The 54,773-nt window shown below is 65.7% G+C and carries 63 protein-coding genes (2 of these 63 running past the window's edge); 44 read left to right on the top strand and 19 right to left on the bottom strand.

Annotated features, from left to right (window positions below):
- Positions 1-315, top strand: the 3' portion of a protein-coding gene (locus U5914_RS12775; protein ID WP_336136156.1) for a hypothetical protein. It extends 273 nt beyond the left edge of the window; only the last 315 of its 588 coding nucleotides appear in the window; the start codon falls outside the window, past its left edge; it ends in the stop codon at positions 313-315.
- An 85-nt stretch (positions 316-400) separates the two neighbouring features.
- On the opposite strand, the gene gatB is transcribed toward U5914_RS12775, so the two are convergent.
- Positions 401-1,888, bottom strand: a complete 1,488-nt coding sequence (gene gatB, locus U5914_RS12770; RefSeq protein ID WP_336136155.1) for an Asp-tRNA(Asn)/Glu-tRNA(Gln) amidotransferase subunit GatB — start codon at positions 1,886-1,888, stop codon at positions 401-403.
- A gap of 177 nt (positions 1,889-2,065) precedes the next feature.
- Here gatB and U5914_RS12765 point away from each other — a divergent pair, with 177 nt between their 5' ends.
- The 4 genes from U5914_RS12765 (at position 2,066) to U5914_RS12750 (ending at position 7,967) form a co-directional block, all read left to right on the top strand.
- Positions 2,066-2,731: a hypothetical protein gene (locus tag U5914_RS12765; protein ID WP_336136154.1), complete on the top strand. Its 666-nt coding sequence runs from the start codon at positions 2,066-2,068 to the stop codon at positions 2,729-2,731.
- Positions 2,732-2,888: 157 nt separating this feature from the next.
- Positions 2,889-3,194 (top strand): DUF7518 family protein, encoded by a 306-nt coding sequence (locus tag U5914_RS12760; protein ID WP_336136153.1) that lies wholly within the window; start codon positions 2,889-2,891, stop codon positions 3,192-3,194.
- Positions 3,195-3,217: 23 nt separating this feature from the next.
- On the top strand, positions 3,218-6,796 hold the full coding sequence (gene smc, locus U5914_RS12755; protein ID WP_336136152.1) for a chromosome segregation protein SMC: 3,579 nt from the start codon (positions 3,218-3,220) through the stop codon (positions 6,794-6,796).
- On the top strand, positions 6,789-7,967 hold the full coding sequence (locus U5914_RS12750) for a ScpA family protein (RefSeq protein ID WP_336136151.1): 1,179 nt from the start codon (positions 6,789-6,791) through the stop codon (positions 7,965-7,967). The genes smc and U5914_RS12750 overlap by 8 nt, the downstream gene beginning before the upstream one ends.
- A 180-nt stretch (positions 7,968-8,147) precedes the next feature.
- On the opposite strand, the gene mtnP is transcribed toward U5914_RS12750, so the two are convergent.
- The 3 genes from mtnP to U5914_RS12735 are packed head-to-tail and all read right to left on the bottom strand — an operon-like array spanning position 8,148 to position 10,357.
- A complete protein-coding gene (gene mtnP, locus U5914_RS12745) occupies positions 8,148-8,993 on the bottom strand; it encodes an S-methyl-5'-thioadenosine phosphorylase (protein ID WP_336136150.1) in 846 nt (281 codons plus the stop codon).
- A gap of 31 nt (positions 8,994-9,024) precedes the next feature.
- Entirely contained in the window at positions 9,025-9,663 is a 639-nt protein-coding gene (locus U5914_RS12740) for an HD domain-containing protein (RefSeq protein WP_336136149.1), read from the bottom strand.
- A 1-nt stretch (position 9,664) separates the two neighbouring features.
- Complete coding sequence (locus tag U5914_RS12735) at positions 9,665-10,357, bottom strand: phosphoribosyltransferase (RefSeq protein WP_336136148.1); 693 nt, start codon at positions 10,355-10,357, stop codon at positions 9,665-9,667.
- Positions 10,358-10,455: 98 nt separating this feature from the next.
- Here U5914_RS12735 and U5914_RS12730 point away from each other — a divergent pair, with 98 nt between their 5' ends.
- From U5914_RS12730 to U5914_RS12695, 8 genes are all read left to right on the top strand, one after another.
- On the top strand, positions 10,456-10,905 hold the full coding sequence (locus U5914_RS12730; RefSeq protein WP_336136147.1) for a nucleoside deaminase: 450 nt from the start codon (positions 10,456-10,458) through the stop codon (positions 10,903-10,905).
- Positions 10,906-10,976: 71 nt separating this feature from the next.
- Entirely contained in the window at positions 10,977-11,879 is a 903-nt protein-coding gene (locus tag U5914_RS12725) for a PhzF family phenazine biosynthesis protein (RefSeq protein WP_336136146.1), read from the top strand.
- A 143-nt stretch (positions 11,880-12,022) separates the two neighbouring features.
- A complete protein-coding gene (gene ppsA, locus U5914_RS12720; RefSeq protein WP_336136145.1) occupies positions 12,023-14,278 on the top strand; it encodes a phosphoenolpyruvate synthase in 2,256 nt (751 codons plus the stop codon).
- A 123-nt stretch (positions 14,279-14,401) separates the two neighbouring features.
- Complete coding sequence (mfnA, locus tag U5914_RS12715) at positions 14,402-15,454, top strand: tyrosine decarboxylase MfnA (RefSeq protein WP_336136144.1); 1,053 nt, start codon at positions 14,402-14,404, stop codon at positions 15,452-15,454.
- A gap of 81 nt (positions 15,455-15,535) precedes the next feature.
- On the top strand, positions 15,536-16,459 hold the full coding sequence (locus tag U5914_RS12710; protein WP_336136143.1) for a WD40/YVTN/BNR-like repeat-containing protein: 924 nt from the start codon (positions 15,536-15,538) through the stop codon (positions 16,457-16,459).
- A 75-nt stretch (positions 16,460-16,534) separates the two neighbouring features.
- The gene (metG, locus tag U5914_RS12705) at positions 16,535-18,697 is read left to right on the top strand and encodes a methionine--tRNA ligase (RefSeq protein ID WP_336136142.1); all 2,163 of its coding nucleotides are present in this window, start codon (positions 16,535-16,537) and stop codon (positions 18,695-18,697) included.
- Positions 18,698-18,778: 81 nt separating this feature from the next.
- The gene (locus tag U5914_RS12700; protein WP_336136141.1) at positions 18,779-18,991 is read left to right on the top strand and encodes a DUF7312 domain-containing protein; all 213 of its coding nucleotides are present in this window, start codon (positions 18,779-18,781) and stop codon (positions 18,989-18,991) included.
- Positions 18,992-19,042: 51 nt separating this feature from the next.
- The gene (locus tag U5914_RS12695; RefSeq protein WP_336136140.1) at positions 19,043-19,603 is read left to right on the top strand and encodes an NfeD family protein; all 561 of its coding nucleotides are present in this window, start codon (positions 19,043-19,045) and stop codon (positions 19,601-19,603) included.
- Positions 19,604-19,625: 22 nt separating this feature from the next.
- On the opposite strand, the gene U5914_RS12690 is transcribed toward U5914_RS12695, so the two are convergent.
- On the bottom strand, positions 19,626-20,192 hold the full coding sequence (locus tag U5914_RS12690) for a class I SAM-dependent methyltransferase (protein ID WP_336136139.1): 567 nt from the start codon (positions 20,190-20,192) through the stop codon (positions 19,626-19,628).
- On the bottom strand, positions 20,193-20,633 hold the full coding sequence (locus tag U5914_RS12685) for a DUF302 domain-containing protein (RefSeq protein WP_336136138.1): 441 nt from the start codon (positions 20,631-20,633) through the stop codon (positions 20,193-20,195). It abuts the gene before it with no gap.
- Positions 20,634-20,764: 131 nt separating this feature from the next.
- On the opposite strand from U5914_RS12685, the gene U5914_RS12680 reads away from it, so the two are divergent.
- The 4 genes from U5914_RS12680 (at position 20,765) to U5914_RS12665 (ending at position 22,990) form a co-directional block, all read left to right on the top strand.
- Entirely contained in the window at positions 20,765-21,502 is a 738-nt protein-coding gene (locus tag U5914_RS12680) for a DsbA family protein (protein WP_336136137.1), read from the top strand.
- Entirely contained in the window at positions 21,499-22,047 is a 549-nt protein-coding gene (locus U5914_RS12675) for a hypothetical protein (RefSeq protein WP_336136136.1), read from the top strand. Before U5914_RS12680 ends, U5914_RS12675 begins: the two co-directional genes overlap by 4 nt.
- The gene (locus U5914_RS12670; protein ID WP_336136135.1) at positions 22,044-22,469 is read left to right on the top strand and encodes a hypothetical protein; all 426 of its coding nucleotides are present in this window, start codon (positions 22,044-22,046) and stop codon (positions 22,467-22,469) included. The genes U5914_RS12675 and U5914_RS12670 overlap by 4 nt, the downstream gene beginning before the upstream one ends.
- Positions 22,470-22,615: 146 nt before the next feature.
- Complete coding sequence (locus U5914_RS12665) at positions 22,616-22,990, top strand: truncated hemoglobin (RefSeq protein WP_336136134.1); 375 nt, start codon at positions 22,616-22,618, stop codon at positions 22,988-22,990.
- A 24-nt stretch (positions 22,991-23,014) separates the two neighbouring features.
- Here the strand turns inward: U5914_RS12665 and U5914_RS12660 are convergent, their stop codons facing one another.
- The 3 genes from U5914_RS12660 to U5914_RS12650 form a co-directional block, all read right to left on the bottom strand.
- On the bottom strand, positions 23,015-23,554 hold the full coding sequence (locus U5914_RS12660) for a DUF1684 domain-containing protein (protein WP_336136133.1): 540 nt from the start codon (positions 23,552-23,554) through the stop codon (positions 23,015-23,017).
- Between the two features lie 155 nt (positions 23,555-23,709).
- A complete protein-coding gene (locus U5914_RS12655; RefSeq protein ID WP_336136132.1) occupies positions 23,710-24,252 on the bottom strand; it encodes a halocyanin domain-containing protein in 543 nt (180 codons plus the stop codon).
- A gap of 184 nt (positions 24,253-24,436) precedes the next feature.
- Positions 24,437-25,375 carry a hypothetical protein gene (locus tag U5914_RS12650; protein WP_336136131.1) on the bottom strand — a complete coding sequence of 313 codons (939 nt, stop codon included), beginning with the start codon at positions 25,373-25,375 and terminating at the stop codon, positions 24,437-24,439.
- A gap of 338 nt (positions 25,376-25,713) precedes the next feature.
- Here U5914_RS12650 and U5914_RS12645 point away from each other — a divergent pair, with 338 nt between their 5' ends.
- The 9 genes from U5914_RS12645 to U5914_RS12605 all read left to right on the top strand — a co-directional run bounded on the left by U5914_RS12645 (position 25,714) and on the right by U5914_RS12605 (position 34,309).
- Entirely contained in the window at positions 25,714-26,961 is a 1,248-nt protein-coding gene (locus U5914_RS12645; RefSeq protein ID WP_336136130.1) for a M20 family metallopeptidase, read from the top strand.
- Positions 26,962-27,049: 88 nt separating this feature from the next.
- A complete protein-coding gene (locus U5914_RS12640) occupies positions 27,050-27,268 on the top strand; it encodes a YgaP family membrane protein (protein WP_336136129.1) in 219 nt (72 codons plus the stop codon).
- A 1-nt stretch (position 27,269) separates the two neighbouring features.
- Complete coding sequence (locus tag U5914_RS12635; RefSeq protein ID WP_336136128.1) at positions 27,270-27,863, top strand: class I SAM-dependent methyltransferase; 594 nt, start codon at positions 27,270-27,272, stop codon at positions 27,861-27,863.
- A 113-nt stretch (positions 27,864-27,976) separates the two neighbouring features.
- The gene (locus U5914_RS12630; RefSeq protein ID WP_336136127.1) at positions 27,977-28,219 is read left to right on the top strand and encodes a sulfurtransferase TusA family protein; all 243 of its coding nucleotides are present in this window, start codon (positions 27,977-27,979) and stop codon (positions 28,217-28,219) included.
- The gene (locus U5914_RS12625; protein ID WP_336136126.1) at positions 28,216-29,358 is read left to right on the top strand and encodes an NAD(P)/FAD-dependent oxidoreductase; all 1,143 of its coding nucleotides are present in this window, start codon (positions 28,216-28,218) and stop codon (positions 29,356-29,358) included. The genes U5914_RS12630 and U5914_RS12625 overlap by 4 nt, the downstream gene beginning before the upstream one ends.
- A 2-nt stretch (positions 29,359-29,360) precedes the next feature.
- The gene (locus U5914_RS12620) at positions 29,361-30,017 is read left to right on the top strand and encodes a helical membrane plugin domain-containing protein (RefSeq protein WP_336136125.1); all 657 of its coding nucleotides are present in this window, start codon (positions 29,361-29,363) and stop codon (positions 30,015-30,017) included.
- A gap of 112 nt (positions 30,018-30,129) precedes the next feature.
- Positions 30,130-31,098, top strand: coding sequence for an ABC transporter substrate-binding protein (locus U5914_RS12615; RefSeq protein WP_336136124.1), 969 nt, complete (start codon positions 30,130-30,132; stop codon positions 31,096-31,098).
- On the top strand, positions 31,091-32,947 hold the full coding sequence (locus tag U5914_RS12610; protein WP_336136123.1) for an ATP-binding protein: 1,857 nt from the start codon (positions 31,091-31,093) through the stop codon (positions 32,945-32,947). Before U5914_RS12615 ends, U5914_RS12610 begins: the two co-directional genes overlap by 8 nt.
- A gap of 243 nt (positions 32,948-33,190) precedes the next feature.
- Positions 33,191-34,309, top strand: coding sequence for an aminotransferase class V-fold PLP-dependent enzyme (locus U5914_RS12605; protein ID WP_336136122.1), 1,119 nt, complete (start codon positions 33,191-33,193; stop codon positions 34,307-34,309).
- Positions 34,310-35,304: 995 nt separating this feature from the next.
- Here the strand turns inward: U5914_RS12605 and U5914_RS12600 are convergent.
- Both U5914_RS12600 and U5914_RS12595 read right to left on the bottom strand, forming a co-directional pair.
- Positions 35,305-35,877: a DsrE/DsrF/DrsH-like family protein gene (locus tag U5914_RS12600; RefSeq protein ID WP_336136121.1), complete on the bottom strand. Its 573-nt coding sequence runs from the start codon at positions 35,875-35,877 to the stop codon at positions 35,305-35,307.
- Positions 35,878-35,880: 3 nt separating this feature from the next.
- Positions 35,881-36,126 (bottom strand): sulfurtransferase TusA family protein, encoded by a 246-nt coding sequence (locus U5914_RS12595; RefSeq protein WP_336136120.1) that lies wholly within the window; start codon positions 36,124-36,126, stop codon positions 35,881-35,883.
- 250 nt (positions 36,127-36,376) lie between these two features.
- Between U5914_RS12595 and U5914_RS12590 the strand changes: the two genes are divergently transcribed.
- Genes U5914_RS12590 through U5914_RS12575 form a run of 4 tightly spaced genes read left to right on the top strand, consistent with a single transcriptional unit; the run spans position 36,377 to position 39,807 of the window.
- Positions 36,377-37,570: an MBL fold metallo-hydrolase gene (locus U5914_RS12590; RefSeq protein ID WP_336136119.1), complete on the top strand. Its 1,194-nt coding sequence runs from the start codon at positions 36,377-36,379 to the stop codon at positions 37,568-37,570.
- A gap of 8 nt (positions 37,571-37,578) precedes the next feature.
- The gene (locus U5914_RS12585) at positions 37,579-38,136 is read left to right on the top strand and encodes a YeeE/YedE family protein (protein WP_336136118.1); all 558 of its coding nucleotides are present in this window, start codon (positions 37,579-37,581) and stop codon (positions 38,134-38,136) included.
- Entirely contained in the window at positions 38,137-38,595 is a 459-nt protein-coding gene (locus U5914_RS12580; RefSeq protein ID WP_336136117.1) for a YeeE/YedE family protein, read from the top strand. It begins immediately after the preceding gene.
- A 27-nt stretch (positions 38,596-38,622) separates the two neighbouring features.
- The gene (locus U5914_RS12575) at positions 38,623-39,807 is read left to right on the top strand and encodes an inorganic phosphate transporter (RefSeq protein ID WP_336136116.1); all 1,185 of its coding nucleotides are present in this window, start codon (positions 38,623-38,625) and stop codon (positions 39,805-39,807) included.
- On the opposite strand, the gene U5914_RS12570 is transcribed toward U5914_RS12575, so the two are convergent.
- A complete protein-coding gene (locus U5914_RS12570; protein WP_336136115.1) occupies positions 39,804-40,649 on the bottom strand; it encodes a universal stress protein in 846 nt (281 codons plus the stop codon). The genes U5914_RS12575 and U5914_RS12570 overlap by 4 nt on opposite strands.
- 300 nt (positions 40,650-40,949) lie before the next feature.
- Between U5914_RS12570 and U5914_RS12565 the strand changes: the two genes are divergently transcribed.
- From U5914_RS12565 to U5914_RS12520, 10 genes are all read left to right on the top strand, one after another.
- Positions 40,950-41,114 carry a DUF7512 family protein gene (locus U5914_RS12565; RefSeq protein WP_336136114.1) on the top strand — a complete coding sequence of 55 codons (165 nt, stop codon included), beginning with the start codon at positions 40,950-40,952 and terminating at the stop codon, positions 41,112-41,114.
- Complete coding sequence (locus U5914_RS12560; RefSeq protein ID WP_336136113.1) at positions 41,104-42,165, top strand: sulfite exporter TauE/SafE family protein; 1,062 nt, start codon at positions 41,104-41,106, stop codon at positions 42,163-42,165. Before U5914_RS12565 ends, U5914_RS12560 begins: the two co-directional genes overlap by 11 nt.
- Positions 42,166-42,359: 194 nt before the next feature.
- Positions 42,360-42,764, top strand: coding sequence for a helix-turn-helix domain-containing protein (locus tag U5914_RS12555; RefSeq protein ID WP_336136112.1), 405 nt, complete (start codon positions 42,360-42,362; stop codon positions 42,762-42,764).
- Between the two features lie 156 nt (positions 42,765-42,920).
- A complete protein-coding gene (gene trxA, locus U5914_RS12550) occupies positions 42,921-43,280 on the top strand; it encodes a thioredoxin (protein WP_336136111.1) in 360 nt (119 codons plus the stop codon).
- Positions 43,281-44,306, top strand: a complete 1,026-nt coding sequence (locus U5914_RS12545) for an NAD(P)/FAD-dependent oxidoreductase (protein ID WP_336136110.1) — start codon at positions 43,281-43,283, stop codon at positions 44,304-44,306.
- Between the two features lie 23 nt (positions 44,307-44,329).
- Positions 44,330-44,677: an SHOCT domain-containing protein gene (locus U5914_RS12540; protein WP_336136109.1), complete on the top strand. Its 348-nt coding sequence runs from the start codon at positions 44,330-44,332 to the stop codon at positions 44,675-44,677.
- Positions 44,678-44,738: 61 nt separating this feature from the next.
- Positions 44,739-44,966 (top strand): hypothetical protein, encoded by a 228-nt coding sequence (locus U5914_RS12535; protein WP_336136108.1) that lies wholly within the window; start codon positions 44,739-44,741, stop codon positions 44,964-44,966.
- 87 nt (positions 44,967-45,053) lie between these two features.
- Positions 45,054-46,193, top strand: a complete 1,140-nt coding sequence (locus U5914_RS12530) for an SPFH domain-containing protein (protein ID WP_336136107.1) — start codon at positions 45,054-45,056, stop codon at positions 46,191-46,193.
- Positions 46,194-46,250: 57 nt separating this feature from the next.
- On the top strand, positions 46,251-46,853 hold the full coding sequence (locus U5914_RS12525; protein ID WP_336136106.1) for a winged helix-turn-helix transcriptional regulator: 603 nt from the start codon (positions 46,251-46,253) through the stop codon (positions 46,851-46,853).
- Positions 46,854-46,908: 55 nt separating this feature from the next.
- The gene (locus U5914_RS12520) at positions 46,909-47,445 is read left to right on the top strand and encodes a GNAT family N-acetyltransferase (protein WP_336136105.1); all 537 of its coding nucleotides are present in this window, start codon (positions 46,909-46,911) and stop codon (positions 47,443-47,445) included.
- Between the two features lie 45 nt (positions 47,446-47,490).
- Here the strand turns inward: U5914_RS12520 and U5914_RS12515 are convergent, their stop codons facing one another.
- From U5914_RS12515 to U5914_RS12485, 7 genes are all read right to left on the bottom strand, one after another.
- The gene (locus U5914_RS12515; protein WP_336136104.1) at positions 47,491-47,649 is read right to left on the bottom strand and encodes a hypothetical protein; all 159 of its coding nucleotides are present in this window, start codon (positions 47,647-47,649) and stop codon (positions 47,491-47,493) included.
- Positions 47,650-47,822: 173 nt separating this feature from the next.
- Positions 47,823-48,065 (bottom strand): DUF7123 family protein, encoded by a 243-nt coding sequence (locus U5914_RS12510; protein WP_336136103.1) that lies wholly within the window; start codon positions 48,063-48,065, stop codon positions 47,823-47,825.
- A gap of 346 nt (positions 48,066-48,411) precedes the next feature.
- On the bottom strand, positions 48,412-48,804 hold the full coding sequence (locus U5914_RS12505; RefSeq protein WP_336136102.1) for a TRAM domain-containing protein: 393 nt from the start codon (positions 48,802-48,804) through the stop codon (positions 48,412-48,414).
- Between the two features lie 40 nt (positions 48,805-48,844).
- Positions 48,845-49,537, bottom strand: coding sequence for a YkgJ family cysteine cluster protein (locus tag U5914_RS12500; protein WP_336136101.1), 693 nt, complete (start codon positions 49,535-49,537; stop codon positions 48,845-48,847).
- A gap of 36 nt (positions 49,538-49,573) precedes the next feature.
- The gene (locus U5914_RS12495) at positions 49,574-50,107 is read right to left on the bottom strand and encodes a hypothetical protein (protein ID WP_336136100.1); all 534 of its coding nucleotides are present in this window, start codon (positions 50,105-50,107) and stop codon (positions 49,574-49,576) included.
- Positions 50,108-50,176: 69 nt separating this feature from the next.
- The gene (locus U5914_RS12490; RefSeq protein WP_336136099.1) at positions 50,177-50,947 is read right to left on the bottom strand and encodes an MBL fold metallo-hydrolase; all 771 of its coding nucleotides are present in this window, start codon (positions 50,945-50,947) and stop codon (positions 50,177-50,179) included.
- Positions 50,948-51,211: 264 nt separating this feature from the next.
- Positions 51,212-51,490 (bottom strand): MarR family transcriptional regulator, encoded by a 279-nt coding sequence (locus U5914_RS12485; RefSeq protein WP_336136098.1) that lies wholly within the window; start codon positions 51,488-51,490, stop codon positions 51,212-51,214.
- A gap of 347 nt (positions 51,491-51,837) precedes the next feature.
- On the opposite strand from U5914_RS12485, the gene U5914_RS12480 reads away from it, so the two are divergent.
- The 4 genes from U5914_RS12480 to thsA form a co-directional block, all read left to right on the top strand.
- Positions 51,838-52,245, top strand: coding sequence for a pyridoxamine 5'-phosphate oxidase family protein (locus tag U5914_RS12480; RefSeq protein ID WP_336136097.1), 408 nt, complete (start codon positions 51,838-51,840; stop codon positions 52,243-52,245).
- 60 nt (positions 52,246-52,305) lie between these two features.
- Positions 52,306-53,016, top strand: a complete 711-nt coding sequence (locus U5914_RS12475) for a class I SAM-dependent methyltransferase (RefSeq protein WP_336136096.1) — start codon at positions 52,306-52,308, stop codon at positions 53,014-53,016.
- A gap of 54 nt (positions 53,017-53,070) precedes the next feature.
- On the top strand, positions 53,071-53,970 hold the full coding sequence (locus U5914_RS12470; RefSeq protein WP_336136095.1) for a glycosyltransferase family 2 protein: 900 nt from the start codon (positions 53,071-53,073) through the stop codon (positions 53,968-53,970).
- Positions 53,971-54,060: 90 nt separating this feature from the next.
- On the top strand, positions 54,061-54,773 hold the 5' portion of the coding sequence (thsA, locus tag U5914_RS12465) for a thermosome subunit alpha (RefSeq protein WP_336136218.1). Its footprint extends 868 nt past the window's final position; only the first 713 of its 1,581 coding nucleotides appear in the window; the start codon lies at positions 54,061-54,063; its stop codon lies off the right edge, out of view.

The following is a 54,773-nucleotide window of genomic DNA, read 5'->3' as shown; positions in this document are numbered from 1 at the left end:
GCCGTCTACGTCGTCGGCTGGTTCGCGTGGCACACCGTGCTGGACCACGGGGTCGGCGCCACCCCCACCACGTCCGGGGCGGCCGATACCACTCACTTCGGCCTCGTCAACGTGGTTCTCTCCCACTACGTCGACCCGCTCGTCGGCGCCGTCAACGGCGCCGACCAGCCCGGTCGCGTCGTGCTGGCCGCGGTCTCGAAGACGCTCGAAGTCGTCGCGTTCGGGCTTCTGGCGACGCTTCTGGCGTTCGACCCGCGCGTCGAGGACCCGGAGAACCCGGTCGCCGAACTCGGCGACTCGACCGCCGAAAAGTGAGGGTGCTTATTTAAAAGTATAAACGCACGCTCCGATTGCGGAGGGTATCGTGTGGACGCCTTATTTAAAACGAGAGATATGAGGCCTACGCCAGTTCCTCGCGGAGGAGTTCGTTGACGGTCCCGGGGTCGGCGGACCCGCCGGTCTTCCCCATGACCTGCCCCACGAGGAAGTTCAAAGCGCCGTCCTCGCCGGCGTGGTAGTCCTCGACGGCCTCGGGGTTTTCCTCGATGGCCTCGGTGACGGCGGCGGCGACCTCGCCCTCGCCGGTCTTGCCGAGGTCCTCTTCCTCGACGATGGCGTCGGGGGCCATCCCGTCGTCGAGCATCCGCCGGAGGACGATTTCCTCGGCGTTCTTGACCGTAATCTCGTCGTCGGCGACCAACTCGACGAGGCGGGCGAACTCGTCGAGGCGCTCCTCGACGTCCGTAATCTCCATATCGCGGTAGTGGAGTTCGCCGAGCAGGTTGTCGGCGACCCACGTCGCGGCGAGTTGGGGGTCGAACTCCTCGGCGATGCGCTCGTAGAAGTCCGCGACCTGCTTCGTGGAGGTGAGTTTCGAGGCGTCCTCGGCATCGAGGCCGTACTCCTCGGTGAAGCGCTCGCGGCGGGCATCCGGCAGTTCCGGGATGTCGATTCGCTCCTTCCAGTCGGAGACGCGAAGCGGCGGCAGGTCGGCCTCACGGAAGTAGCGGTAGTCCTTCTCCTCTTCCTTGGAGCGCATCGAGACGGTGACGCCGCGGGATTCGTCCCAGTGGCGGGTCTCCTGTTCGACCTCGCGGCCGCGCTGGATGGCGTTCTTCTGGCGGGTCTCCTCGTAGGCCAGCGCCTTCTCGGCGGCCTTGTGGCTGGAGATGTTCTTGACCTCGGTGCGGTTGGCGGATTCGAGGACCGCCTCGCTGATTTCGCCGTCGTCGCCGACCTCGTCGGCGTCGACGATGGAGAGGTTGGCGTCGACGCGGAGGCTCCCGTCGCGGGTCACGTCGAAGACGCCGAGGTATTCGAGGACCTCGGTCAGTTTGGCGAGGAAGGCACGGGCCTCCTCGGCGCCGCGGAAGTCGGGCGCGGTGACGATTTCCATCAGCGGCGTGCCGGCGCGGTTGTAGTCGACCAGCGTGTAGTCGGCGGTGTCGATGGAGCCGCCGGCGTGAGTGAGACTGCCGGGGTCCTCTTCGAGGTGGGCGCGTTCGATACCGACCGTCTTGGTCTCGCCTTCGACGCTGAACTCCAGTTCGCCGCCGTCGCAGACGGGCGCGTCGTACTGGGTTATCTGGAAGTTCTTCGGCAGGTCGGGGTAGTAGTAGTTCTTCCGGTGGAACCGGGTCTCCTCGGGAATCTCCGAATCCAGTGCCTTGCCGACCTTGACGGCCGCCTCGACGGCGCCCTCGTTGAGGACGGGCAGCGCGCCCGGCAGGCCGAGACAGACCGGACAGGTCCGGGTGTTGGGCTCCTCTTCGTCGGCGGGTTCCGTCGAACAGCCACAGAAGATCTTCGTCGCCGTCTCGAGTTGGACGTGGACCTCCAGCCCGATGACGGCCGCGAGATCTCGTTGCTCGGCGGTCTGTGCGGTCATTGTGCCAGTTGTTCGAGCGCGAACGCTTTAGCCTAACGAACGACCGAGCGGGTGGGTCCCAGCGGCCCGGAAGGGGCTGTATAATAAAGGGCGTCCGGAACGAAACGACCGAGCAGAAACGATGTCTCCCCATAGAACCGCCGGCGGACCGACGCGGAACCGTGCGGGTACCCACCGTTGCTGACCCGACGCCAGCTACTGGCGGGCACGGCGGCGGCGACAGCGGCGACGGCCGGCTGTCTCGGCTTCGGCGAGGAGCGTGAGGTCACCAGCACCTACTACTACGGCGTCGACGTCAACCCGACGGCGCCCGTCTCGGACGTCACGCTCTACCTGCCGGTTCCCGTCCGCGACGGCGAATCGGCCTTCTCCGAGGCCGTCACTGGCGAGGGCATCCGCCCCGAAGAGTGGTCCTACGCCGTCGTCGACACCGAGCGCGGGCCGATGCTCGAAATCGGTATCGACGAACTCCAGCCGGAATCGCGGCCGTTCAACATCGACCTCGACGTCGCCAGCGAGGACGAGATAGACACGCGGAAACCCCTCGAGAACGAACCGACCCTGCAGCCGAAAGCCGACCTCCAGCAGGTCGACTGTGACTTTCCCCACCCCGACGAGTGGGACGACCGCCTCCGCTGTTACACCTACGAGGGCGCCCTCTACGGCACCTACGAACCGACCGGAACCGAGGTGTCGCTGGCCGCCCGATTCACCGGGGAGAACACGTGGTTCACGGGCGGGTGGAACGGCAACGACTACACCGACGACGTCCACGGGTTCGTCGACGGCACGGGGTGGACGACCGCCCGCGGGTCCGTCCGTGCGGGCGTCGGCAACTACTGACCAGTGCCGGCAACGCCCGTTTCGACTACGTCGGAACCTCGATACGAAACCGTGGGTGGCCGCCGCTGACCGCCGAGTGCCGCCCGGTTTCGGACGTATCAGAACAGGTGTCAATGTCTGACGCACATTTATACGTTCGGGGGCGCCAGTCGGTGGTATGTCAGGGAACCGTGTGGAGGAACTTGAGGCCAAGGTGCGCGAACTCGAAGCGACGATCGACGGCTTGACCGACGAACTGGTCGAGACGAAGGAGCGACTGCAGGTCCTCGAGGAGGGGTCGGACGTGGATACGGACGTCCTCTCGCGGAGTTCCAGCAGCACAGCGGCCACGACGACCGAGCAGGCGACGCAGGAGCAGGCCGACGACGAGACAGAGGTGTCGGCCGACGAGGTTAACACCGACGAGGACGACGGGGACGATAACACGGACTCCGAGTCCGGTGACGACATCATCGTCGCCTGATTCGGGGCGCCACGAGCACCCCCATGCACATCAAAGAGCTCGTCCTCGACAACTTCAAGAGCTTCGGCCGCAAGACGCGAATCCCTTTATACGAGGATTTCACCACCATCAGCGGCCCGAACGGCTCCGGCAAGTCCAACATCATCGACTCGATTCTCTTCGCTTTGGGCTTGGCCCGCACCTCGGGTATCCGGGCCGACAAACTCACGGACCTCATCTACAATCCGGGCCACGAGGATTCGGACGAGGAGTTCGGCGGCGAACGCGAGGCGAGCGTCGAAGTCGTTCTCGACAACGATGACGGCACGCTCTCCCGCGAGCAGGTCGTCTCCGCGGCCGGTTCCGACAAGGTCGGCGATGTCGACGAGGTATCCATCCGCCGCCGCGTCAAACAGACCGACGAGGACACCTACTACTCCTACTACTACCTCAACGGTCGCTCGGTCAATCTCTCGGACATTCAGGACCTGCTGGCGCAAGCGGGTGTAACCCCCGAGGGTTACAACGTCGTCATGCAGGGCGACGTGACCGAAATCATCACGATGACGGCCGGAAACCGGCGGCAGATTATCGACGAGATCGCCGGCGTCGCGCAGTTCGACGCCAAGAAGGAGGACGCCTTCGACGAACTGGAGACGGTTCAGGAGCGCGTCGACGAGGCCGAACTCCGCATCGAGGAGAAACAGGAACGGCTCGACCAACTCGAAGACGAACGCGAGACGGCCCTCGAATACCAGGACCTCCGTGACGAGAAACAGGAGTACGAGGGCTATCTGAAGGCCGCCGAACTCGAGGACAAACGCGAGGAACTCGAGGAGACCACGGCCGCCATCGACGAGAAGGAAGACGAACTCGAGGACCTCCAGCGCGAACTCGACGAACGGCAGGGGCGGGTCACGCGACTCGAAGAGGACCTCGCAGACCTCAACGCCGAAATCGAGCGGAAGGGCGAGGACGAACAGCTCGCCATCAAGCGGGAAATCGAGGAGATCAAGGGCGACATCTCGCGGCTGGAGGACAAGATCGATGCCGAGGAGGAGCGCATCGAGGACGCCGAGACCAAGCGCCGCGAGGCCTTCGTGCAGGTCGACCGCAAGCAGGAGAAAATCGAGGAACTCGACGGCGACATCCGCAACAAGAAGGTCGAGAAGTCCTCGCTGAAGGCCGACATTCAGGAGCAGGAGGCCGAACTCGAGGAGGTCGAAGCCGAGATTCAGGCCGTCGACACCGAATACGAGGAGGTCCGAGACGCCCTCGAAGAGAACCGCGAGCGGATTCAGGAACTCAAAGACGAGAAGAACGACCTCCAGCGCGAGCAGGACCGCCTGCTCGACGAGTCCCGGCGGCGCTCGAAGGAGGAACGCGAGAAGAAGGCCGAAATCGAGGCGGCCGAAGACGAACTGCCGGAACTGGATGCCCAGTTGTCGGACCTCGAAAACGAACTGGAGAAGGCCGAGGCCAACCGCGAGACGATTACCGAGGTCGTCGAGGACCTCAAAGGGGAGAAACGCGAACTTCAGGAGGACCTCGAAAGCGTCGAGGACGACCTCTCGGCGAAACAGCAGGAGTACGCCGAGTTGGAGGCCCGCGCGGGGGAAAGCGGCGACAACTCCTACGGCCGCGCGGTCACGACGATTCTGAACGCCGAAATGGACGGCGTCCACGGGACGGTCGGGCAGTTGGGCAGCGTCGCCCCCGACTACACGACTGCCTGTGAGACGGCCGCCGGCGGTCGACTGGCGAACGTGGTCGTCGATGACGACGGCGTCGGTCAGGACTGTATCGAGTACCTCAAATCCCGCAACGCCGGCCGGGCGACCTTCCTCCCGATGACGGAGATGAACGGCCGGTCGTTGCCGTCGGCGCCCGATATGCCGGGCGTGGTCGACTTCGCCTACAACCTCATCGACTTCGACCCGACCTACGCGGACATCTTCTCGTATGTCGTCGGCGACACCCTCGTCGTCGAGGACATGGAGACGGCCCGCGACCTGATGGGCGAGTTCCGCCTCGTCACGTTGGACGGCGACCTCGTCGAGAAGTCGGGCGCGATGACCGGTGGCTCGAAATCCGGCTCCCGCTATTCGTTCACCAAGAGCGGGAAGGGCCAACTCGAACGCGTCGCCGAGCAGATCACCGACCTCGAAGACGAGAAACAGTCGATTCGGTCGGACATCCGCGATGTCGAAGAGCGCCTCGACGACGCCCGCGACCGACAGACCGACGCCGCCGAACAGGTCCGTGACATCGAATCCGACATCGAATCGGTCGAGAGCGAGCGCGAGGATGTCGAGGCGCGCATCGAGCGTCTGCAGGACGAACTCGCCGACATCGAGGGCGAGCGCGAGGACGTCGCCGAACAGATGGAGGAACTGGAGGCCGACCTCGAGGCGAAAAACGAGGAAATCGACGCCGTTCAGGAGGATATCGACGAACTCGAAGCCGAACTGCAGGCCTCCGAGATTCCGGAACTGACGAGCAAGGCCGAGGAGATTCGCGAGGAAATCGCCGACCTCGAAGACCGGATAGACGACCTCGACGGCGACCTCAACGAACTGCAACTCGAAAAGCAGTACGCCGAGGAGGCCATCGAGGACCTCCACGACGACATCGAGGAGGCCCAGAACAAGAAGGCCGAGGCCGAAGAGCGCGTGGTCGAACTCGAGGAGGGAACCGAGGCGAAGGAGGCCGAACTCGAGGAGAAAGAAGCGGAGGTCGCGGAACTCGAAGAGGAGCTTTCGGACCTCAAGGCCGACCGCGAGGAACTGAAGAACGAACTCGGCGACGCCAAGGAGGCCCGCGACGAGCAGAAAGAACAGGTTTCCCGCGTCGAGTCGAAACTCGAGGACCTCCGGGACCAGCGTGACCGCCTCGAGTGGGAGGTCGACGAACTCGCTTCGCAGGTCGAAGACTACGACCCCGAGGAGATTCCGGACCACGACACGGTCCAGACGGAGATTCAGCGCCTCGAAGCCGAGATGGAGGCCCTCGAACCGGTCAACATGCTCGCTATCGACGAGTACGACGAGGTCCAAGACGACCTTGAGGACCTCGAAGCGAAGCGGGATACGCTGGTCGACGAGGCCAACGAGATTCGCGACCGCATCGACCAGTACGAGGCCCGCAAGAAGGAGACGTTCATGGACGCCTACGAGGGAATCAACGAGCAGTTCGAGGACATCTTCTCGCGGCTCTCGGGCGGGTCGGGCGAACTCGTCTTAGAGGACCCCCAAGACCCCTTCGAGGGCGGCCTGACGATGAAGGCCCAACCGCGGGATAAGCCGGTCCAGCGGCTCGACGCGATGTCCGGCGGCGAGAAGTCCCTGACCGCGCTGGCCTTCATCTTCGCCATCCAGCGGTACAATCCGGCGCCCTTCTACGCGCTGGACGAGGTCGACGCCTTCCTCGATGCCGCCAACGCCGAGATGGTCGGCGAGATGGTCGAGGAACTGGCCGGCGACGCCCAGTTCGTCGTCGTCTCCCACCGCTCGGCGCTGCTGGAGCGCTCCGAGCGCGCCATCGGCGTGATGATGCAGGACGACAACGTCTCCGCGGTGACTGGCATCGACCTGTCGGCGGAGGGGGTGCCGGCAGATGACTAGCGATGGCGAGCGGAGCGAGCCATCGAAAGAAGCCGAACGGGGAGCGGATACGACCCGTGAGGCCAGCGAGGACGACCGCAGGGAGTCCTCGGAAACGCGAACGGGGAGCGAAGCAACCCGTGAGCGCGGCGATAGGTTCGATGCGTTCGATGACGGCTCCGACGACGACAAACGCGCCGACGGCGGCGCGGCCGACGACATCCCGCTGAACATCGCGGGCCACGAGAAGGAGAAGAAGCGCCGGGAGCAGGAAAACAGCGCGAGCACGAACGGCACCAGCGCGAACGGTACGGACCCGAACGGCAACGGGGCCGGAGACATCGACGAGGAGGACGACGCAGTCCTCTCGGAGTTCGACGTTTCCGAACCGGACGCCGACGATGACGAGGTCGAACCCGTCGAGTTGCTCGTTCAGTTGGCCAAGGACGACGAAATCGACCCGTGGGACATCGACGTGGTGACGGTCACCGACAAGTTCCTCGACCGCCTCGACGAGGCGGACCTCCGGACCGGCGGGCGGGCGCTGTTCTACGCGTCGGTCCTGTTGCGGATGAAAAGCGACGCGATGTGGGTCGACGAAGACGAGCAGGACGAGGAGTGGGGCGACGAGCCGTGGGAAGAGGGCCCGCCGCCCGAGGAGGGCGGGCCGGTCGTCGACCCGTTCGACAAGCTAGAGCGGGAAATCGACCGTCGTATCGACCGGAAACGTGCCCGCGGGATGCCGGAGACGCTGGACGAGTTGGTTCGGGACCTCCGGGAGCACGAACGCGACACGTGGTGGAAGGAATCCCGAACGTACGACACCTCGGAGTCGCCGTCCGGGTTCTCCCGTGGCGCGCAGACGCTGGATTACCACTCGGGCGACGACTTCCGGATGGACGACGAACCGACCGCCGACGACGTGACGGGGACGGCCCACGACGAGCACATGGAGGACATCATCAACGACGTCTACGTCGAACTCCAGAACCACTACGAGGCGGGCCGCGACGAGGTACTGTTCGCCGAGGTTCGGGAGGCCGGCGGGTCGACGGTCAACACGTTCCTCGGACTGCTCTTCTTGGCCCACCGCGGGCAGATACAACTCCAGCAGGACGACCTCTTCGGCGACCTCTGGGTGCAGGACCCCTCGGCGATGCCCGTCGAGGAACCCGCGACGGCCGACGACTGATAGGTTCGCGTCTCCGAACAACTCCGGAAACGTTTGCCGATAGGTTTATATTCGAAACTATGGTATGTTATGTCGAACCATGACTCCGTCACGATTCAGAGAGCGGCTCGCCGAGACCCGCGACCGGGTCGACCCCGACGACGTGGTGACGGCGCTGACCTACGTCCGTGAGGACGGCCGTCAGCGGTAATCCTCGATGAGTAGCTTCACCTCTTCGCGTGTTTCGCGGCCGATAGCCTCGGGTGGCGTGTTGATGGCGCCCTCGAGCGCCTGCTGACACGAACAGTCGGGGCTCTCGTCGAGCGCGCCGACTATCGCGTCGAGCAGGTCGGACATCGACCCCTCGTTCGCTTCGGCGTTGGCCAGGACCGTCTCAAGCGATACTTCCTCGCCCTCGTACCAGACGTCGTAATCGGTGATGCCGGTTATCGTCGCATAGCAGAGTTCGGCCTCGCGGGCGAGATGCGCCTCGGGGACCGTCGTCATGCCGACGATATCGAAGCCGCGGTCCCGGTAGAACTCGCTTTCGGCCTTCGTCGAGAACTGCGGCCCCTCGATACAGACGTATGTGCCGCCGTCGACAACCTCGGCGTCGGTCGCGTCCGCGTGGTCGGCCAGTTCGTCGGTCAGATGCGGACAGTAGGGTTCGGCCATCGAGACGTGGACGGTGATGCCGTCGCCGAAAAAGGAGCGGGGGCGGTCCCGTGTCCGGTCGAACAGTTGGTCGGGAACCACGAGGGTCCGCGGTGGCAGGCCCTCCCGGAGGCTCCCGACGGCGTTGGTCGCGATGACGCGGTCGACGCCGATTTGCTTCAGCGCGTAGATGTTCGCCCGATAGGGGACGTTCGTCGGGTCGTACTGGTGGTTGCGGCCGTGTCGCGGGAGAAAGGCGACCTTCGTCCCGTCGACCTCACCGACCTCCAGCGGCGCGCTCGGGGCGCCGAACGGTGTCTGGACGCGCTCCTCGTAGCTGTTCTCGAAGCCCAGCGCCTCGTAGATGCCGCTGCCGCCGATGATGCCGAGCATAGGGTGCAGTTCGCGGGCCGGGAACTTCGCTTTATGGCCCGCCGTCGGTGGCCCCGCCGGCCTCCGATTCGGCTCTGGCGGCCTCGTATCGCTCCCGCACCCGCTCGAATAACTCTCGACCCCGCTCGGTCGAGATTCGTGGCTCGCTGGTCGCGAAGAACTCGTCGAGGGCGTCGTACTCCTCGAAGTGCTCGTTGTCCGCGTCGGGGTCGTAGCGGCCTTCGCGCTCGTAGACCAGCGCCTGCAGGCAGGTATCCAGTAGGTCCATGTCCTTGACGAACCGCGCTTCCGGGCTCTCGCGGGCCTCGTATTCCTCCCAGACCTCCCTGATGTCCTCGCCGAGTCCCGCAAGCGGCCCGTCCATGGCCGCACGTTCGCGGCATTCTTTCTCGGCTTCGTCGACGGTTTGGGCGTCCGTCTCGGCTCTGGTCGCGATGTCGCCGACCTCGGCCTCGGCGACGTCGTGGACGGCCGCGAGTTCGAGCGCGCGCTCGCGGTCGAGGTCCGACGGACAGAAGCGGACGACGAGCAGGCTCACGCCCCACGAATGGGCGGCGACCGATTCCGGACGCTCGATGCCACGGAGTTGCCACCCCGTTCGCCCCTCGTCTTTTAAATCGTAGGCGCTTGCCAGCGCCTCGATGGCCGCATCGGTCGGTTCGGCGGTCACGCTACGCGAGTCGCCAGCGTCCCTCGCCGGCGGCTTCGGCGACGTTGCGGCGCTCCATCTCGTCGAGTACCTCGTCGAGGCGGTTCGGCTGGGCGATTTCCATCTCGATGCGCTCGACGCGGTGATACTCCGAGAGGAAATGGCGGATGTCGGCCTTGGTGAACGTCTCCTGGTCGGCCTTCTCCATGACGCCGCTGATGAGGTCGATCATGTCCTCGATGAAGTTCCAGGGGTAGACGACCCACGTCCACTCCTCAAGGCGCTCGCCGACGAACTCGGGTTCGAACTCGCTGGTCTGGAGCAACTGGAGGGTCGCGGTCCGGACGTTCGCACAGTCGCGGTCGTTGACGTACTCGTGGGCCCGGCGGATGGAACCGCCCGTGTCGGCGATGTCGTCGATGACCAGCACGTCCTTGCCCTCGACGCTGCCCTCGGGCATGGGGTACCGGACCTGCGGTTCGTCGGCCTTCTGGCCGGTGCCGACGTAGTGTTCCATCTTCAGACTCGTCAGGTCGTTGAGGCCGAGGAAGTCACAGATACAACGGCCGGCGAACCAGCCGCCGCGGGCCAGCGCGACGACGACGTCCGGCTCGAAGTCGGCCGCCTTGACCTGATTTGCGACGTTCCGACAGAGGCCGTAGATGTACTCCCAGTTGGTGACGGTACATTTGAATTCGTCCGGGAGGTCGCTCATATCCGGGAATCGGAGGCGCCCGGCATTAATCCCTCCGGCACGGCCGGACGCGCCGTGTCGGCCGAACGCCTAAGCCTCGGGCGCCGAAACGGGGCGGCATGCCCGATTTCGAGGCCTTCGACCACGAGTCCCACATACACGAGGCCATCGCCCTCGCACGCGAGGCGGTCGAGCGCGAGGACCGACCGTTCGGCTCCGTGCTGGTCCGGGACGACGAAATCGTCATGCGTGAGTCGAATCACGTGCTCACGGAAGACGACATCCGCCGCCATCCGGAACTCCATCTCGCCTATCGAGCCATGCGCGAGATGGACCCGGAAACGCGCGCTGAGACGGTCATGTACACCAGCACCGAGCCCTGTCCGATGTGCAGCGGGGGGATGCGGTACGCGGGCTTCGGTCGCGTCGTCTACAGCGTGAGCGCCGAGGAGGTCGTCGAGTTCACGGGCGGCGAGCCGGCGACTCGGGCCGCCGAGATTCTCGACTGTGAGGTTGCCGGGCCGGTCGAAAACGAGGCCGGCCGTGCTGTCCACGAGTCGTTCTGGTAGCAGGTCGGTGACGGCCGTCCGAATCCCGACCACGGCGCCCGACTTAAGAACCGTCCGCGAGACGTGCCCGTATGGACACCCGACGCACGCTTTTGGTCGACGCCTTCACCGACGAACCGCTTTCGGGGAACCCCGCAGGGCTGGTTCCTGACGCCGACGGACTGTCCGAGGAGGCCATGCAGGCAATCGCCGACGAACTCAACGCCTCCGAAACCGCGTTTCTCCTGCCCAGCGACGAGGCCGACCGCCGGGTTCGCTACTTCACGCCGACACAGGAGGTCGACCTCTGTGGTCACGCGACGGTCGCCAGCCACGCGTGGCTGGCCGAAGATGGCCGACTCGACGACGGCGAACACACCCTCGAGACGAACGTCGGCGTCCTCGACATCGAAATCGAGGAGGGAACGGTCTGGATGACACAGGATACCGCCGAGGTGAACCGCGTCGACCTCGAGTACGAGCGGGTGGGCGCGGCGCTGGGCGTCGACCCCGCGACCATGACCGACATCGGCGCCGACATGCCGCTGGCGACGGCCTCGACCGGCCTCGGCTTCCTCATGGTGCCGGTGAACTTCCTCGAAGTCCTCTCGGGCATGGACCCCGATATGGGCGCCATCGCCGAACTGACCGAAGAACTGGACGTGACCGGGGTCTACGCCTTCACATTCGACGCGCTGGACCGGGATTCGACGCTCCACGCGCGGATGTTCGCGCCCGCGGCGGGCGTCGACGAGGACCCCGTGACGGGGACGGCCTCGGGGGCGGCCGGCGCGTATCTCCGCGAGTACCGGGCCTTCGACGGGGAGTTCCCCGACGAGATGGTCTTCGAGCAGGGCCACTTCCTCGACCGGCCGGGGCGGGTTCGGGTGCGGGCCCGGAGCGACCCCGTCGCGGTCGGTGGCCGGGCGGTGACGGCCGTCGACGGCAGTATCGTCGTTCCGGAGTTCGACGAGGACAATATTATCGAGGCGTAGGCGGCGCGCCATCCTAACTGGCGCTGTCGGCCGAATCGACGCGTGTGGGCCGCTAGCAACCCGATATCGTTCCTGACAATCCTTGTCGGAAAGGCGCGCTTCGGAACCTTCTTTAGCGGTGTGGACGGTCACTCACGTACAAGATGGCTGTACTCTGGCTGGACGAAATCGGGTCCGACGACCTCGGGGCGGTCGGCGGCAAGGGCGCATCCCTCGGCGAAATGACGGCCGCGGGACTGCCCGTTCCGCCCGGTTTCGTAGTCACCGCGCAGACCTACCGAACGTTCATCGAGGAGACCGGCATCGACGAGGAGCTGTTCGAGGCAGTCGACGTCGATTCCGAGGACTCAGCCGCGCTGGCCGAGGCCGAGGCCACCGCCAAGGAACTCATCCTCGAGACCGAGATGCCCGAACCGGTCCGTGAGGACATCGTCGCGTCCTACGACGACCTCGACGACGGCGAAGCGTTCGTCGCCGTCCGGTCCTCCGCGACCGCCGAGGACCTTCCGGACGCCTCCTTCGCCGGACAGCAGGAGACGTTCCTCAACATCACCCGTGAGGACCTCGTCGACCGCGTCAAGCGCTGCTGGGCGTCGCTGTTCACCCAGCGCGCCATCTACTACCGCAACGAGCAGGGCTTCGAACACGACGTCGTCGACATCGCCGTCGTCGTCCAGAAGATGGTCGACGCCGAGAAGTCGGGCGTCATGTTCACCTCCCACCCCTCGACCGGCGAGCCGAAGATCATCATCGAGGCCGCGTGGGGTCTCGGCGAGGCCGTCGTCTCCGGGTCCGTCTCCCCGGACAACTACGTCATCGACCGCGAGACCGACGAGGTGCTGGAGGCGACCGTCGCCGACAAGAAGACGATGATGCTCCGCGACGAGGAGACCGGCGAGACCGTCGAACGGGAGGTCCCCGACGACCGGCGGAACGCCCGCGTGCTCGACGACGACGAGATAGAGGCACTGGTCGACCTCGGCGAGCGCGCCGAGAACCACTACGACGAACCGCAGGACATCGAGTGGGCCATCGTCGACGGCGAGGTCTACATGCTGCAATCCCGACCCATCACGACGATTTCGGAGGGGGCCGCCGAGGAGGCGACCGCCGACGGGAACGGCGAGGCGACCCAACTCGTCAAGGGCCTCGGCGCGTCGCCGGGCATCTCCTCGGGTCCCGTCCGCATCGTCCGGAAACTCGACCAACTCGATAAGGTCGGCGAGGGCGACATCATCGTCACCGAGATGACGACGCCCGACATGGTGCCCGCCATGAAACGCGCGAGCGGCATCGTCACCGACGAGGGCGGCATGACCAGCCACGCCGCCATCGTCGCCCGCGAACTCGGCGCCCCCGCAGTCGTCGGCGCCGGTAACGCCACCGAAATCCTCGGCGACGGGCAGGTCGTCACCATCGACGGCGACAAGGGCACCGTTACCGAGGGGTCGGTCGAACCCGACGAGGAGACCGACGCCGTCGAGGAGGTCCGCCCACAGAGCCCCGTCAAGCCGATGACGGCGACCGAAGTGAAGGTCAACGTCTCCATCCCCGAGGCCGCCGAACGCGCCGCCGCGACCGGCGCCGACGGCGTCGGCCTCCTGCGGACGGAGCACATGATCCTCTCGACGAACAAGACGCCCGAGCGGTACCTCGAAGACCACGGCAAGGACGCCTACATCGACGAGATCGTCGAGGGCGTCCGCGGCGTCGCCGACGAGTTCTACCCCCGCCCCGTTCGCGTTCGCACGCTCGATGCCCCAACCGACGAGTTCCGGCAACTCGAAGGCGGCGAGGACGAACCCCACGAGCACAACCCGATGTTAGGCTACCGGGGCATCCGTCGCAGCCTCGACCGGCCGGACGTCTTCAAGTACGAACTGGAGGCGTTCAACCGCCTGTTCGACATGGGCTACGACAACGTCGAGATCATGTTCCCGCTGGTCAACGACGCCGAGGACGTCCTGCAGGCCCGGAACCTGATGGAAGAGGTCGGTATCGACCCCGAGAAGCGCCGCTGGGGCGTCATGATAGAGACGCCCGCCTCTGCGCTGACCATCGAGGAGATGGCCGCCGAGGACATCGACTTCGCCTCCTTCGGCACGAACGACCTCACCCAGTACACCCTCGCCGTGGACCGCAACAACGAGCACGTCGCCGACCGCTTCGACGAACTCCACCCCGCGGTGCTGAAACTCATCGGCACCACCATCGAGACCTGCCGCGAACACGACATCGACACCTCGATTTGCGGACAGGCCGGCTCCAAGCCGCAGATGGTCCAGTTCCTCGTCGAGGAAGGCGTCTCCTCCATCTCGGCGAACATCGACGCCGTCCGTGATGTCCAACACGAGGTCAAGCGGAAGGAGCAGGAACTGCTGCTGGATTCGGTCCGGTAACGTCGCCGCGCTCCCGATTGCGGCACCCGAATCGCGACCTTTCTGACCGACTCCGTAGCGCGGCCCGTACGACGGCATCCGCAACCGCTACTGCTAAAAGCCCGGACACGAATTCCGATACGTATGCAGCGGGCCGAACCGCAGGATTTCAGCCGAGTGCTGTCGTCGATGTGTACCGAGCCACATCCGTCGGCCCGCGAGGCGGCCGAACGCTTCCTCGCAACGAACCCCGGCGACCCCGGAACCTACGAGACGGTCGCCAAACTCGAACGGGAGGCCGTCGACCTGCTCGGGGAGGTCGCGGGCCTGCCCGACGCGGCGGGCTACATCTCCTCGGGCGGCACCGAGGCCAACATCCAGGCGGTTCGCATCGCCCGCAACCGCGCCGACACCCGGAACCCCAACTTCGTCGCGCCGGCCTCCGCGCACTTCTCGTTCCGCAAGGCCGCCGACATCCTCGGCGTCGAGTTGCGGACCGCGCCCCTCGAGGACTACCGCGCGAACCTCGACGGCGTCGCCGAACTCGTCGACGAGGATACCGTCCTCGTCGTCGGCGTCGCCGGCACCACCGAGTACGGCCGCGTCGACCCGATTCCCGCGCTGGCCGACATGGCCAACGACGTCGGCGCGCTCTGTCACGTCGACGCCGCGTGGGGCGGGTTCGTCCTTCCCTTCACGGCCCACGCGTGGAACTTCGAGGACGCCGACATCGACACGATGACCATCGACCCCCACAAGATGGGGCAGGCGGCGGTCCCCGCGGGCGGCCTGCTGGCCCGCGGCCCGGAACTGCTGGACGAACTCGCCATCGACACGCCGTATCTGGAATCCACCTCGCAGGTGACGCTGACCGGGACCCGCAGCGGCGCGGGCGTCGCAAGCGCCGTCGCCGCGATGGAGGAGTTGTGGCCCGAGGGCTACGAGGCCCAGTATCGGCGCTCCCAGACCAACGCCGACTGGCTGGCCGCCGAGGTCCGCTCCCGCGGCTTCGACGTCGTCTCGCCCGTGCTTCCCATCGTCGCGATGGATTTCTCCCGCGACCTCATCGCCGAGTTGCGCGACCACGGCTGGCGCATCTCGCCGACCGAGAACGGCGAGGCCCGCGTCGTCTGTATGCCCCACGTCACCCGGCCGATGTTACAGGAGTTCCTCTCGGACCTCGACCGGTTGGCGTGAGTCGAACGGCACACGGGGTCGATTCCTCCCGCGAACACCTAACGGTCCAAACTTAAGGCCCCCCACGTACTGGGGCCATCCATGAACCTGATTCTGGGGGCACGAACGGGCGTCTTCCGTGGGGACCCGGACGCCGACGAGGACCCGGTGCGCGTTCTCGATTGCGACCGCGTCCTCCGCGTTCGGGCGTTCGGCCCACGGGTCTACGCGGCGACCCGCAGCGGCCTCTATCGGTCGCTGGACGGCGGCCGGTCGTGGAACCACATCGAAACGCCGCGGCCGGAGGTGTATTCGGTGCTGGAGGCCCCGGTCGGCGAACGGCTCTACGTCGGCACCCATCCTGCCCACGTCTACGTCTCCGAGGACGCGGGCGAGTCGTGGGCCGAGTGTGAGGCGTTTCAGGACCTTCCCTCCCGCGAGGAGTGGTACACGCCGCGGCACCGAAACGAGTCCCACGTCCGGGCGCTGCGGTCGGCGGGCGGCGAGCGCATCGTCGCCGGCGTCGAGGTCGGCGGCGTCCATCTCAGCGAGGACGGCGGCGAGACGTGGACCGAGCGCCGCGACGGCGTCCACGACGACGTCCATCACGTGCTCGTACAGGACGCCGAGGAGTGGGTCGCCTCGACGGGGACCGGGCTCTATCGGACGCGGGATTCGGGCCGGTCGTGGACGCGCCTCGACGGGGACCTCGACCGGCGGTACTTCCGCGAGGCCTTCGCCTACGAGGGCCGCCTCTATGCGGCCGCGACCGCGGGTCCGCCGCCGACGTGGGACGGTCCGAAGGGGACCGACGCCGCCCTCTACGAGTCCACCGACGGCGGCGACACGCTCGAACCCGTCGAATACGCGGGGGCGCCCGGCGAGTTCGTCCTCTCGTGGGCGGCGGCAAACGGCGACGTCTACGCGGGCACGACCGGCGGCCTCCTGCTTCGGCGGGAGGCCGACGGCTGGTTCGGCGTCGGGTCGATACCGGCCGAAATCGGGTCGCTTGCGGCCGTCGAGTAGGGGCCTCGCCGCTCGAACCCCGAAGGTGCGTCCCATAGCGGGACTGTTTTACCCTCCACGGTCCGCATGTCGTGTATGCACGAGGAGTTCCCTACCGACGAGCCCGCGGTGGTCACCTGCGGGTTGCCGTACGCCAACGGCGACCTGCACGTCGGCCACCTGCGGACCTACGTCAGCGGTGACGCCTTCTCCCGGGCGCTGGACCGTGTCGGCCAGAACGTCGCCTTCGTCTGCGGGTCGGATATGCACGGCACGCCCATCGCCGTCAACGCCGCCGAGGAGGGCGTCGACCCCGAGTCCTTCGCCCTCGAATACCACGAGCAGTACGAGGAGACGTTCCCGAAGTTCAACGTCGACTTCGACAACTACGGCCACACCCACGACGAGACGAACACCGAGGTGACACGGGAGTTCGTCCGCTCGTGGATCGACAACGACCACATCGTCGAGAAGGAAATCGAGGTCGCGTGGGATGCCGAAACCGACCAGCCGCTTCCGGACCGCTTCGTCGAGGGCACCTGTCCCTACTGCGGCGAGAAGGCCCGCGGCGACGAATGCGACGAGGGCTGTCAGCGCCACCTCGAACCCGGCGAAATCGAAGACCCCGTCTCGACGATTACGGGCAACCCCGCCGAGTACCGCACCCGCCCTCATAAATTCCTCCGCCTGTCGGACTTCCAGGAGTACCTCAAAGAGTTCATCGACCGACTCGAGGGCACCGAGAACGCCCAGAACCAGCCGCGTGAGTGGATAGAGGGCGAACTCGAGGACCTCTGTATCACCCGCGATATGGACTGGGGTATCGACTACCCCGGCGAGGGTGAGGAAGCCGAAGACCTCGTCCTCTACGTGTGGGTCGACGCGCCCATCGAGTACGTCTCCTCCACCAAGCAGTACTCCGAGCGGGTCGGCACCGACGAGTTCGACTGGGAGGCCGCCTGGAAGAACCAAAGCGACGGCACGCCCCCCGAGGGTGGTGAGGCGAGCGATGCGAGCCGATCCTCGTCGGGGTCGGGAACCGTCCCCGACGGCGGCGACATCGTCCACATCATCGGCCACGACATCATCCAGCATCACACCGTCTTCTGGCCGTCGATGCTCCGTGGCGCCGACTACAACGAACCCCGCGCGGTCATGGCCTGTGGCTTCGTCAACCTCGCGGGCAAGGCCTTCTCGACGTCCCGCAATCGGGCGGTCTGGGCCGACGACTACATCGAGTCCGGCCTGCATCCCGACCTCTATCGGTACCACATCATCACCGGCAGCGAGTTCACCGCCGACGTGAACTTCTCGTGGGATGGCCTCCAAGAGCGCGTCAACAGCGAACTCGTCGGCACGCTCGGGAACTTCTGCTATCGCTCGTTGCTCTTCGCCGAGCGGAACTACGACGGCACGCCCGACACCGACGTCAGCGAGGAGGTTCGGGACCGCATCGAGGGGGCGATGGCCGAGTTCCGTGAGGCCATCAACGACTACCGCGTCCGCGGCCTCGGTCGCGCGCCCGTCGAACTCGCGAAGTTCGGCAACGAGTACATCCAGCAGCACGAACCGTGGAAGCTCACCGACGACGACCCCGAGCAGGCCGCACAGGTCATCCGCGACTGCGTCCAGATTTCGAAGGCCGTCGCGGTCCTGATGGAACCCGTCCTGCCGGGCAAGGCCGAGGACCTCTGGAGCCAACTCGGCGAGGATGGTTCGGTCCACGACGCCGACCTCGGCGACGCGCTTGCGGCACCGCCCGCGGAGTTCGACGACCCCGACGAACTCTTCGGCCAGATCGAGGACGACCGCGTCGAGGAACTCAACGAGCAACTGGAGGCGAGCATCGCGGCCGCCGAGGAGGAAACCGACGACGAAACCGAAAGCGACGAGGACGTCGCCGACGAGAGCGAGGACATGGACATCGAACCCATCAACGACGAACGGGTCAGTTTCGAGGCGTTCCAGGACCTCGACCTCCGCGTTGCCGAGGTGCTGTCGGCCGAACCCATCGAGGGCGCCGACAAACTCGCGAAACTGCAGGTCGACATCGGCGTCGAGGAACGGCAAATCGTCGCCGGTATCAAGCAACTCCACGACCTTGAGGAGTTGCCCGGAACGCGCATCGTCGTCGTCGCCAACCTCGAGAAGAACGAACTGTTCGGCGTCGAGTCCAACGGCATGCTGCTTGCGGCCGGCGAGGAGGCCGACCTCCTGACGACCCACGGCGACTCCGAACCGGGCACGAAGATTCGGTAACGGTCGTTTTCCCTTTTAAATCCACCAACGACACCTGCCGTATCCCGACAACCATTTGCGCGCGGTACTGTTATGGCCGGTATGAGCGACCGCGAGGACGCCGCCGAGTCGGACGAGGACGCCGCGGACGAGGAGTGGGCCTACACGCTCTCGGACCTCGAGGACCGCGAGGCGGCCGCCGAGGAGCAGACTCGTCCCATCGAGGCCGACACCCCGTCGCTGGAGGGGACCGTCTTCTTCCTGCTGGGCGTCGCCTTCGCCGTGTTCGTCATCTCGCGGCTCTTTTTGGGCTGAGGTCGCCCCTCCCGTCCGAACCATTAACCACCGGTGACCCCTAGGGCGGGTATGGCCGAACTCTTCGGCTACTCGGTGCCGTTCCTGCTCGTCGTCGGCGGAGCGGTGCTGATGGTCATGGAGGCGTTCGCCCCCGGCGCCCACTTCATCGTCATCGGGCTCGCCCTGCTCACCGCCGGCCTCGTCGGATTGGCCGTCGGTCCCCTCCTTCCGACGGCGATTCTGCCGTTGGTGCTGGCGGCGGTTCTCATCGCCGCCGGCGGTGCTGCCCTCTACGTCTATCGGAACTTCGATTTCTACGGCGGCAAGGGCGCCGGCACGACCTCGGATTCGAAATCCCTGCGCGGCAAGACTGGCCGGGTCACACAGCGGGTCACGAAAAACGAGGGCGAGGTGAAACTCGACAGCGGGGGGTTCAATCCCTATTATCAGGCCCGTGCGATGGACGGCGAGATTCCCGAAGGCGAGGAGGTGATGGTCGTCGACCCCGGCGGCGGCAACGTGGTCACCGTCGAATCCGTCTCGACCTTCGAGGACGACATCGACCGCGAACTCGCCGCCGACCGCCAACGACAGGACCGCGACGCCGACGAGGAACGCGACCCCGCCTGAGGGCTGCCCGGTCGTCGGGCGACTATGCTTCGCCGAGCGTGGCGACTACGAGGAACGTTTCGGGTCGAACCGCTTCGTGGACGATGTCGAAGCCGTGGTCGCCGAGCGCCGCCGTCGCTTCGTCGGCGGTGAACCGCTCGTCGACCGGCGGGCCGTGTTCGCCGCTGCCCGTCGCGGCCCAGTCGACGATGGCGAGTCGTCCGCCGGGCGCCAGCACGCGGCCGATTTCGGCGAGGGCCTCGTCGCTCGCGAACTCGTGGTAGGTCATCGTCGAGAACGCGGCGTCGAGGGCGTCGTCGGCGAGCGGGAGGTCGCCCACGCCGCTGGTCACGGGTTCGACGTTCTCCGGGAGGCCCTTCTCCCGGTAGTAGTCGTGCATCTCCTCCTGTATGTCGACGGCGTACACCTGTTCGGCGTGCGGGGCGACCTCGTCGGTATAGAAGCCGGTGCCGCTCCCGAGGTCGGCGACGGTGTCGGTCCCCTCGGGGGCGACGGCCCAGAGCAGTTCCTCCGCCGAGAGGAACCGGTACCGTCGGGCCGCGTCTTCGAGTCGGTCGGCACCGGAGGCGTCGAAGGTGTGATACCCCATTTACAGGTTCCCGAAGGCGTCGTCGACGAGTTCGCCGGTCTCGGCGATGATGTCGGCCATCTCCTCGTCGTCGGGGGACATGCCGAGGAGGCGCGCGATGCGCATGATGGAGACGTGGTAGACGCGCTGTTGGCCGGGCGCTTCCTCCCAGACGACGACGTTGCAGGGCATCAGCGCGCCGAGGCGGTTGTCGGTGGCGTCGAGCGCGCGGTCGGCGACCGAGGGGTTGCACGCGCCGAGGACGTAGTAGGGGTCCCGCCCCGCGTCGACCTTCTCGTTGAGCATCTCGGAGACGGAGAACTCGACCGGGATGCCGAACCCGGCGTCCGTGAAGGCCTCGCGGACGTGTTCGATGGCTTCCTCGTGGCCCATCTCGAGGGTCGTCTGTTCTTCACCGATTTCGTCCGGATCGATTTGCGAGGGGTCGATAGGGAGTGGCATTCCTGTAATATATTGGGCGCTCGCAGAAAAACTCTTTCGACACCGACACCGACGGTTGCGGACTGTACCGGTCGAATCGGGTGGCCAACAACCATAAAGCCAATCAACGTCGATGGTGTTCTTGCACGTAAATGGATACTAAGAGCAATATTACCCGGCGACGGGCCCTCTTCGCCGGCGGAGCGACGGCCGTCTTCGGCGGCGGTATCGCGTATCTCGCCTCCCGCTCCGAATCGAGTAGTTCGGCGTACGTCCCCGAGTCCTCCCAGTCGAGCGATGGGACGACCGGCCTCGGCGTCGAACTCGCCGGCCGGCCCATCGCCGGCGAATCCGATGCGCCCGTCGATATCTACTACTGGACGGATTACCTCTGTCCCTTCTGCAAGAAGTTCGAGACGGAGACGCTTCCGGACATCGGTGAGAACTACCTCGATACCGGGGAGGTGCGACTCGTCACCCTCTCGTATCCCAACATCGGGGAGTACTCGATGCCGGCGGCCGTCTGGGGCCGGTGTGTCTGGTCGCAGGTCGCCGACAGCAACCCGGACGCCTTCTGGCGCTGGCACGAGGCGGCCTTCGACGAACAGGCCGAATCCGGCAAGGACTGGGCCGACGAGGCGACCTTCCGGGGCGTCACCGAGCGAACCGACGGCGTCGCCGTCTCCGAGGTCGAGACCTGCCGGCAGAACCGCGGCGAGGACATCCGCGCCTCCATCGACCCGAACCTCGAAATCGCGCAGTCGGCGGGGATACAGGGCACGCCGGGGTTCGTCATCTACAATCGTGACTCGGAGGCGGCGGGCAAACTCGTCGGCGCCCACCCCTACGAGAACTTCGAGAGCGCCATCGAGCAGGTTCGACAGGCATGACCGAGACGCGTCTGTCATCGGCGTGGGCCCGCGACCTCGCGTCGGCGCTCGGCTATCCGCTCACGTCGAACGGCCGACTGCTGGTCGCGGGTGCCGTCGCGGTGCTGACCTACGCGCTGTTGGTGTTGAGTACGTTCCCGCAGTTCACGATACAGCTTCTGACGCGGGACCCGACGGACGTCTTCTATGCCGTCGCCTCGCTCACTCGGGAGACGTATCTGAGCGTCGGCTGGCTCGGTCTCGGCCTCGTCGCGGCCTACGCGCTGTTGACGGGCGTGGCCGTGACGAACGCCGTTACCCTCTTCCGTCGGGCCTGCCGACGGAGCGCCTCGACGGCCCTCGGTATCCTTCCGGGCTTTCTGGCCGCCGGCTGTGCGAGCTGTGGCGCCGGCGTCCTCGGCGCGTTGGGCTTCGTCGGCGCGATGGCGGCCCTCCCCTTCGAGGGGAACCTCCTCCGACTCGGCGGCATCCTCCTTCTGGTCGTCTTCCTCGGTCGGACCGGCGACCCACGGACCTGTTCCATCGACGGGGGGCTCCTCTCGTGACGGACGCCGACCGCTCGGGCCGCCAGTGGCGTCTCCTCAGAAGCCTCGGCGTCGGTATCGGCGCGTTCCTGCTTTTCGGGGTCGTGACGGGCCTCCTCCCGAACCCAATCTACGTTCGCATGGTCGAGCGCACGCCGGCCGATTACGTCTTCCTCGTCGCGACTGCCGCCTTCGCCGCGGCGTTCGTCTACCAGCGGTCGCTGACCGACGACCCCATCGGGGACCGCTTTGCGGCCGGCGGCATCGTCGGCGGCTTCCTCGCCTTCGGCTGTCCCATCTGTAACGCGGTGTTGCTCGCGCTGTTCAGTTCGTCGGCGCTGATGACCTACTTCGACCCGCTTCGGCCCCTTCTCGGCACCGTGAGCGTCGTCGCCTTCGCCGGGCTGCTCGTCTATCAGCGGCGACGTTGTGGGCGCTGTTGAGGGGCCGAAGCGGGCTCTGGGGCCGGACGTGTTTCGGAAACTGGGAACCGGCGGGGGATTCTTGTACGCGAATCCCTCTATCGTACGGTAGTGTGGGTTCGGCGGTCGCGGAACCCCATCGACGCACACGACGCCTACGATTCGCTATGAGTGACACGACACTGTACGACCGGCTCGGCGGCCGCGACGGCATCCGGGCGGTCGTCGACGACTTCTACGACCGGCTGGTAGCCGACGATGAGTTGGGACCGTTCTTCGAAGACGCCGACATGGAGGGGCTCCGAAAGACGCAGACGGACTTCCTCTGTGAGGCGGCCGGCGGGCCGGAGTCCTACGACGCGGCTCCGGTTCGTGAGGCACACCTCCACGTCCCGTTTACGCCCGACCACATCCAGCGGGCGGTCGACCTCCTCTACGAGAGCCTCGACGCGTTCGACGTCCCCGAGGAGGACGCCGAGACGGTCGTCGAGGCCGTCGCGGCACACGAGGCGGACCTGCTGGCCTCGCCCGACGACGAGTGAACCGCGCGCTTCGAACGGTCGCGTCTAGTGGTACGCCTTTTCGCCGGCTTCGATTCGCACGTCGAGCCAGTTTTCGGTCGGCGGGAGCGGACACTCGTACTCGTCGGAGTAGGCACAGGTCGGATTGTAGGCCTCGTTGAAATCGAGAACCCACGTTCCGTCGTCGGTTCGGTGGCTCTCGGGTTCGAGGTCGAGATAGCGGCCGGCGCCGTAGGTCTCCTCGCCGCTGGTTGCATCGCGGAAGGGCACCCAGAGCCGCTCGTCGTCGGGGTCGCTCTTGTAGGCTTCGAGGGTGACTTCCTCGCCGTTGACCTCGAACCGGAACTGCCCCCACCGGAGGTAGTCCCGCTCGCCGTCGGTGCTGGTGCCGACGGTCACCGACTCCCTGTCGTCGTACTCGTGCAACGGGAGTTCGAACCGATACGACTCGTCGATGGGGTAGTAGGAAAGCCCCTCGAAGCCGTCCCGCTCGGCCGCCGGTATCGGCGAGTGGGGGTTCGTCCCGAAGTACTCGTCTTTCGCCTCACGGTCCGCCTGAATCTCGGCCATCCAGTCCGTGCTCATATCCGTGTCTAGCAGTTCGTCGGTTCTATGCTTTCGGCCGTTTCTCACCGGCCGGGACGACCCGCGGGTCCCGCCGTATCCCGCCGGACGCCACCGCCGAGCAATCGCGTCCGAGGTGGACGAATCGCCGGAGCGGAATAGGCGTCGAACCCGCCTCAGTCGATGACGATAGAGCCCTTCATGCCGAGCGACAGATGTGGTTCACAGTGGTAGAGTGCGATGCCGGACTCGTCGAACGTGTGCGAGTACTCGTTATCGGCTCCATCAACTGCTTCACCGGAACTGAACTCGTAGTCGGATTCGCCGATCTGATCGTCCGGTTCGGCCTCGATGTTGTGGGCTCCGCCCTCACCGGTCCACTCCCAGAGTACCTCGGTTCCGGACGAAACAGCTACCGCGGATGGTCCGTACGCTAACCCGTCGTCCCCGGCTCCGACGTCTATCGACACATCGCTCTCCTCACGGAGATCCATGATCTCCCCATCGTAATTATTCGCCGCATCACCGACGTCCGTTTCGGTCATCCACTCGTCGACCGCCGGATAGTCGCTCCCCGGAATCGTGTCCGCACCGTTTCCGTTTCCGTTCCCGTCGTCGCCGGTACAGCCCGCCAACCCGGCGACGCCCACCGCCGAAAGCGTGGCAATCGATTTGAGGACCGTACGTCGCTTTCCCTTACCACGTGGCAATCGTTCCATAGCACTAGACTATTGTTCTCAATGCGCATATATTGTCGCCCTTTCTGAACATTCAGAAAGTGGCGAAAGACGGATTGTATCCGCGTATAATCGGAAATGTTCATCGGAAATAATTCTCATTTGATAATTTATGTAGGGTTATGCCGGCGTCCTGGTGGACGCGTTCGGCTGTTACGCCCCGGCTTCAGGAATAGCGGGGCAGCGTGGTCAACTCGCCCAACGGCGCATAAAAGAGGAGGTCCTCCCGTCCGAGGTCTCCCGGGGTTGGACGGCGGTTACCGCCGGTGTGAACGGCCTGCGCGACGAGATAGTTGAACCCGAACGTGAGTTTGAAGTAGTCCTCGACGAGCCGTTCGTCGACGACTGCGGCGAGGGTATCGTACACCGCTCGGCCCTTGGTTCGGGCCGTCTCACACCCCGGTTCGGGGAAGAACTCCCTGGCGAAGAACGCGTATTCCGCCTCGGTATCGGGAAACGCCGGAACCACATCGTCTATCGACCCGGCTGGGCCTGCTCCGAGCGCGTCCTCGTCTATCCGGTCGGCAAACGGGGCGATGGCCTGCCACTCCGGTGCGGGCGAGTCCGGGGACCGGTCCTGATAGAAGTCGATACAGCAGTCGGGATAGCCGTGCAAGCGGCCCTGATACCGCTCGAAGTCCCCGAAGGAATCCGCTACGACCGCCGCGATGTTCTCCTGCATAACCGTCTCCGGCGTCGGGGCGTCATCTTCCCGGAAGAGGTAGACGCGAGCGCCGTAATGGAGACGGTTGTCAGTCCGTAGCCACTCGGGGACGACGAAACAGTGACCCGGGAAATGCCGGTCGAGATGCGCCACTTCCGGAACGGTTCTCAATCGTCGACGGAACCGACGCGAGGCGTCCCAGAGGTGCTGTTCGGTGAGCGATTCGACCTCCACGTCGATGCTCTCGTAGGTCTCCCTGGAGTCTCGCAGGGCGGCTAGTCGTCGCTCACCGGGTGGGAACTCGTCCGCCTGTAGCGCCCGTATCTGGCCGGCGAAATATGTCTCGTCGAGTTGGATACTGGCTCCCTTCCGGTGGCCGTCGAGTACCGCCTGCCCACTGAGTGCGGTAAACGCCGGGAGACGACGAATTCCGTCGGACACGGTCACGCTCTCCCGTGGTCGCCTGCGACCGGATTGTCACTCATGCTCGTTGGGCTCACTACGAACGCGACCCTCGTTAATGACTGGGCAGACCCCCGCTCCTGAAAATTGCCGTTCGTACACCCACTGTCATCGATGGGTCGGGCCCCCGTTTTGCTCGACGCCATCGGCGGTTCGGGCGCTCGATTCGGTGAAAGCAGCCGTTTGCAGCGAATCCTTTTCCCGATTCCAGCCGAACGGTGGGACATGCGAGATACGTTCGTCGTCGGCGACCCGGCCGGAACGAACGCGGACAGCGAGGCGAACCACGACGGCACCGGGGAGAACCGCGACTGACGATGGCCGCCGACGCCCCCGCGGAGTCCGTTGCGAACCGTCGCGACGAACTGATTGAACGCACGCTCGAGTTGCTGTCGGTCGATACGGCGAACCCGCCGGGGTCGACCCACGAAATCGTCGACCTGCTGGAGGCACAACTCGCCCCGCTTCCCGTCGAGGTCGAACGGTTCGCCGTCGACCCGGCGAAACCGAACCTGCTTGTCACCGTCGAGGGGGCCGGCGACGGAACGCTCCTCTACAACGGCCATCTGGATACGGTGCCGTTCGACGCCGACGCCTGGAGCCACGACCCGCTCGGGGAACGCGTCGACGACCGCGTCTACGGCCGCGGCGCGACCGACATGAAGGGCGCCGTCGCCGCGATGCTGCTGGTCATCGAGGCCTACGCCGAACCCGGAACGACCCCGCCGCTCGACCTCGCCTTCGCGTTCGTCAGCGACGAGGAGGTCGGCGGCGACGCCGGCCTGCCGGCGCTTCTGGAGGCCGACCGCCTCGCTGCCGACGCCTGCGTCATCGGGGAACCGACCTGCGAGGAGGGCCGCCACTCGGTGACGGTCGCCGACCGCGGCAGCATCTGGTTGACCCTCGAGGCTCGCGGGGAGGCCGCCCACGGGTCGCGACCGATGCTCGGCGAGAACGCCATCGACCGCCTCTACGAGGGCATCGAGACGCTTCGCGAGCGATTCGGCACCCGAACGTTCGAGTTCGATACCACGATGGCGCCCATCATCGAGGAGTCGGTCGACTACTACGCGCCGATGATGGGCGAAACCGAGGCCCGAAAGCTGTTCACGTCGCCCTCCATCAATCTGGGGACCATCGAGGGCGGCGAGGCCATCAACAGCGTTCCGCAGTCGGCCCGCGCCGAAATCGACATCCGGCTGACGGCGGGCGTCGAGACGCCGGAGATGCTCTCGGAGATACGGGCGTGTGCCGCCGACTGCGAGGGTGTCACCATCGCCGACGTCTCCTGGAGCGTCGGGACGGCCGAACCCCTCGATAGCCCGCTGGTCGAAGCCGTCGCCGCGACCGCCGAGGACGTGGCAGGCGAGCGGGTCTACCGACGAAGCGCGACCGGCGGCGGCGACGCGAAGAAACTCAGAAACGCTGAAATTCCGACCGTCGAGTTCGCCTTCGGGACCGACACGGTCCACGCCGTCGACGAGTACACGACGGTCGACGCCCTCGTCGGCAACGCGACCGTCTACGCCCGCCTCCCGGCGGCGCTGGCGAGCGCGATTCGGTGACAGCGTATCGAGCGACGGGCTGACGGACGGTCCCCGTCCGTGGGAATCGCCACAAGTACTTAAATACAGATGGGGCGTAATATTGGGTATGGAGACCAATATTGGCTCGACCGACCGGACCGTTCGACTCGTGGCGGGCGTGATACTGGCGGCGCTCGGCCTCGCGAACTTCGCCGGCGTCGTGGAACTCGGCTACACCGTCGCCCTGATCGCCATCGTCGTCGGGGGCGTCCTCGTCGGGACCGCCCTGACCCGGATGTGTCTCATCTACCGCATCCTCGGTGTCGATACCTGCCCGGCGCGGTAGGATGGTGCGATTCCAGAACACGGGCCAACCCGACTGGGACTGGTGGGGTCGGCTATGGCCGACGCCCGGGGAGACGTTGCGCCGACTCGGCGTCGAGGCGGGCGAATCGCTCGCCGAGGTCGGGTCCGGCAACGGCTACTTCGCGCTCCCGGCGGCCCTGATAACCGCCCCCGGAACGGTGTACGCCATCGACCTCGACGAGGCCCTACTCGCGGAACTGGAGACCCTCGCCGACCGACAGGGCATCGACAACGTCGACCCACGCTGCTGTGACGCGCGGGCACTGACGGACGGCCTGCCCGAGGCCGTCGATACGGTCCTGCTGGCGAACACGTTCCACGGAATCGACGACCCCGCGGCCTTCGCCGCGGAGGCGTTCGAGGCGCTCGCCCCCGGCGGACGGTTCCTCGTCGTCAACTGGCAGGACCGCCCGCGCACCGAGACGACCGTGATGGGCGAACCGCGCGGGCCACCGACCGAACTCCGGGTGTCGCCCTCGGAGACGCGGGCCGTCGTCGAGGACGCCGCCCCGTTTTCGACCGTCCGTCGCGTCGAGTTGCCGCCCTACCACTACGCGCTCTGCTTCGAGCGGTAGCGCGGCCGTTTCCTCGCCTTCGGGGTCGTGGCCTGACCCACGAACCGGTGTTTCACTATCTTGGAATCAGAGCACAATATTAATACGTCCCTCCCGAAGGTTCACCCGTACCAATGGCCGAAACCGATATCGAACCAACCGCGACCGTCGACGCCCGTGGCGCCGCCTGCCCCGGCCCGCTGATGGACCTCATCGGCAAGATCCGGGACGTGGAGTCCGGCGACGTCGTGCGACTGTTGAGCGACAACGAACAGTCGCTGACCGACGTCTCCGAGTGGGCCGAGGAGGCCGGCAACGAACTCCTCGCCGTCGAGGAACTGGAGGACCACTACGAGTTCTACGTGGAGAAAGCATGACCGAACACGTCGTCATCCTCGGTGGCGGGACCGGCGGGACCGTGCTGGCCAACGACCTCGCCGACCGCCTCGATACCGAACTGGATTCCGGCGAGGTCCGCGTCACGCTAGTCAACGACGACCCCGACCACGTTTATAAGCCGGTCTGGCTGTACGTCCCGTTCGGCCAGCGCGAACCCGAGGACGGCCGCCGGCCGCTTTCCGAACTCGTCGACGACCGCATCGACCTCCGCATCGACCGCGTGACCGACATCGACACGGACGCCCAGCGGCTCCGGTGTCGCGAGGGCCGCTCGCTCGAGTACGACCACCTCGTCCTCGCGACCGGGTCGACGCTCGCGCCCGAGGAGATTCCTGGCCTCGAAGACGCCGGTCACAACTACTACAGCGAATCGGGCGCCGAGACGCTCCGCGAGGAACTGCTCTCCTTCACCGAGGGCCACCTCGTGTTGAGCGTCATCGGGACGCCGCACATGTGCCCGGCCGCGCCGCTGGAGTTCGTGTTCATGGCCGACGACTGGTTCAGAGAGCGCGGCCTCCGCGAGGACGTCGATATCACCTACACCTACCCGATTCAGCGGGTCCACGGCAACCCCCACATCGCCGAGTGGGCACAGCCCATCATGGAGGACCGCGACATCAACGTCGAGACGTTCTTCAACGCCGAGGAAATCGACCCCGAAGCGGACATCATCACCTCGATGGAGGGGTCTGATATCGACTACGACCTCCTCGTATCGATTCCGCCCCACCGCGGTATCGACCTCGTCGAGGAGGCGGGCCTCGGCGACAACGGCTGGGTCGACGTCGACAAACACACCCTCGAAGCCGAGGCCGCGGAGAACGTCTACGCGCTCGGTGACACGGCCGATACGGGCGTGCCGAACGCCGGCAGCGTCGCCCACTATCAGGCGGGCGTCGTCGGCCAGCGACTCGCCAGCGAGATTCGCGGCCGGCCGGCCACAGCGACCTACGACGGCAAGACGCTGTGTTTCATCGAGACCGGCATGGACGCGGCCTCGTTCGTCGAGTTCGACTACGAGAACCCGCCGTCGCCAGCGCCGCCGTCCCAGAAGCTCCACTGGTCGAAACTCGCGTACAACGAATCCTACTGGCTCACCGCGAAGGGGTTGCTCTGACCATGTCCGAGGAAACGTCCACAGCGGAGGCCGCTTCCGAGGAGAGGCCCCTCGACGGGACCGAACTCGAGGAGGCCATCGCCGAGAACCCCGACGAAGTCGCCGAGTTCGTCCGCAGACTGGACGCCGTCAACGAGTTGCTCGACGTGCTCGCGCTCGGCGAGGGCGCCCTCACCGACGAGATGGTCCGCGAGATGGCCGACACGACGGCGACGCTGGCCGAATCCGCCGACGGTCTCGCGACCGACGACACCGTCGGGCTGGCCGAGTCGGTCGGCCAGAACGGCGCGGAACTGCAGGAGGCGCTGGAATCGCTGGTCGTCCTCCAGCGGTCCGGCTCGCTCGACGAACTGGTCGAACTCGCGGAGGTCGCCTCGCTGCTGACCGCCGCACTCGACGACGAGATGGTCCGGTCGCTCGCCAAGACGGGTTCGTCGCTCGGCGAGGTCGCCGAGACGGCGGCCGACGAGGACGCCCGGAGCGGCCTCCAGACGGTCATGGAGGGCGTCGGTGACGCCGAAAGCGAGCCGCCGGAGAAGGTCGGCCCCCTCGGGCTGGTGAAGGCCTCGCGGGACCCGGACGTCCAGCATGGGCTCGGGTATCTGCTCTCCATCGCGGCGGCCATCGGCCGCTCGCGGGCCGACGGCACCGAGTCGTAGGCGGCCGTCCGTCTCGGGTTGGTCGCCGTTCGCCGCCCGCCGTGGGTCGCCGACGGACGATTTCTCTCAGCGAGCCAAGGTATATATCCATCGCGTCGTCACACGTTGATATATGCCCTCCACGCGTCGGCGGTATCTCAGGCGGGCCGGGCGTGTCGGAGGGGCGCTCACCGCGGCCCTGCTAAGCGGCTGTTCGAACCCCGTCGCGTCCGGGTCCGAAGGGGCGAAAACGCCGGTTCACGTCGGGTCGAAGCCGTTTACCGAACAGCGAATTCTGGGCTATCTCGCCTACGAGCGCCTCCGAACGGTCGATGGGGTGCGGGCGATAGACGGCATCGGCTCCGGTGACTCGCTTGCCAACTGGGAGGCGACGGCCAGCGGCGACAAGGACCTCTACTGGGAGTATACGGGGACGGCGTGGGCGCAACTCCCGCCCCGGCACGACGAGCGGGTGACCGACCCCGACCGGCTCTACGAGCAGGTCCGGGCCGACGCGGAAACACGGGGGATTCACACGGCGGAGCCGGCCGCCTTCTCGAACGAGTACGTCGTCGTCGCCGACCGGACGTGGGTCGAGGAAACCGGCGTCACGACGCTGGGCGGTCTGGCCGAGTATCTCGACGGCGAGGCCGCCCTCGGCGTCGCGGTCAACGAGGAGTTCTACCACCGACAGGACGGCTGGAACGGCCTGCTCGACTACTACGGCGTCGGCGCGGACGCGAAAACCGCGCTCGAATCGGAGCCGTTCGTCGTCACGTCCACCGGACTGACCTACGAACTGCTGAAGCGAGCGGATATCCGGCTCGCCAGCGGGTTCGCTACGGACCCGCAACTCGAACGCCCATCGTTCGTTGTCCTCGACGACGACCGGGACTACTTCCTCCCGTATCAACCGATGCCGACGGCCCACACCCCGACCGTCGAGGCGCGGCCGCGTATCCTCGAGGTGCTGACGCCCGTCGTCGAATCGCTCGACGAGGCGACGATGCGACGGCTCAACCGCCGCGTCCTCATCGACGAGCGCCACCCGAACGCGGTCGCGAAGGCGCATCTGCGGTCGCTGGAGGGACGCGATGCGTAAGTCGCCGTCGTCGATTCCCGTCGTCGGGCGGGTCGTCGACGCCGTGCGGTCCTCGTTCCGGTGGAAACTGGCCGCGGCGCTGTTGGCGGTGTTCGTGGTCATCAGCCTCGTTACTGTCGGCCTGTACGTGCAGGTCGGTGCGCTCATCGAGGAGAACGTCGAGCAGTCGATGGCGAGTGCCGCCACCGCCGAGGCCGAGGAACTCGACGAGTGGAACGGTCAGAACCGACTGGTGACGCGGGTCCTCTCGGAACACCCCGTCTACGAGACCGGAAACCGGACGTCGGTCAGGGCGTACCTCCGCGCCCAGCGCGAGAACCGAGAGGAGGCCCACATCGTCCGTGCGTACGTCATCGACCGGCAGAACCAGACCGTCGCCACGAGTACCGACCGCGAACTGGCGGGGACGACGGTTCGGGGACTGCCGTGGGAAGAGCGGTTCGCGTTCCGCGATTTCGACGCGGTACAACTGACGCGGCCGTATCGGGTCGGCAACAGGACCGTCGTCGGGTTCATCACGCCGATTCGGCCGATGCCGGGGCGACTGCTCGTCGTGGAGTTCGATACCGCCGGCGTCTTCGAGCGGTTCGAACACCCCGTCGACGGCGGGTTCACCCGCGTCGTCGATTCCAACGGAACGGTCGTGTTCGCCGACGACGGGGCGGCGACGCTGACGCAGTACCGCGAGGGAAGCGCCCGGGCGCCCATCGTCAGCAGCGGCCTTCGCGGGGAGTCCGGGTTCACGGAGTCGCCGGTCTACGACTCGTCGAGGTCGGAAGCGTACGTCGCGGCGTACGCCCCGGTGGCCGGCACCGACTGGGTCGTCGTCGAGCACGCGCCGGAAAGCGAAGCCTACGTCATCCTCCGGCAGGCCCGGACGTGGATCGGCGGCATCGCCGTCTTCGCGCTGGTCGGCCTCCTCGGGGTGGTGGCGGTTCTCGGCGCCGACGTGACTGGGGCGCTGTCGGCGCTGACCGAACGGGCGAAACGCATCGAGGCGGAGGAATACGACGTCGAGTTCGACACCGACCGACCCGACGAGTTCGGCGACCTCAACCGGACGCTGGCGTCGACGCGGGATACGCTCCAGCGGCGAATCGAGGAGATACGGCGGACCAAGGAGGAACTCGAAGACTCGAACGCGGCCCTCGAAGAGCGGTCGTCGATGGTGACCGTGCTCAACCGCATCCTTCGGCACAACGTCAGAAACGACGTCAACGTCATCACTGGCCGGGCGGAACTGGCCACCTCGCGGACGGACGACGAGGCGGTGACCGACGACCTCGAGGCCATCCAGCAGGCCGCGTGGGAACTCGTCGACATCTCCGAGAGCACCCAGCGAATCAAACAGCTAATTGCCGAGACTAACGAGGAGACGACGTGCCTCCAGCTCGAGGAGTACCTCCGGCCGGCACTCGACGAGGTGGAGACGTCGGCCCCGGAGGCGGACGTCAGGGTCGACGCCGACGAGGCGCTGCCGACGGCCGAAGCAACGTCGACGCTGCCGATAGCCGTCGCGGACGTCGTCGACCAGATCGTCGACCACACCGACGGGGCGGTGACCGTCGAGGTCACGGTGACCACCGCGGAACCGGGCGCCGACGGCGACGAGCGGGTGGCTCTCCGTGTCGACGACGACGGCGACGGACTGCCTCGACTCGACGTCCGGGCAGTTGAGGACGGCGAGGAGACGCCCCTCAACCACGCCGAAGGACTGGCACTCTGGTGTCTGGAGTGGACGGTCTCACAGGCCGACGGGGACCTCGACCTCTCGCCCGACGACGCGACCTTCGAGGTTCGCCTCCCGGCCGAGGAACCTCCGGACGGCGCTGCCGAAACCGCCGCATAGACCCTTCGGTTCCGTCGATACCGCCACATCCAACGCTTTTCGAGTCGTCATGGTGAGCGTGCTCGGTGCCCTGTCGAAATAGTATTGTATAATATACCCAAAATTATTAAACACTCGTGACGTATCGTCCGACATGGCTATACGCGAAACGGGTAGAGACCGTATCGCCCCGTTCGATTCGGCTCCGTCCGCATCCGCCGTCGCGCTCGGCGGTCGTCTCACCGAACCCTCCTCGAAGGCACGATGAATCCGACCGAACTCCGGACGGACGTGCCCGCACTTGGGGAGGCCGCCTACCTGAACTTCGGTGCCCACGGGCCGAGCCCCCGATACGTCGTCGAGGCCGCCAACGAATTCCAGCAGTCACACGAGTACCACGCCCCCGTTCGGGACGACCCCTACGGGGCGGCCTTCGAAGCGTTCGACCGCACCCGCGAGCGCGTCGCCTCGTTCATCGGCGCCGCGCCCGACGAGGTCGCGCTCACCGAGAGCACGACGGCCGGCATCAACGCCGTCGCCAACGCCATCGACTGGCAGCCGGGCGACGTCATCGTTCGGACCGACCTCGAACACCCGGCGGGCATCCTCCCGTGGCAGCGGCTCCGAGCGGACGGCGTCGAGGTTCGCGTCGTCGAGACCGACGCCGGCCGCGTCGACCCGGCCGACTTCGCCGAGGCCGTCGAGGACGCGAAACTGGCGGTCTTCAGCGCGGTGACGTGGACCCACGGCACGCGGCTACCGGTCGCCGAACTGGTCGATATCGCTCACGACGCCGGCGCCCGCACGCTCGTCGACGCCGTACAGGTCCCCGGCCAGATGCCGATGGACGTCGCCGAGTGGAACGCCGACATCGTCGCCGCCGCGGGCCACAAGTGGCTGCTCGGGCTCTGGGGCGGCGGCTTCCTCTACGTCGACCGCGAGGTCGCCGAATCGCTCGCGCCGCGAACCGTGGGCTACCGAAGCGTCGAGACGCCGACCGCCGACCCCTACGAGTTCGCCGCGGGCGCGCGCCGCTTCGAGGTCGGGTCGGCCAACCCCGCCCCGCACGTCGCCCTCCGGGAGGCCATCGACGTCATCGACGAGGTCGGCGTCGACCGGATACAGGGCCGCATCCAGCGGCTGGCTTCCCGGTTCGTCGACTCGGTGCCGAACGACGCCCTTCGGAGCCCCGAGACGCCCGAATCGGGGCTGGTGACCGTCGCCGTCGAGGACCCGGAGGCGACCGTCGACCGCCTCGCCGAGGCGGACGTCGTCGTCCGGGCGCTGCCGAAACCGGACGCGATTCGCGCCTCGATTCACGCGGTCAACACGTCGACGGATATCGACCGACTCGTCGAGGGCCTCGCCCCCGAGTGGGACTGAACGCGGGCGCTTTCTCCGGTGAAAATAGGGGAAAGTGTTCGGCTCTTTTATTCTGGGAAGCCCTTAGAACGCGGCACGTCCGGCGTGCTAAATCCCAATATGAGGTTCAGTACTGTAACCATCTTCTTCCTCTAGTCGTATCGATTTTGTACGGCATTCTCAAGCACCCATAGACCTATGTTATATTTCTCAGGAGTAATTGTGTTTAAAATCCCTAACGGCATCACACATAACGATGTCCAACCGTTCATGGCACGATTCCAAGCGCAAGCGAATTTCAGCCGACGATGATTATAAATCCGATATGGGTCATCAAAAAGAAGCATTGTCACGGTAACTCGACGTAATGCAGTTAGAAGACTAATAAATACTCCCGTAATCGAAAGAAGAGATGCGGAAGGAAGTGGAAAAAAGACGGATAAGGATGTTATAAGTCCGATTATGAATCCGACCCGGTCCCACGTTGACCGACGGGCTTTATTTTTGGCTGCAAGAGTTTCCTTCTGTAGATACTGTTGAGATGGGTTCCACCGGTTGAATTTTTTCATGTTATTATAGACTATCCACTTGAAGTCCTCTCTAAATTGGACAAGATTTTCTTCACCGACAAGTCGATCTATGATACGATAGAGGAACGTCTGATGTTTGTTTTCAGACGCCATGCCAATTAATGGAGTCCCAGTAATAAGAATTTACAGTATGGGAATAGAGGGGAAGTGAAATACATCTAGTCTCGTTGAATCTCCGATATTCTAACTAGATTATCCACTCAGGAATACTTATCCATCACGTACGACTAATGATATCGGTTGCTTATTGAATTTTTAATAATCGAGGAATTGTTGTGAGATAATTTCTCCGTTAGCCGTGAGTATTGTATCGAGTCACGCCGACAGCACCTGTTGCTGTCCGGGGATGGGTTCCATTAAAAACCGTCGTCGCAACGATGAATGGGACAGAGGGGGAGAACAGTCGGGATACGTCGAGTCGAAGCGTTAGACGAGGAGCTGGATGTCGGCATCGGCCATGTCTTCGAGGGCCGTCGCCGCGCCGACGCCGGTGGTGACGCCGTCGTAGAAGTCGTCCTCGTCGTAGTCCATCAGTTCGATAGTCATCTGACAGGCCTGAAACTCCACGCCCATGTCGAGGGAGGTCTCGAGGAGTTCCTCGATGGAGGCCGTGTCGTTGTCCTCGATCTTCTTCTCCATCATCTTCGTCGTCATGCGGTCCATGCCGGGGAGCGCGCCGACGATGTTCGGGACGGGCATGCTCGGGTTGCCGACCGAACTCAACTGGAGGTTCTTGGACTTCTCCTCGTGGAGGATGTCCAGTCCCCAGAACGTGTGGAAGACCGTGACGTCGTACCCGAACGCGGCGGCCGTGCTGGCGAGGATGAGCGGCGGGTACGCCATGTCGAGCGTCCCCTTCGTCGCGATGATGCTCATCTTCTTCTGCCCGTCGTCCTCGGTAGCCTCGGCTAGCGATTCCTCCAACTCCTCGATGCGTGCCGCGAGCTCCGCACGCGAGGGGGTGTCGTCGGCCGGCGCGTCTGGTGTGTCCGTACTCATCGTTTAGGCCGTCTTGCGGACGTAGTGTTTGTAGACGCCGTCGCCTTCTTCCTGTTCGACGAGCTCGACGCCGTCCGTTCCGGACGCCCAGCCGTCGATGTCGCTCATGCTACCGGAGTCCGTCGCCAGGACTTCTAGTATCTCTCCTTCGGCCAGGTCGTCGATTGCGGTCTTCGTCTTCACGACCGGCATGGGACACGATGCACCTTTCACGTCGAGCGTCTCCGCGATATCGTATTCAGCACTCATGGTTTGTCTGCTCCGTTGGTCTGTATTGGAGCTATCGCACAATATCAGGTCCGTGGTTAAAAGAATGTTGGTTCTTGTGCCTACCACAAACAACTATCCCGCCCGGTGGACGCGAATCACCGGCCTTGGCGGGCTCAACGCACGCGTATCAAATATCAATAGAACTCCAATCCCAAGACTGTATTGTGTGATTTATGGATTACTATGCAAACCCTTTTGTACGTCGGTCCGATACAAGCGAGTGTACGATATGAACGCCGAAGATTTCCCGACTCCCGACGTCGAAGTCGAGTCGATCGAACCGGAAGCGCTGAAGGACAAAATCGATGCCGGCGAGGACGTGACGCTCCTCGATTCGCGCATGGAGTCCGATTACGAGGAATGGCGCATCGACGGTGAGAACGTCACCTCGATCAACATCCCGTACTTCGAGTTCCTGGAGGACGACCTCGACGAGGACGTCCTCGAACAGATCCCTGACGACCGCGAAGTGACCGTCCTCTGTGCGAAGGGCGGCGCCAGCGAGTACGTCGCGGGCACGCTCGCGGAACGCGGCTACGACGTCAACCACCTCGAGGACGGCATGAACGGCTGGGCCAGCATCTACGAGACCGTCGAGGTCACCGACTACGACGGCGCCGGCACGCTGCTGCAGTACCAGCGGCCCTCCTCGGGCTGTCTCGGCTACCTCGTCTACGACGACGGCGAAGCCGCCATCGTCGACCCCCTGCGTGCGTTCACCGACCGCTACCTCGAGGACGCCGAGGAACTCGGCGTCGAACTGAAGTACGCGCTGGACACCCACATCCACGCCGACCACATCTCCGGCGTCCGCAACCTCGACGAGGAGGGCGTCGAAGGCGTCATCCCCGAGGCCGCCGTCGACCGCGGCGTCACCTACGCCGACGAGCTGACCACGGCCGAGGACGGCGACACCTTCGAAGTCGGTGACGCCACCATCGAGACCGTCTACACGCCCGGCCACACCACGGGCATGACCTCCTACCTCATCGACGACAGCCTGCTGGCGACCGGCGACGGGCTGTTCATCGAGAGCGTCGCCCGCCCCGACCTCGAAGAGGGCGACGACGGCGCCCCCGACGCCGCGCGGATGCTCTACGAGTCCCTGCAGGAGCGCGTCCTGACGCTGCCCGACGAGACGCTCATCGGTGGCGCCCACTTCAGCGACGCCGCCGAACCCGCCGCGGACGGCACCTACACCGCTCCCATCGGCGACCTCGTCGAGGAGATGGCTGCGCTCACGATGGACGAAGACGACTTCGTCGAGCTCATCCTCTCGGACATGCCGCCCCGCCCGGCCAACTACGAGGACATCATCGCGACGAACCTCGGACAGAACGCCGTCGACGACGACGAGGCGTTCACCCTCGAACTCGGGCCGAACAACTGCGCCGCGAGCCAGGAATCCCTCGCGGGTGACTAACACCGCCGATGGTGACTGATCCACTCGTCTTCCAGCTGGCCGCCGAGCTGTTCCCCAACGGGATCAGTCGCTACGCCATCGGCGGCCTGCTGGTCGGCCTCGGCGCGGTCGTGATCTACGTCGGCACGGGCATCCCGGCCGGCGCGAGCACGTTCCTCGAGTCGACGCTGTCGTACGTCTCGGACCAGTCGCGGTTCCAGCGGTACGTGAGCTCCCGCGACTGGCGCGTCGTGTTCACCCTCGGCATCATCCTCGGTGCCGCGGTGTTCGCGGCGACGGTCCAGTCCGGCGTCATCGCGACGTCGCTCTACGAGCCCGGAACCACCGGCCAGACCTACGAACTCGCCGGCATAACCCTCTGGCTGACCGAAGTCCAGCCGTGGCGGCTGTTCTTCGGTGGCATCCTCGTCGGGGTCGGCACCCGAATCGGGAAGGGGTGTACGTCCGGCCACGGCGTCTGCGGCGTCGGCTCGGCCTCCAAGACGTCCATCGTCGGCGTGGCGACGTTCCTGCTGGTCGCTATCGGGACCGCACAACTGGTCGCGGCGCTGGGGGTGAGCCCATAGATGGCTGACCGTCATCCCCTGTTCAAGCCGCTGATCTTCGTCGGCGGCCTGATATTCGGGTTCGGACTCGGATTCAGCCACATGGCGCGGCCGGAGGTCGTGCTGAACTTCCTGCAGTTCGAGGACTTCGGACTGCTGTTCGTCATGTTCGGCGCGGCCATCGTCTCCGGCATCGCCTTCGCGGTGATGCCGCGGATTCGAGACACGGCGCCGCTGACCGGCGACCTGTACGAACGGCGGCTGAAGCCGTTCGACAGGAACGTGCTGATCGGTGGCGCGATATTCGGTGTCGGCTGGGGCCTCTCGGGCATCTGTCCCGGCGCGGCCTACGCCAGCCTCGGCACCGGTAACGTCACCATCCTCTGGGCGCTCGCCGGCATGTTCGTCGGCGCGTACGCACAGGGATACTGGCGAAGCCGAACCGCCGAGACCGGTTCGACGGCCACGCGCGCTGACTGAGCCGCTTTTTCACCTTTCGTTCATTAAATGGAACTCTCCGTAATCGCACTGTTCGTCATCGCCGGACTCGCCAGTCTGTTCATGGCGTGGGTCATCGGTGCCGGTTCCAGCGGCGCGACCCCGTTCGCGCCCGCGGTCGGCGCCAACGCCATCTCGACGATGCGGGCGGCCTTCATCGTCGGCATCTTCGGGTTCGCCGGCGCGGTCGTACAGGGCGCCAACGTCTCCGAAGCCGTCGGCCGCGGCCTCATCGGCGGGGTCAGCCTCCCGGCCTCGGGCGTCATCGCCGTCCTGCTCATCGGCGCCGGCCTCATGGCCTTCGGCATCAAGACCGGCTATCCCATCGCAACGGCCTTCACGGTGACCGGGTCGGTCATCGGCGTCGGCCTCGCCCTCGGCGGCACGCCCGTCTGGCCGAAGTACCTCCAAATTGGCACCGTCTGGGTGCTGACGCCCTTCGTCGGTGGCGGCCTCGCCTACGGCATCGCGAGCGTCCTCCCGCGGGCCGACGTTCCCGAACGGTACAGCGTCGCCCTGCTCGCCGGCCTCGTGGGGGCCGTGCTGGCGAACGTCAACTTCGCCTATCTCGGCCCCGGGAGCTCGATGGGCTCGCTCGCCGGCCTCGTCGGGCGGACGCTCGGGGTCGACGGCCTCGCGGTGCCGGTCGCCGTCTCGCTACTCGCCGCGGCGTCGGTCGCCGCCTTCGTCTCGTGGGACATCGCACGTGACATGAGCGGTGGCCTGCGGCGGGTCCTGCTGGCGCTCGGGTCGCTTGTGGCCTTCTCCGCGGGCGGGAGTCAGGTCGGCCTCGCGGTCGGCCCGCTGTTGCCGCTGCTGGACGACGTGGGGATGATTCCCGTGACGGCCGTCCTCGTCGGCGGTGGCCTCGGCATCCTCGTCGGCTCGTGGACGGGTGCCCCCCGGATGATAAAGTCGCTGTCGCAGGACTACTCGTCGCTGGGACCGCGCCGCTCCATCGCCGCGCTGGTGCCGTCCTTCCTCATCGCTCAGACGGCGGTCCTGCTCGGCGTGCCCGTCTCGTTCAACGAGATCGTCGTCAGCGCCATCATCGGCAGTGGGGCCGCGGTCGGCGGCGGCGATGCCATCGACTCCGACAAGATACTCAAGACCGTCGGCGCGTGGGTGGGCTCGCTCGTGTTGGCGCTGGCGCTCGGCTACGGCGTGGCCGCCCTGCTGCCGTTCGTCTCCTAAACCGCCCGCGGCGGCGGGACGAGGAAGACGTTGCCCGCCGCTCGCGCGACGATTTCCTCAGAGACGCTGCCCAACAGGAGCCGTCGGATGCGGCTTCGCCCCCGCGAGCCGACCAGCACCATCGACGGTGTCACCGCCTCCTCGACGGCGAGTATCTCGTCGGCGGGGTCGCCCTGCCGGACCTCGATTCGCGTCTCGATGTCCCAGTTCTCCAGCGTCTCCGCACGCTCGGCCAGCCGCTCGCGCGGGTCGGCCTCGGCGTCGGCCCCCTCGTCTTTCGGCGACCGGACGTGGACGAGCGTCGCCTCCTCGGCCGCATGACGGAGATACGAGAAGGCGTCGAACGCGCGTTCGGCGTTCTCCGAGAAGTCCGTCGCGAAGAGGATTCGCTGAAAGAGGTGTTCGCGGAGAACGTCGGGGTCGTCGGTCGCCCGCTCGACGCGGTTGACCAGCAGCGGGACGACGGTCGTCCGCGCGAGGTTGCGGGCGGTCGAGCCGATGATGCGGTTCTCCAGCGGGCTCTGGCCCCGCGAGGCGACGACCGAGAGGTCGGCCCGTTCGGTTTCGGCGATGCCGTTGATACGGCGATAGGGCGCCCCGCGAACGACGTGGGTTTCGAGGCCGAACCCGGCGGCCTCTATCACGTTCCGGTAGCGGTCCAACCCCTGACGGCGTCGCTCGTCGAAGTTCACGCCCGGCATCCCGTGGTGGATGTTCGACGGCACGACCGTCACGAGATGAATCGTGTCGACGCCGATGCGGCCCAGACACTCGAGGCAGGTCTCGTTTTCGATTGCCGCCTCGCTGGCGGCCGAGAGGTCCGTCGCACACAGCGCCCTCATGTGTGGCGGTTCGACACGGTTCGACAATACGGTTTTGTTCGCCGACTGGTAGGTCGATGGCCGACCCGCGCCCGCGAACCGTCCCGGTCGGTGCTGGATGGGCCGCTACGGACGCCAGCGGATGCTCAGTCCCTGCGGGCCGTAACCTCCGCATAAGTTATTGGTACTCTCGGGAAGGTTATGGGAATATAGTATTGTACGGTACTTCCAAAACCGTTATAGGAGTCGGTCGGATAGGGGATATTGAACAGAAATGTGGCAACACCGAATTACCGCGTTCGACTATCGAAGTGAGAAACAATGGCAGGACTAGAAGTACCGACGTGGGACCCGGAGACGGCCCTGATAATCGGCACGATTCTGCTGGAAGCGATCGTGCTCTACGTGGGCTACGGTGGTCTCGAACGGCTCTTCGGACCCCACCTGATGAAACTCCTAATGGGAGGTGAAGAGGATGCTCAATAGCGTGCTCAGCGGGCTCGGAATCCTGAACTCGAGCCCCGAGATGCTGGCCCTGTTCGTCGGGTTCGGCCTCGTCGTGGGTATCCTGTTCGGGTTCTTCGGTATGGGCGGATCGTTCCTCGTTACGCCGGCCCTGCTGATGCTCGACTACGAGCCATCGGTCGCCGTCGGTAGCGGGATGGCGTTCGTCTTCGGGACGGCCGTCATCGCGACCCTGAAACACCGCGACCTTGGACAGGTCGACTACAAGCTCGGCATTATCATGATCACCGGGACGACCATCGGTATCGAGGTCGGACGCGCCAGCGTCTACTACCTCCAATCGCTGGGACTCGCCGGTGGCGTCATCAGTGTCGTGTACGTCGTCCTGCTCGGTGGGGTCGGAGCGATGGTCACCCGCGACGCCCTCAAGGGCGAAGGCGGCGGCCTTGAGCACGAGGCCGCCGACCCCGACAAGGACCTCAGCGAGTACGAGATCCCTGAAATCGCCAAGACGATCCAGCAGACAGTGCGCATCCCGCCGATGGTGACGCTCCGCGGTGACGTCCGCGTTTCGGCGTGGGTCATCACGGCCGTCGCCTTCGCGACCGGCGTTCTGTCGGGCTTCCTCGGCGTCGGTGGCGGCTTCATCCGGATGCCCGCGATGATGTACGCCATCGGCGTCCCGGTGCCCGTGGCCGTCGGGACGGACCTCTTCGAGATCGTCTTCTCCGGCGGTCTCGGGAGCTACCTCTACGGACAGGGTGGCGGCGTCAACCTCGGTATCGTCGTCCCGCTGCTGTTCGGTAGCGCACTCGGTGCCCGTATCGGTTCCGCCGCGACCGCCGTCGTCGAATCCGACGGTATCAAGATCTACTTCGGCGGCATGCTGCTGGTCGGCTCCATCGCGGTCGGCGTCGGCGAGGTCGGCTCCTACATCGGTAACTCGACCCTCGAGACCGTCGGGCTGGGACTCGTCCTCGGCGCGGCTGTCCTCGTCGCCGCGGCGATCATCTACACGACGATCTCCGCGCTGCGCACGACGAAAGGACAGCAAGCAACCGTCGCGGACTGATTCCTTCGCACGCCGAAACGCCCCTCGCTCGCGTTCCGACGTGCGTTTATCCCACCCGACCACCGTGTAGTCCCCCCGATTGGACGGCACGGCACTCGTGCTTTGGCGCCGTTGCTATTCTCGGTTCGCCACGCGATTGTGCAATCCGTGCAAAAATCTTTTAACCGCACAGTACCTACGATAAACCGATAATAATGCCGGATTCGATGTCCGAACAACTCCAGCGGGACATGGTGTGTGAGGGGCTCCTCGAGTGTTTCCACGGGCTCAAACAGCTCGATAAAGAGATATTTCAGCAACTGGTCAAGACCGAAGAGCCGCTGACCATCGACGAGATCGCCGAGAAGGTCGACCGCGAACGGTCGACCGCGTACCGAGCGGTGCAGCGGCTCCTGCAGGCCGGTTTCATCCAGAAGGAGCAGGTGAACTACGATCAGGGCGGGTACTACCACGTCTACAAGCCGACCGACCCCGCGAAGATCGCCGACGACATGCAGCGGCTCCTCAACGACTGGTACGCCAAGATGGGCCAGCTCATCCAGGAGTTCGAGGCCAAATACGACGAGCAGGACGCATCCGCGCCGTCCCTCGGGAGCTAACTGCTCCGCCCGGCCGCGCTTTCTCCGCTCTCCTTTCTCCGCTCCCGTCTCTCCTCGCTTTCCGCCCTGACATAAGACCAGTCGCCTCTGCTGTTTTCATGGTATTGTACATATTACCCAAAACCCTTAATTACCGCCGGTGCCTACGGAGAGGTGATGGCAGCAGACACCGCATCCGACACAAGCATCGACACCCCCACGGAACCGGTCCACATCGACGGGAAGGCACACCTCGACGACGTCGTCGACGAGTACGACGTGGTCCTGACGGACTTCTACGCCGACTGGTGTGGCCCCTGTAAGATGCTCGAACCGACCGTCAAGACGCTCGCCGCCGAGACCGGCGCGACCGTCGCGAAGGTCGACGTCGACGCCAACCAGCAGCTCGCGGCCGCCTACGGCGTGCAGGGCGTGCCCACGCTGATCCTGTTCGCCGACGGCCAGCAGGCCGAATCCATCGTCGGCGTACAGGGCGAAGACCAGCTGCGGTCGCTCATCCAGCAGTACACCGAATAAATGTCCGGCGACGTACAGGACCTCGTCATCGCCGGCTCCGGGGTCGCCGGCCTCTCGGCGGCGGTCTACGCCGCCCGCGCCGACCTCGACCCCCTCGTCCTCGAGGGCGACGAGCCCGGCGGCCAGCTGACGCTGACCACCGACGTCGAGAACTTCCTCGGGTTCCCCGAGGGCGTCGGCGGGATGGAACTCATCCAGCGCGGCAAACAGCAGGCCGAGCGGTTCGGAGCGACCTTCGAGCACGGCCGCATCGACGCGGTCGACCTCGATGACCGCCCCTTCGAGCTCTCGCTGTCGACCGGCGAGACGGTTCGCACCCGCGCGCTCGTCGTCGCGACCGGCGCGAGCGCCCGCTGGGTCGGCGCCGAAAACGAGGAAGCACTGATGGGCTACGGCCTCTCGACGTGTGCGACCTGTGACGGGGCCTTCCACCGCGGCGACGACGTCCTCGTCATCGGCGGCGGCGACAGCGCGATGGAGGAGGCGCTCTTCCTCACGAAGTTCGCCGACTCGGTGACGGTCGTCCACCGCCGCGAGGAACTGCGCGCCTCGGAGATCATGGCCGAACGCGCCATGGACCACGAGGACATCGCGTTCCGCTGGAACACCGAACTGCGGACCATCCACGGCTCGCAGGAGGAGGGCGTCACCGGCGCGACGCTCGTCTCTCACCCGGACGGCTACCCCACGGAGAAGGCCGCCGACGGCATCGACGTCGAGACGGAGACCGTCGACGTCGGTGGTATCTTCTACGGGGTCGGCCACACGCCGAACACCGGGTTCCTCGACGGCACCGGCGTCGAACTCGACGCGGACGGCTACATCGTCCCCGAGACCGACGACGACGGACGCCCGACGGCCGAAACGGGCGTCGAGGGCATTTTCGCGGCCGGCGACGTCGCCGACCCGAACTACCGGCAGGCGATTACCTCCGCCGGCACCGGCAGCATGGCCGCCCTCGATGCCGAGGAATACCTCGAATCGCTCGACGAACTGGCCGAACAGACGCTGGAAGCGACGGTCTGACGTTCGACACGACACCCACTCGTATGCTCTCGAAACTCCGCACACTCCTCGTTCGTGGCTTGCTCGGCACAACGGTAGCGACGTCGCTCGTCGGCGTGGCCGCCGCACAGAGCGGCGGCCCCGGCGGCGGCATGAACGGCGGGTTGGGCGGCGGTATGGGTGGCTTCGGCTGGTGGCCGTTCCTCTCGATGCTCGCCTTCGTCGCGGTGCTGCTGGCGGTATACGCCGTCGTCGACCGGTCCCGACCCACTGACAACGACGGGACCGACGACGATTCGGCGCTTTCGACGCTGCGAGCGCGCTATGCTCGCGGGGAACTCTCCGACGAGGAGTTCGAACGCCGCCGACAACGCCTGCAGGACCGCGGCTGACCGGACCGACTGTTCTCGGCCGCCGACACATACAACACTCCGCCCCGCCTAACCGCTCCCAATGAGCGAGCAGGACGATGATTCTGGGACATCCAGATGGTCGTGGCTCGGTCTCGGCGGCATCGCGAGCCTCTGTTGTGTGTTCGCGGCGCCGTCGAGTACCGCCGCGCTCGGTGGCGCCGCCGCGGCCGGCGGAACGACGGCCGCCCTGGGCGGCGACCTGATTCGCATCGTCGTCGTGACCCTCACCGTCGGCGTCATCGCTCTGGCGTTGCGGCTCCGCGGATAGGACTCCCGGGGCGACGCTCCGGGCGGCGGCTCGATTCGTTCCGTCGTCCGGGCGAACCCTTATGCAAGATTCGCCCAATGTAGGGGTATGTTCGCTCCCCTCCAGCTTGGTGGTACGATATTCCCCATCGTCGCGCTGCTGTTGCTCGTCGTGGCGGCGGTGGCGGTCTATCAGGCCGTCGAGATAGTCAACGCCTACGAGAAGCGGGCGCTGACGGTCTTCGGCGAGTACCGCAAACTCCTCGAACCGGGTATCAACTTCATTCCACCGTTCGTCTCCCGAACGTACACCTTCGACATGCGGACCCAGACGCTGGACGTGCCGCGACAGGAGGCCATCACCCGGGACAACTCCCCCGTCACCGCCGACGCCGTCGTCTACATCAAGGTCATGGACGCCCGGAAGGCGTTCCTCGAGGTCGACAACTACAAGAAGGCCGTCTCCAATCTCGCCCAGACGACCCTCCGTGCGGTGCTGGGCGACATGGAACTAGACGACACGCTGAACAAGCGACAGGAGATCAACGCCAAGATTCGGAAGGAACTCGACGAACCCACCGACGAGTGGGGGATCCGCGTCGAGAGCGTCGAGGTCCGTGAGGTCAACCCCTCACAGGACGTCCAGCAGGCGATGGAACAGCAGACCTCCGCCGAACGGAAGCGCCGTGCCATGATTCTGGAAGCCCAGGGTGAACGGCGCTCCGCCGTCGAGAAGGCCGAAGGTGACAAGCAGTCCAACATCATCCGCGCGCAGGGTGAAAAGCAGAGCCAGATTCTCGAAGCACAGGGTGACGCCATCAGTACGGTCCTCCGTGCGAAATCCGCCGAATCGATGGGCGAGCGCGCGGTCATCGAACGCGGGATGGAGACGCTCGAAGAGATCGGCAAGGGCGAATCCACGACGTTCGTCATGCCGCAGGAACTCACCTCGCTGATGTCGCGGTACGGCAAGCACCTGACCGGCAGCGACGTGGCGACCGACGGCGAGATGCTCGAGAGCATGGACTTCGACAGCGAGACGCGCGAACTGCTCGGCCTCGACGACATCGAGGAGATACTCGGCCAGATAGAGGAGGAAACCGAGATGGACATCGAGCAGATGGAACAGCAGGCTCAGGCCATCAAGGAAGGTGCGGACCCGGCCGACATCAAGGACCCCGACGAGGTCATCGCTGAGATGGACGAGGAGATGCCCGAGGGCGAGGACTTCGAGACGGAGAAAGAATAAAAACGCCCGGAAACGGGTGGCGAAGGGGTTTTATTAGCGACTCGCCAAGAGCCTCCAATGACAGAGCGGGGTATCGACGAGAGCAAGCGGGCGACGCTCAAGCGCTTTGCCGCGCTTGGAGCGACGACGCCGCTGGTCCGTCTCTCCGCCGACGACGGCGACAGCGACGTCCGCGACGCCATCGTCGGCTACCTCGCGACGACGCCCGGCGCCCACTTCTCGAAGCTCCGCGACGACCTGCAACTCGGAACGGGCGAGACCCAACACCACCTCCGCCGTCTCGAACGCGATGGCGCCGTCGAACACCGCAAGGACGGCGAGTACAAGCGTTACTTCCCCGCCGACCGCTTCTCCGAGTTCGAACAGCGCGCCCTCGGCTATCTCCGGCGGGAGACGCCCCGGAAGATGGTGCTCGCGTTGCTCGCGGCTCCCGACGCCTCCGGCGCCGACATCGCCGACGCGGCGGGCGTCTCGCGGTCGACCGTCTCCAAGTACGCCGCCGAACTCGACGAGGCGGGCCTGCTCTCCCGCGAGGACGGCTACGAGATTCGACGGCCCGAGACCCTCCTGACGCTCGTCGTTCGGTACGCGGACTCCTTCGGCGAGGAGGCGATGGCCTTCGCGGGCGACGCCGACGACCTCGTTCGCTACGACCCGTGAGAAATACTCACACTCCTCCCGAAAACCCTTACCGGACGGCGGCGACGCCCGTCGTATGCCCGGCCCCGTATTCCTCCACGGCGACCGCCTCGACCTCCGGGTCGCGACCGAAGACGACCTGTCGTTCGTGACGAAGTGGCGCAACCACCCCGACGTCCGGCGGTGGATGCCGCGCAGTCGCCCCGAAACGCCCGAAGACACCGAGGAGTTCTACGACGGCTTCGTCAAGGGCGAGGACGGTTCCGGCGTCAGTCTGCTGGCCTGTGACGGCGACGAACCGCTCGGCCTCGCTTCGATGTTCCTCGTCGACGCCGACTCCCGACGGGCCCGCCTCGGCGCGTGGCTGAAACCCGACGCGCAGGGGGAGGGCTACGGGACGGAAGCCGCCTCGCTGCTGGTCGAATACGCCTTCGAGGAGCGCGCACTCCGGAAACTCGTCGCGAACGCCCGGGCGGACAACGACCCCTCGCGCGGCACGCTCGAGAAACTGGGTTTCACGCGGGAGGGCCGCCAGCGGGACCACTACTACATCGACGGCGAGTACGTCGACCGGGTCATCTACGGCCTCTTCGCCGACGAATGGCGCGAATAGCCGAGAATACGGCCATCACCTAACGGTGTGATGGAAAGGAGGGGGTTACTCGGTACCAGCGAACTCCTCTGCTTCCCACTCCGATGCGATTTCGCTGGCTAACTCGCGTGGTTCGTGTTGGCTCAGGAGGTGTTCTTCGATGTCCGCATCTCGCTCCAGTCGTTCATTGCATAGGGGACATTGCATCCGGGGTTTGCTGACCATGTGGGTGCTTCACACTGGCGGAGGATAAGCCCATACATGAGACGCGTTTTGTGGGACGGAATCGATATCCGAACGTCAAGTATTGCTCAATGAGTCGATGAGCATCGAGCGATACACAGGCGCGTATAGACGGCTGTGTCGGTGGTGTCGGCCAACCGAACCGTTGGTGATATTTAAACCGTAACCTTCCACGTCGTCCCCGAGGAGTAGCCCCACTTCTCGACGTCGACATCGAAATCGCCCTCGCAGATGGCGGTCATGTTGGTGCCGACTTCCTTCGCGGAGAGGCCGAGTTCCTCGCCGATGAGTCGGGACTTGAAGTAGGTCTTCATCTGTCCCTTCTCGCGGAGATACGAGAGGATGCGCCGCTGTTTCTCCGAGAGGTCCGTCGCCGGTGCCTGGGCAGTCGCGCTCATATATCTCCAAAGGCGGTCACCCCCAAAAGGCGGTTTGGTACGGTCGGTCAACACGCTGCCCTCCCGCGGTTTCTTGCTCTGAGGCCCGATGAATCGCGATGGACGGGCCCACACTGGTACGGGTGGGAAACGCCCCGCTGTGATGACTCCTCTCGGTACCGTATATAAACACCTGCAGTAGACTGGACACGCTGATAGAACGGGGGAATTGGGGATGCCGTGTTGGCTTGCAGAAGAAAACGTACGTAGAGCATCCGCAAGCGCCCGCAGGCCGCGCGGCTGGTAGCTCTCGCGATTTTCGTGAACGTTTTTGCCGGCGCGACTGCGGCACGCCGTGCAAACGTTCCTATTCGATGATTTCGCCCACCGCGAAGTTGGACTTGACTTCGGATATCTCGACCTTGACGCGCTCGCCGACCTCGCCGCCGGGGACGATGATGACGTAACCGCGCTCGACGCGGGCGATGCCGTCGCCCTGTTTGCCGAGGTCCTCGATTTCGACGTAGCGGATTTCGCCTTCCTCGACGGGCGGTTGGGGTTCGTCGGTCGGCGTGTGGCCGGTCGCGTCGGACGCGGGTTCGGCCTCGCCGTCGCCGGAGATGAGGGCAACGCGGTAGGTGTCGCCGGGGTCGACGGCGCCGGTGTTGATCTCTCGTTTGGGTACTTCGACGACGTAGCGGTCCTCTTCTTCCTCGACCTCGGCGCTGAACAGACACAGGAGTTTATCGGAGATTTCCATAGAGCTTCGGTTCGGAAATGAACGCCCCGATATATAGTAGTTACCGGGGCTCAAGCCGTGTTCCGTCGGGTCGTTTGGCGCCCTCCGAATCGTGAACCACGACGCCGTCGACGTCGGGGCGGGGTTCGTAGGCGTCCCGGACGGCGATTGCCTCCGCCAGTTCGCGGACGGCCCGTTCCTTGAGGGCGGCGGCGAGGTCTTCTGCCTCGTCGCGGGAGATGTCGCGGCCGAGGCCCTCACACTCGTGGGCGCGGACCATTCCCTCGCCGTCGACGGCCTCGCCCATCGGCTGGCTGGTGCCGCCCAGAGCGACGCTGAAGGGGTAGGTCCGGCAGACGAGCGGACGGCTATCGTGGACGGTACAGGCGCCGGTGCCGTCCTCGTCTTCTTTATAAAAGGTGCAGTCCCCGCAGTCGTCGGTGCGGATGGCCCACTCGAAGGTCTCGCCCTCCGGGCCGTCGTCGCCCTCGCTGATGCCGTAGGGCATCGGGCGAGCGACGTCCCGCCAGTCGTAGGCCTCGTCGAAGGCGTCCTCGGTGGCGTCCTGCAGGTCGCGTGCCTCGTCCGGAAAGAGGGTCGCGGTGTGAGGTTCCGTTTCCCCGTCGTCGGTCTCGGCGGCCTTACAACAGGCGCCACAGCGGGTACACTCGAAGCCGATGGTTTCGATGGCGTCGGCCAGTTCGGCCACCGACAGGTCCTTGGCCCGTTCGAGTTCGGCTTCGAGGCTCTCCATGCCCACCGTTTCGTGTGGGTGCCCAAAAGGCCGCCGCTAGGAGAGCTTGTAGCTGATGATGTAGACCATCAGCCCGAGGGTGTTGAGCCCGAGGCCGAAGATGGAGACGAAGATGCGCCACGTGTTCTCCGCGTTCCACGTTTCGGGGTTCAGGGGGTCGGGAATCGTCAGGCCCACGACCGAGTAGACGACGACGAGGACGCCGAGAACGAAGATACCGAGGGAGAACGCACGGAGGGTGACGAGCCACCGGCGGCCGTCCGAGCGGTCGATGGGATGGGGCGGTTCGGCCATCGGGTCGGTCAGGACGACGGGCTCCCCGGCCCCGCCGTGGACGTGCCCACAGCGTCCGCACTTCGGCGGTGCGTCGTTGATGCGGTTGATTCGCATGCTCCCGCAGCGGTCGCATCGCGGCGAGGTCAGAAACAGGGCGGCGAACGCCAGACACCCGCCGACCAACAGCCCAACGGTGCCGAGGAGTTGGCCCTCCACGTACAGGCCGGCCGCCGCCCCACCGGTGACCAGCCCGAACGCTCCCACGTATCTCCCCAACCTCACCCACGCACTCATACACCTCCCTGTGCGTCGTCCCGACATATTTCTTGGGTGGTCCCGGGCGATATGAACGCCGAATCGCGGTCAAGCGGGGACTGCTCGGTCGCCGTCCCAGTCGATGCGGCCCTCGTGGGCGAGCTTTTCGAGGTGGGCGCGAACGGTGGCTGTCGCGAGGTCGCGGACGCCCGAGAGGTCCTTCTCGTAGGCGGCATCGAGTATCTCCGCGAGGGTCTCGTTGCCGGCCGAGACGGCATCGAGGACGCGTCGCTCGCGGTCGAGTCGGTGGGTGATGAGCCGTTCGCAGGTCGCGCGTGGGTCGTCGATAACGGGACCGTGACCCGGATAGATGCGGTCGGGCGCCATGCCGATGACGCGCCGAAGGGAGGTGACGTAGGCGCGCATATCGCCGTCCGGCGGGCCGACGGCGACGCTGCCGGCGGCGACGGCGAGGTCGCCGGCGACGAGCGCGTCGGCGGCCTCGAAAGCGACGTGTTCGCGCGCGTGGCCGGGCGTCTCACGAACGACGACGGAGCCGCTTCCGGTCTCGATACGGGTTCCCTCACGGAACGTGCGGTCCGGTTCGGCGTCGGTCGCGTCGACGAAGGCGTCCTCGCGACCGTAGCGACACCAGACGGTGGCGTCGGTGGCGGCGGCGTAGTCGGCGACGGCGCCGACGTGGTCGGGGTGGTGGTGGGTGACGGCGATGTGGCCGACGTGGTCGAGTTCCGCTTCGATGCGCTCGTCGAGGGCGGGCGGGTCGACGAGCAGGGCGTCGTCGTCGCCGAGAACGTAGGCGGCGGTCCGCCCCGTCGGCGCGCGGGTCGGGACGTCCACGGGAATCCGCTCGATGTGCATATCGAAGGGTGCGACGGCGGGGGCTTAAGAGTGGCCGACGGGAGGATAGAAGCCGACGAAGGGTAAGCATCCGCGCGAGCGAAGCAAGCGCGGTTCCCGGCGACGAGGCACGGAGTGCCGAGTCGCCGTAGCGCCGACCGACTACCGCGGCGCCTTCGGCGCCGCGACAGGAGGGAGGCGCGCATATTTTCCCCACGTTTTTGCCGCGGAGCCGTGTCGCGCCCCTTCGCGGGCGCGACCGGCGGAGCGTGCAAAAAGTGGTTGTTACTCAGTCAGGAAGTAGACTTGCTTGCGGGCGTCGTGGAAGGAGTAGCGGGAGTCGACGAGGCTCTCCTCTTCGAGACGGTTGAGGGCGTAGCGAACCGTCCGGTCGGGGAGCAGGGACTCCTCGGCGAGTTGGCCCTGCGAGAGCGGCGAGGCGCCCTCCAGCACCTTGGCGACGAGTTTGGCGCTCGGGGGGAGTTCCCGAAGGGTGTCGCGGAACTCGGGGTCCGATAGTGGCGAGTCGGTCTGGCGTGAGCGTTCCTCCGTGGTCGTGCTCATACTGCCCCCTGTGGGAAACCCACTGGTAAAACTTCGCTATATGTGTGTCAAAACAATACGTACACTTGGGTGTGTATAATGGACCCTTATACTTTGAACGCTTACATAGTATGTGCTGGCAACAATTGCGGCAAGAAATGTGGGTGAAACGCCGGTCATTCGCTGTTTCTTCATATACTCTCGGTCGATGACAGTGCTGTGGTTTCACTCATCACCGACAATATAGTCTGCATTCTGGTACGTTCTGCCGGAAACTAACAGCGCGTTGGGAGTCCCTAACCGAGTGGGGTTCGACGGCGTTTCGGGGCCAACGAGGCCGTTATCTGGCTGGCGCGCGACGCCCCAGCATGGAGCGGATTCCCGACCGATTCCACGGCCTGTTCGAGACGCAAACTATCGCCCACTTCTCGACGCTCATGCCCGACGGCACGCCGCATCCGACGCCGGTCTGGGTCGACTACGACGTCGACGCCAACCGTCTGCTCGTCAACACGGCGCGGGGTCGACAGAAAGTCGACAACGTCGAGCGGGACCCGAAAGTCGGCGTGAGCATGTGCGACCCCGAGGACCCGTACCGATACGTCTCCGTGCGGGGCGTCGTCGAGGCGGTGACCGAAGAGGGCGCCGTCGACCACATCGACGCCCTCGCGGAGCGGTATATGGGCGTCGAGGAGTACCCGCATCACGGCGAGGAATCGGGGCCGCGCGTCCTGCTGAATATCCGTCCGACTCGGGTCGTGACTTCGGGCGACTGACCGCTCGAGGGCGTCGTATCCAGCATCCTTTTATGCTGTGGGTGGGTCGATTCGGATAACGTGAAGGGACAGGAGTGGTATCAGGCGGACGATATCGCCGAAGCGTACGACGAGAAGCGCTTCTCGCAGGGCGGCCGCTTCATCGACCGTCGCGAGAAGCAGGCGGTACTCGACGCGCTGGCGCCGCTGGAGGACAAGCGGATTCTGGAAGTCGCGTGCGGTACCGGCCGCTTTACGGTCATGCTCGCCGAGCGGGGCGCGGATATCGTCGGCATGGACATCTCCGAGGCCATGCTCGAACAGGGCCGCAAGAAGGCCCACGCCGCCGGCCTCGAGGAGACCATGCAGTTCATGCAGGGCGATGCCGGCCGCCTTCCCTTCCCCGACGACCACTTCGATGCCGTCTTCGCGATGCGCTTTTTCCACCTCGCGCCGGACCCCGAGGGCTTCATCAAGGAGATGCGCCGGGTCACGAAAGAACAGGTCTTCTTCGACACCTTCAAGCGCTATTCGACCCGCTCGCTCTACAACTGGGCGCTGCCGATGGGGTCGCGGCTCTACTCGGAACGGGAGGTCAGGGAACTCGTCGTCGGCGCCGACCTCGAACTCGTCGACGCTGCCCACGACTTCGTCTTCCCCTACGGCTTCTATCGGGCGGTCCCGGGCTGGCTGGCTCGCCCGTTCCGGAAGTTCGACCAGACGCTCGGCCGCACGCCGGTCGGCGACAAACTCGCCTCGGTTTCCTACTGGGATACGCGCGTCACCGAGTAACTCGGACCGCAGTCACCCGCGGAACTTTTAGGTATCGGCCACGCTATCCGGAGTATGGACATCTCGGTGGTGGTCCCGACGCTCAACGACCGCGACGAGCTTCGCCGCTGTCTCGACGCGCTCGCCGCGGAGGACCCCACCGAACTCATCGTCGTCAACGGCCCCTCGACGGACGGTACCTCGGGGATGGTCAGGGACCGCGGGGATGTCGACGTCCTCGTCGAAATCGACGAGCGGAACGCCAACGTCGCCCGCAACGCCGGTCTCGACCGGAGTCGCGGCGACGCCGTCGCCTTCGTCAATCCATCGCTGACCGTCGAGGCGGGGTGGCGCGAGGCGGCCGTCGAGACGCTCGCGGAGGCCGACGTGGCCACGGGCCCGACCCACGAGGAGTTGCGGGCCGGCGTCGCCACCGACAGCGTCGAATCCCGAACCATCCGCGGCCGCTCTGTCACCTACTTCAACGGCGGTAACGTCGCCTTCGACCGTGAGACCATCGAGGCCATCGACGGCTTCGACGAATATCTCGATACCGGCGGCGCTCGCGATGCCGCCCATCGACTGGCCGGGCAGGATTTCGGCATCGCGTGGAGCGCGGGGATGTGTGTCTCCCGGGAGACGGCCGCCGACGGCGGCCTCGCCGAACGCGACTGGACCGCGCGGTATCGGTCGCTTTCCTACCGGCTGGCGAAGAACTACGGCTTCCATCCGACCGTCGGCTTCCGGACGGTCCGCCATGCGGTAGACGACGCCTATCGCGGGCTCCGCGATGTCGCCAGCGGCGAGGCCAAGCCGACCAGTTGGTTCGGCAACGGCCGAAGCGTCCTCGTCGGCAGCGTCGACGGCTACGCCGACGGCATCCGCGCCCGCTATGCCGACCGCAGCCCCCAGCGGAACCCCAACGGCTGGTCGGACCGGGCCGACCGGGCCGTCGCGGTCTACGATAACAGATAAACCCCCCGACGCGAGCCGCTTCGAGCGCACCCCATCTCCCGGTCGTTACGGAACTTTTATATAGAACTGCTGACCACATATTCAATGAACATGTCACAGCAGATGCGCCAGCGGCGCGGTCAGCCGCTTTTCATTCTCAGCGAGGACACGGAGCGTACCCGTGGCAAGGACGCCCAATCGTCGAACATCACCGCCGGGAAGGCCGTAAGCGAGTCCGTACGGACGACGCTCGGCCCCCGCGGGATGGACAAGATGCTCGTCTCCGACTCCGGCGACGTCGTCATCACCAACGACGGCGCGACCATCCTCGACGAGATGGACATCGAGCACCCCGCGGCTCAAATGATCGTCGAGGTCGCCCAGACGCAGGAAGAGGAGGTCGGTGACGGCACCACGACCGCCTCCGTGCTGGCCGGTCAGCTCCTCGCGCAGGCCGAGGACCTGCTGGACGACGACGTCCACCCGACCACCATCGTCGAGGGCTACCGGGAGGCCGCCGACCTCGCGCTGGAGGCCATCGAGGACGTCACCCTCGCCGACGACGTCGACGAGGACGAACTCCGCGCGGTCGCCGAATCCTCCATGACCGGCAAGGGCACCGGCGACATCGACGCCGCCGCCCTCGCCGAGACCGTCGTCGATGCCGTCCTCCAGGTCCAGACTGACACGAGCGTCGACCGCGACGCCATCACCATCCGCACCCAGACGGGCGCCGGCGCCTCCGCGACCGAACTCGTCCAGGGCGTCATCAGCGAGGAAGAGTCCCTCCACGAGGACATGCCCAACGGCTTCGAGGACGCCAG

The organism is Natronomonas amylolytica (assembly GCF_037031205.1).
Classification (GTDB): Archaea; Halobacteriota; Halobacteria; order Halobacteriales; family Haloarculaceae; genus Natronomonas; species Natronomonas amylolytica.
The sequence above is the reverse complement of the archived record's forward strand: the minus strand, read 5'-3'. Positions and strand labels throughout refer to the sequence as shown.

Bases quoted from the DNA above. Each gene is read 5' to 3' on its own strand.
- U5914_RS12575 (WP_336136116.1), top strand. From the start codon at position 38,623: ATGGAACTCTCCGTAATCGCACTGTTCGTCATCGCCGGACTCGCCAGT.
- U5914_RS12595 (WP_336136120.1), bottom strand. From the start codon at position 36,126: ATGAGTGCTGAATACGATATCGCGGAGACGCTCGACGTGAAAGGTGCA.
- U5914_RS12540 (WP_336136109.1), top strand. From the start codon at position 44,330: ATGCTCTCGAAACTCCGCACACTCCTCGTTCGTGGCTTGCTCGGCACA.
- U5914_RS12730 (WP_336136147.1), top strand. From the start codon at position 10,456: ATGCCCGATTTCGAGGCCTTCGACCACGAGTCCCACATACACGAGGCC.
- U5914_RS12710 (WP_336136143.1), top strand. From the start codon at position 15,536: ATGAACCTGATTCTGGGGGCACGAACGGGCGTCTTCCGTGGGGACCCG.
- U5914_RS12510 (WP_336136103.1), bottom strand. From the start codon at position 48,065: ATGAGCGCGACTGCCCAGGCACCGGCGACGGACCTCTCGGAGAAACAG.
- U5914_RS12645 (WP_336136130.1), top strand. From the start codon at position 25,714: ATGGCCGCCGACGCCCCCGCGGAGTCCGTTGCGAACCGTCGCGACGAA.
- U5914_RS12545 (WP_336136110.1), top strand. From the start codon at position 43,281: ATGTCCGGCGACGTACAGGACCTCGTCATCGCCGGCTCCGGGGTCGCC.
- U5914_RS12525 (WP_336136106.1), top strand. From the start codon at position 46,251: ATGACAGAGCGGGGTATCGACGAGAGCAAGCGGGCGACGCTCAAGCGC.
- metG (WP_336136142.1), top strand. From the start codon at position 16,535: ATGCACGAGGAGTTCCCTACCGACGAGCCCGCGGTGGTCACCTGCGGG.
- U5914_RS12665 (WP_336136134.1), top strand. From the start codon at position 22,616: ATGAGTGACACGACACTGTACGACCGGCTCGGCGGCCGCGACGGCATC.
- U5914_RS12570 (WP_336136115.1), bottom strand. From the start codon at position 40,649: ATGAGGGCGCTGTGTGCGACGGACCTCTCGGCCGCCAGCGAGGCGGCA.
- gatB (WP_336136155.1), bottom strand. From the start codon at position 1,888: ATGACCGCACAGACCGCCGAGCAACGAGATCTCGCGGCCGTCATCGGG.
- mfnA (WP_336136144.1), top strand. From the start codon at position 14,402: ATGCAGCGGGCCGAACCGCAGGATTTCAGCCGAGTGCTGTCGTCGATG.
- U5914_RS12505 (WP_336136102.1), bottom strand. From the start codon at position 48,804: ATGGAAATCTCCGATAAACTCCTGTGTCTGTTCAGCGCCGAGGTCGAG.
- U5914_RS12760 (WP_336136153.1), top strand. From the start codon at position 2,889: ATGTCAGGGAACCGTGTGGAGGAACTTGAGGCCAAGGTGCGCGAACTC.
- U5914_RS12630 (WP_336136127.1), top strand. From the start codon at position 27,977: ATGGCCGAAACCGATATCGAACCAACCGCGACCGTCGACGCCCGTGGC.
- U5914_RS12520 (WP_336136105.1), top strand. From the start codon at position 46,909: ATGCCCGGCCCCGTATTCCTCCACGGCGACCGCCTCGACCTCCGGGTC.
- U5914_RS12675 (WP_336136136.1), top strand. From the start codon at position 21,499: ATGACCGAGACGCGTCTGTCATCGGCGTGGGCCCGCGACCTCGCGTCG.
- U5914_RS12695 (WP_336136140.1), top strand. From the start codon at position 19,043: ATGGCCGAACTCTTCGGCTACTCGGTGCCGTTCCTGCTCGTCGTCGGC.
- U5914_RS12560 (WP_336136113.1), top strand. From the start codon at position 41,104: ATGCTCAATAGCGTGCTCAGCGGGCTCGGAATCCTGAACTCGAGCCCC.
- U5914_RS12495 (WP_336136100.1), bottom strand. From the start codon at position 50,107: ATGAGTGCGTGGGTGAGGTTGGGGAGATACGTGGGAGCGTTCGGGCTG.
- U5914_RS12590 (WP_336136119.1), top strand. From the start codon at position 36,377: ATGAACGCCGAAGATTTCCCGACTCCCGACGTCGAAGTCGAGTCGATC.
- U5914_RS12555 (WP_336136112.1), top strand. From the start codon at position 42,360: ATGCCGGATTCGATGTCCGAACAACTCCAGCGGGACATGGTGTGTGAG.
- U5914_RS12750 (WP_336136151.1), top strand. From the start codon at position 6,789: ATGACTAGCGATGGCGAGCGGAGCGAGCCATCGAAAGAAGCCGAACGG.
- U5914_RS12485 (WP_336136098.1), bottom strand. From the start codon at position 51,490: ATGAGCACGACCACGGAGGAACGCTCACGCCAGACCGACTCGCCACTA.
- U5914_RS12625 (WP_336136126.1), top strand. From the start codon at position 28,216: ATGACCGAACACGTCGTCATCCTCGGTGGCGGGACCGGCGGGACCGTG.
- U5914_RS12565 (WP_336136114.1), top strand. From the start codon at position 40,950: ATGGCAGGACTAGAAGTACCGACGTGGGACCCGGAGACGGCCCTGATA.
- U5914_RS12725 (WP_336136146.1), top strand. From the start codon at position 10,977: ATGGACACCCGACGCACGCTTTTGGTCGACGCCTTCACCGACGAACCG.
- U5914_RS12615 (WP_336136124.1), top strand. From the start codon at position 30,130: ATGCCCTCCACGCGTCGGCGGTATCTCAGGCGGGCCGGGCGTGTCGGA.
- U5914_RS12585 (WP_336136118.1), top strand. From the start codon at position 37,579: ATGGTGACTGATCCACTCGTCTTCCAGCTGGCCGCCGAGCTGTTCCCC.
- U5914_RS12600 (WP_336136121.1), bottom strand. From the start codon at position 35,877: ATGAGTACGGACACACCAGACGCGCCGGCCGACGACACCCCCTCGCGT.
- U5914_RS12685 (WP_336136138.1), bottom strand. From the start codon at position 20,633: ATGCCACTCCCTATCGACCCCTCGCAAATCGATCCGGACGAAATCGGT.
- U5914_RS12480 (WP_336136097.1), top strand. From the start codon at position 51,838: ATGGAGCGGATTCCCGACCGATTCCACGGCCTGTTCGAGACGCAAACT.
- U5914_RS12515 (WP_336136104.1), bottom strand. From the start codon at position 47,649: ATGGTCAGCAAACCCCGGATGCAATGTCCCCTATGCAATGAACGACTG.
- U5914_RS12605 (WP_336136122.1), top strand. From the start codon at position 33,191: ATGAATCCGACCGAACTCCGGACGGACGTGCCCGCACTTGGGGAGGCC.
- U5914_RS12535 (WP_336136108.1), top strand. From the start codon at position 44,739: ATGAGCGAGCAGGACGATGATTCTGGGACATCCAGATGGTCGTGGCTC.
- U5914_RS12620 (WP_336136125.1), top strand. From the start codon at position 29,361: ATGTCCGAGGAAACGTCCACAGCGGAGGCCGCTTCCGAGGAGAGGCCC.
- U5914_RS12580 (WP_336136117.1), top strand. From the start codon at position 38,137: ATGGCTGACCGTCATCCCCTGTTCAAGCCGCTGATCTTCGTCGGCGGC.
- smc (WP_336136152.1), top strand. From the start codon at position 3,218: ATGCACATCAAAGAGCTCGTCCTCGACAACTTCAAGAGCTTCGGCCGC.
- mtnP (WP_336136150.1), bottom strand. From the start codon at position 8,993: ATGCTCGGCATCATCGGCGGCAGCGGCATCTACGAGGCGCTGGGCTTC.
- U5914_RS12500 (WP_336136101.1), bottom strand. From the start codon at position 49,537: ATGGAGAGCCTCGAAGCCGAACTCGAACGGGCCAAGGACCTGTCGGTG.
- U5914_RS12490 (WP_336136099.1), bottom strand. From the start codon at position 50,947: ATGCACATCGAGCGGATTCCCGTGGACGTCCCGACCCGCGCGCCGACG.
- U5914_RS12660 (WP_336136133.1), bottom strand. From the start codon at position 23,554: ATGAGCACGGACTGGATGGCCGAGATTCAGGCGGACCGTGAGGCGAAA.
- U5914_RS12470 (WP_336136095.1), top strand. From the start codon at position 53,071: ATGGACATCTCGGTGGTGGTCCCGACGCTCAACGACCGCGACGAGCTT.
- U5914_RS12680 (WP_336136137.1), top strand. From the start codon at position 20,765: ATGGATACTAAGAGCAATATTACCCGGCGACGGGCCCTCTTCGCCGGC.
- U5914_RS12635 (WP_336136128.1), top strand. From the start codon at position 27,270: ATGGTGCGATTCCAGAACACGGGCCAACCCGACTGGGACTGGTGGGGT.
- U5914_RS12610 (WP_336136123.1), top strand. From the start codon at position 31,091: ATGCGTAAGTCGCCGTCGTCGATTCCCGTCGTCGGGCGGGTCGTCGAC.
- U5914_RS12655 (WP_336136132.1), bottom strand. From the start codon at position 24,252: ATGGAACGATTGCCACGTGGTAAGGGAAAGCGACGTACGGTCCTCAAA.
- ppsA (WP_336136145.1), top strand. From the start codon at position 12,023: ATGGCTGTACTCTGGCTGGACGAAATCGGGTCCGACGACCTCGGGGCG.
- U5914_RS12640 (WP_336136129.1), top strand. From the start codon at position 27,050: ATGGAGACCAATATTGGCTCGACCGACCGGACCGTTCGACTCGTGGCG.
- U5914_RS12690 (WP_336136139.1), bottom strand. From the start codon at position 20,192: ATGGGGTATCACACCTTCGACGCCTCCGGTGCCGACCGACTCGAAGAC.
- U5914_RS12530 (WP_336136107.1), top strand. From the start codon at position 45,054: ATGTTCGCTCCCCTCCAGCTTGGTGGTACGATATTCCCCATCGTCGCG.
- U5914_RS12700 (WP_336136141.1), top strand. From the start codon at position 18,779: ATGAGCGACCGCGAGGACGCCGCCGAGTCGGACGAGGACGCCGCGGAC.
- U5914_RS12735 (WP_336136148.1), bottom strand. From the start codon at position 10,357: ATGAGCGACCTCCCGGACGAATTCAAATGTACCGTCACCAACTGGGAG.
- trxA (WP_336136111.1), top strand. From the start codon at position 42,921: ATGGCAGCAGACACCGCATCCGACACAAGCATCGACACCCCCACGGAA.